We start from the raw sequence: 56,947 nt of genomic DNA on the forward strand, positions 1-56,947 counted from the left end.
TGAGAGAACTCGGGTGAAGGAACTAGGCAAAATGGCACCGTAACTTCGGGAGAAGGTGCGCCGGTGAGGGTGAAGCATTTACTGCGTAAGCTCATGCCGGTCGAAGATACCAGGCCGCTGCGACTGTTTATTAAAAACACAGCACTCTGCAAACACGAAAGTGGACGTATAGGGTGTGACGCCTGCCCGGTGCCGGAAGGTTAATTGATGGGGTTAGCGCAAGCGAAGCTCTTGATCGAAGCCCCGGTAAACGGCGGCCGTAACTATAACGGTCCTAAGGTAGCGAAATTCCTTGTCGGGTAAGTTCCGACCTGCACGAATGGCGTAACGATGGCGGCGCTGTCTCCACCCGAGACTCAGTGAAATTGAAATCGCTGTGAAGATGCAGTGTATCCGCGGCTAGACGGAAAGACCCCGTGAACCTTTACTATAGCTTTGCACTGGACTTTGAATTTGCTTGTGTAGGATAGGTGGGAGGCTTTGAAGCGTGGACGCCAGTTCGCGTGGAGCCAACCTTGAAATACCACCCTGGCAACTTTGAGGTTCTAACTCTGGTCCGTTATCCGGATCGAGGACAGTGTATGGTGGGTAGTTTGACTGGGGCGGTCTCCTCCTAAAGAGTAACGGAGGAGTACGAAGGTGCGCTCAGACCGGTCGGAAATCGGTCGCAGAGTATAAAGGCAAAAGCGCGCTTGACTGCGAGACAGACACGTCGAGCAGGTACGAAAGTAGGTCTTAGTGATCCGGTGGTTCTGTATGGAAGGGCCATCGCTCAACGGATAAAAGGTACTCCGGGGATAACAGGCTGATACCGCCCAAGAGTTCATATCGACGGCGGTGTTTGGCACCTCGATGTCGGCTCATCACATCCTGGGGCTGAAGCCGGTCCCAAGGGTATGGCTGTTCGCCATTTAAAGTGGTACGCGAGCTGGGTTTAGAACGTCGTGAGACAGTTCGGTCCCTATCTGCCGTGGACGTTTGAGATTTGAGAGGGGCTGCTCCTAGTACGAGAGGACCGGAGTGGACGAACCTCTGGTGTTCCGGTTGTCACGCCCGTGGCATTGCCGGGTAGCTATGTTCGGAAGAGATAACCGCTGAAAGCATCTAAGCGGGAAACTTGCCTCAAGATGAGATCTCACTGGAGCCTTGAGCTCCCTGAAGGGCCGTCGAAGACTACGACGTTGATAGGTGGGGTGTGTAAGCGTTGTGAGGCGTTGAGCTAACCCATACTAATTGCCCGTGAGGCTTGACCATATAACACCCAAACAATTTGCTGTTTGCGTGTCAGACGGTCGAAGTCGACACAAAGCCGAAGATTTGCAGAGAACACGCAATACCGATATATCACATGCCCAATACGCTGCAGCGGCTCAACCCCGAGGCAGCAACCGAATTGCTTGACGACCATAGAGCGTTGGAACCACCTGATCCCATCCCGAACTCAGCAGTGAAACGACGCATCGCCGATGGTAGTGTGGGGTCTCCCCATGTGAGAGTAGGTCATCGTCAAGCACCTATCCCAAACCCCCGATCTGCGCAAGCAGGTCGGGGGTTTGCTTTTTGCGTCGGAAAATAGGGGCGGGCAAATGCGCAGTCGGCGCTATGCGCCGGCTGCGCTGCAGATGCATGACCGAGCGCGGTCGGTGAGCGGCGAAAACGATGCGCCCAGCCGCGGGCTGAAGGGTATGGAATGGGGCGGAAGAGCGAAGCCGATCTGTGAACGGCTCCTTCTACCAATTTCCTGCCGAGTGGCCGAGCGCGCCGATCCGGGGGAAGCTGCTCGCAGTCGGCGTTGTTCATTCTTGAGAGGCCTTCGACGCGGTCTGTCTATTTCTGTTGCGTCAAATGGCCCCCGCTATAGGTCACGTTTCACCCCAGCATGGTTTCAGGACGAACCCACTGTTCGAATTCATCGTTGCTCAGGTAGCCGAGTTCCAGTGCCGCCTCGCGCAGGGTGCTGCCCTCCGCGTAAGCCTTCTTGGCGATTTCCGCGGCCTTGTCGTAACCGATATGCGGGTTCAGGGCGGTTACCAGCATCAGGCCTCGTTCCAGATGCTCGGCCATGCGCGCAGGATCAGGTTCGAGCCCCGCTATGCAGTGGGTATTGAAGTTGCGGCAGCCGTCAGCCAGTAGGCGGATCGATTGCAGCAGATTGTGGGCGATCACCGGTTTGAACACGTTGAGTTGCAAATGCCCCTGGCTTGCCGCGAAGCCGATGGTCATATCGTTGCCCATGACCTGACAGGCGAGCATTGACAGTGCCTCACACTGGGTCGGGTTGACCTTGCCGGGCATGATGGAGCTGCCGGGTTCGTTGGCCGGCAGCTTCACTTCGGCGAAACCGCCGCGTGGTCCGGAGCCCAGCAGGCGAAGGTCGTTGGCCAGTTTCATCAACGCCACGGCCAGGGTCTTCAGCGCGCCGGACAGCGCGACCAGGGGTTCATGCCCAGCCAATGCGGCGAATTTATTGGGTGCCGAGACGAAGGGTAAGCCCGAAAGCGCTGCAAGCTCTGCGGCAATGGCTTCGGCGAAACCGTGCGGGGCGTTCAGCCCGGTGCCGACGGCGGTGCCGCCCTGCGCCAGTTCGTACACGGCCGGCAGGCTTTGCCGGATCGCCCGCTCGGCGATGTCGAGCTGAGCGACGAATGCCGACATCTCCTGGCCGAAGGTAATCGGGGTGGCATCCATCATATGGGTGCGCCCCGTTTTGATCAGCTTGTTGTGACGCGCTGCCTGCTCGGTGAGCCCACCGGACAATTCGGAGAGCGCCGGTAAGAGATCGGTATGCACGGCCTTGGCGGTGGCAATGTGCATCGCGGTAGGGAAGCAGTCATTGGAGCTCTGCGCACGATTGACATGATCGTTAGGGTGCACCGGGCTTTTGCCGCCTCTGTTGCCTACAGCCAGTTCGTTGGCGCGCCCCGCTATCACTTCGTTGACGTTCATGTTGCTCTGCGTGCCGCTGCCCGTCTGCCAGACCACCAGCGGGAACTGATCGTCGTGCTGGCCATGCAACACCTCGTCGGCGGCCTGTTCGATCAGGCGCGCGATGTCCGGCGGCAGATCGCCGATACGGTCATTGACCCGTGCCGCCGCTTTCTTGATCAGAGCAAGAGCATGCAATACTTCGATCGGCATGCGTTCGGTGCCGATCTCGAAATTGCTCAGCGATCGTTGCGTCTGGGCTCCCCAATAGGCTTGTTCCGGCACCTCTACGGGGCCCAGGCTGTCGGTCTCGGTACGTGTCATGCCGTTGCTCCACTGTTTGATTGCTTGGTTTAGGCTGCCTCGCGGCGCTGCGGGTTCCGTGGCGCTGCGGTCCATCGCTTGAGCCATTGGAACTCCGGGCGCAGAATCTGTCCATTGAGAGCCAGCTATCCCCACCCAAGGTATTTCCAATGTCCATGCACCGCACGCTCCGCTTCTGCTGCGCCATTCTTCTCAGCTGTATCGGCCCATCGGCAATCGCCGACAGCACGACCCACGCGGACAGCGCCGAACGCTTCCTGCAACTGGCCAATGCCGATCGTCTCGCGGTGCCGGTCTACGCCCAGGTCCAGCAGATGTTCGCCCAGCGCTTTGCCGAAACCCAGGCGCCGGATAGCAAGAAGGCACTGCTCGAACGCTATCAGGCCCAGGCCGATGCTGCGTTGGACAAGGCGATCGGCTGGGACAAGCTGAAGCCCGATCTGGTCGCGCTCTATACCGGCCAGTTTTCCGAAACCGAACTGAATCAGTTGATCGATTTCTACCAGTCGCCGCTGGGCAAGAAGATGCTTGCTAAACTGCCGGAGCTCAACGCCCGCTCAGCGCAGCTCACCCAGGCGAAGCTGGAAGCCGCAGTGCCGGAAGTGAACAAGCTGTTGGCCGACATGACGGCCGAACTCGATACCCAGAAGCCTTGAGAGAGCCAGGCATGCCCAAACTCGATTCGATCCAGGACGCCCTGCAAGCACTACAGCCCGAGCACCTCGAAGTGTTCGACGAAAGCCATATGCACAGCCGGGGGCAGGAAACCCACTACAAGGCGGTGATCGTCAGCCCTCAGTTCGCCGGGTTGAATTCGGTCAAGCGCCATCAGAAGGCCTATGCGGCGATGGGGGATTTGATGCCGCAGATCCATGCGCTGGCACTGCATACCTATACGCCGGAGGAGTGGGCGCAGCAGGCGGCGGTGCCGCCGTCACCGGTCTGTGCTGGCGGGCATAAGTAAGCGGGGCTGGCCAATCCGTCGTACCCTGCGCAACATTGACCTTGTTTGTTAGAATTCCCCACTCGCGCCGGCCCATGCCGGCGCTTTCGTTTGTATCCGGTCCGCCCTTTACGCGGGCGACCACTGGTGGAAATACCTTATGACACAGAAGATCGTCGTCGCGGCGCTGTACAAGTTCGTTTCCCTGCCGGACTACGTCGCGCTGCGTGAGCCCCTGCTCGAAACGCTCACCGACAATGGCATCAAGGGCACGCTGTTGCTGGCCGAAGAAGGCATCAACGGCACGGTGTCCGGCACTCGCCGGGCGATCGATGCGCTGCTCGCCTGGTTTCGACGCGATGCGCGACTGGCCGATATCGATCACAAGGAATCCTGCTGCGACGAACAGCCGTTCTACCGCACCAAAGTCAAGCTGAAGAAGGAAATCGTCACCCTGGGCGTGGCGGGCGTCGACCCCAGCCAGCGAGTCGGCACCTATGTCGAGCCGCAGGAGTGGAACGCTCTGATCGCCGACCCGGACGTGCTGCTGATCGACACACGCAACGACTACGAAGTGGCCATCGGCACGTTCGAAGGTGCGGCCGATCCGAAGACCAGATCGTTCCGCGAGTTTCCTGGCTACATCAAGGCGCACTACGACCCGGCCAGGCACAAGAAGGTGGCGATGTTCTGCACCGGCGGCATTCGTTGCGAGAAGGCGTCGAGCTACATGCTGGGGGAGGGTTTCGAAGAGGTCTATCACCTCAAGGGTGGCATTCTCAAATATCTGGAGGAGGTGCCGGAGGCAGAAAGTCGTTGGCGAGGTGATTGTTTCGTATTCGACAACCGGGTCACCGTGCGGCATGACCTGAGCGTCGGTGATTTCGATCTCTGCCATGCCTGCCGCGCTCCGGTTTCCGTGGAAGATCGGCTGTCCGAGCACTACGCTGCGGGTATCAGCTGTCCGCACTGCTGGAATACCCTGAGCGAGAAAACCCGCGCCAGCGCCCGCGAGCGGCAGAAGCAGATCGAACTGGCCCGCCAGCGCAATCAGCCACACCCCATCGGCCGCGACCCGCGGCAACTGGACAGCTGAGCCGGCCGGCGTATTGCCCAGAAGCAGTGGAGTATCGTAGTGGCCCGACTGATTTACGTGATGGACCCCATGTGCTCCTGGTGCTGGGGCTTCGCGCCAGTGCTGCAGGCGCTGGCCGAGCAGGCCGCTGCGCAGGGCGTGCGACTGGAGCTGGTGGTCGGCGGGCTGCGCCGCGAGCGGGCGGCCATGGATCAGGCCGGGCGGGAGCGGACCCTCTCCTATTGGCAGGCGGTACATGCAGCCACCGGCCAGCCGTTCAACCTCGCCGCGGGGCTGCCGCAAGGCCTGGTCTATGACACCGAGCCCGCTTGCCGGGCGCTGGTAGCGGCACGCAGTCTCGACCAGGCCCGCGTCTGGTCGCTGGCGACGTCGATCCAGCGGACGTTCTATGAGCAGGGCCGCGACGTGACGCAGCCTGCGCTGCTGGTAGAGCTGGCCGAGGCGGCCGGTATACCGCGCGGCAGCTTCGCCGAGCGCTACGACTCCCAAGAGGCGAGGGCCGCCACCCAGGCCGATTTCGCCTGGGTGGAAAATCTCGGGATCGCCGGCTTCCCGACCCTGCTGGCCGAGTGCGAGGGCCAACTGGCGTTGCTGACCAATGGCTACCAGCCCGTGCAGGCGCTGGCACCGTTGCTGGGCCGCTGGCTGGAGCGCAATGCCCATGCCTGACCGGCTCAGTTGGGCGGAGATCCGCCGGCTCGCACTGCATCACCGCAAGGCCTTGATCCTGGCCAACCTGGTCGCCGTGCTGGCGACTCTGTGCAGCGTACCGATTCCCCTGCTGCTGCCGTTACTGGTGGACGAGGTGCTGCTGGGCGATGGCGACACTGCGCTGCAGTTCATGGATCGCTTCCTGCCCGCGAGCTGGGAGAGCGCACTCGGCTACATCGGCCTGATGCTCTGCATGACGCTGTTGCTGCGGGCCCTGGCGCTGGTATTCAACGTGCTGCAGGCACGCCTGTTCGCGCGGTTGTCCAAGGATATCGTCTACCGCATCCGCATCCGCCTGATCGAGCGGCTCAAGCGCATCGCGCTGGCGGAATACGAGAGCCTCGGCGGCGGCACGGTGGCGACGCACCTGGTCACCGATCTGGAAACCATCGACAAGTTCATCGGCGAGACCCTCAGCCGTTTCCTCGTGGCGCTGCTGTCGATCGTCGGCACCGCGGCCATCCTGGTCTGGATGCATTGGCAGCTGGCATTGCTGATCCTGCTGTTCAACCCGCTGGTGATCTACGCCACGGTGCAGCTGGGCAAACGCGTCAAACACCTGAAGAAACTGGAGAACGACAGTACCTCGCGCTTCACCCAGGCACTCACCGAGACCCTCGACGCGATCCAGGAGGTCCGGGCTGGCAACCGCCAGGGGTTCTTCCTGGGCCGCCTCGGGCTGCGCGCCCGCGAGGTACGCGACTACGCGGTGGCATCGCAGTGGAAGACCGATGCCTCCAACCGCGCCAGTGGCCTGTTGTTCCAGTTCGGCATCGATGTCTTCCGCGCAGCGGCGATGCTGACCGTATTGTTCTCCGATCTCTCCATTGGCCAGATGCTCGCGGTGTTCAGCTACCTCTGGTTCATGATCGGCCCGGTGGAGCAATTGCTCAGCCTGCAGTACGCGTTCTACGCCGCCGGTGGTGCGCTGGGGCGGATCAACCAGTTGCTGGCCCGCGCCGACGAGCCGCAGTATGCCGGTAGCCGCGATCCGTTCGCGGGTCAGGCGACGGTCGCCATTGATGTGCGTGGGCTACAGTTCGCCTACCAGGACGAGCCGGTTCTCGAGGGGCTGGACCTCAGCATCGCCGCAGGGGAAAAGGTTGCCGTCGTTGGCGCCAGTGGAGGGGGCAAGAGCACGCTGGTGCAGCTACTGCTGGGGCTCTACCAGCCACAGGCCGGGCAGATCCGCTTCGGCGGCGTGCCGCTGGAGGACATCGGGCTGAACACCGTGCGCGACAACGTCGCCGTCGTGCTGCAGCATCCGGCGCTGTTCAACGACACCGTGCGCGCCAACCTGACCATGGGGCGTGAGCGGGACGACGAACGCTGCTGGCGTGCCCTGGAAATCGCCCAGCTGGCGGAAACCATACGCCAGTTGCCGAACGGACTGGACAGCGTGGTCGGGCGTTCCGGCGTGCGCTTGTCCGGTGGCCAGCGTCAGCGCCTGGCAGTCGCACGAATGGTGCTTGCCGATCCGAAGGTGGTGATCCTGGACGAAGCCACCTCGGCGCTGGATGCGGCTACCGAGTACGCCCTGCATCAGGGATTGAATCGTTTCCTCGAGGGGCGCACGACACTGATCATCGCCCACCGGCTGTCGGCGGTAAAACAGGCCGACCGGGTGCTGGTATTCGATGGCGGACGGATTGCCGAGGAGGGCGATCATCAGCAACTGATCGCCGAAGGCGGCCTGTACGCCCGGCTGTACGGGCACCTGCAGCACTGAGCGGAGACGCTGGCGGACGGGACGCGTTGGGTCGGGGCGCGTAGCCTGAGGAGCGAAGTGACGAACCCGACACGTTTGTGCCCTTGCCTGTTGGGCTTCGCTGCGCTCAGCGCCAACCTACCCGCGGGCGCTCGAACATCGACTGTTGCAAGAAATTCGAGCCAGGCCGGCAATACATGGCCTAAAAAAAACCGCCCCGTGGGGCGGCTCAAACCAAAGGTCTTGCGTGCTCTGGCCGCCTAGCGGGGCCGGAGTCCATCAGAAGGACTTGGAAACGGCGACGGTCAGGTTGGAGTCGCAGTAGTCGTCCTTGCCATAGGTGGCTTCGCAGTCCGCAGAGGAAATGTCGGTGTCGGTGTAGGTCAGCGTCACGTCCAGGCCGAAGAGGCTCTTGCCCACGCCGACGGCCCAGTCGTTGTAGTCCTCGCTGCCGCCCTTGGAGTCGGTGTAGCCGTAGCTGGCGAACAGGGTCGTTTCGTAGGGCAGCTCATATTCGTAGCCGGCCCAGGTGTAGGACGGGTGCACACCCGTCTCGACGCCGTACTTGTAGCCCAGGGTGAAGCCGTAGGCGGTGATGCTCGGGATGATTTCGTAACCGTTCCACTCGCTGGCCTGCGGGTAGGCGTACTTGGCCAGCTGCAGGTCGGCGGAGATGTCATCGGTGAAGCCATAGCCGTAGCCGACGTAGTAGTCGACTTCGATGTCGGCGCCGCTGGTGTTACCCGGGAAAGCCGCATCGTCGACGTTCGAGGCCCAGATGCCGGCATAGAGGCCGCTTTCGTGTGCGACGTCCAGGCTGCCCTGGATAGCGGTTTCGCCGGCGGTCTGCGACTGGCCGCGCCAGATGTAATCGCTGGCCAGAGTGGCGGTCATGCTGACGTCGAAATCGCCGAGCGGAGAGGGCACCGTCTCGCTGACGGCCAATGCGCTGAAGCCCATTGCGGACGCTGCGGCAACTGCCACTGTGAGTTTCTTGAACATGCTTTGACTCCCTGTGTCGGTACGCGAGGGTGGGCCCTCGTCCTGGAAAACCTGATTGCAGGATCAGGTGATGGGTCCAGAAGCAGAATGCTTGCCAACTCAGGAAAGTATTTATAAATCAACTAGATATGTTGATTTTTCGCTTGCGGTGGACTCAACGGCGCGCTGCGCTGGGGCGCTTTGCCAGCATTGTGAAGGGTGTGCACCGCTTCGATGCATGGGGCATATCCTGTCCGTCAGTCTTAAGGCGTCAAAAAATCATGTTTAATTGCTCAACTATCAGTACTCTCTGCCGACTTCCCTGTCGTGCCCTTCATTTGTGGAATGTTTCTGATGGAATCAGTGCTGAATTTCTTCTCCAATCTGCCGGTCGGCAAGAAGCTGATCTACGGTTTTGGCGTGGTGCTGCTGCTGACCCTGGGCGTGGCCGGCACCGGCTTCATCGCGGTCGACGAAATCCTCGCGCGGGCGAACCAGATCAATCAATTTTCCACGGTCAATGCCTCCATTCTCGCTGCGCGGGGAGACGAACGTGACTATGCGCTGACGCGCCAGCAGGCCTCGGCCGATGCGCTGCACAGGTCGCTGCAGCGGCTCAACGACGAGCTGGCCACGCTGGCCATCGATTCCAGCGACGTGGAGCAACCCCACTTGGCGCGGATTCGCCAGGCCGCGGATGAATACGGGCGGCAGTTCGACGAATATGGCGTGCTGATCGAGCGCGGCGTGGCGCTGCGCGCGCGGATGCAGGAGGCCGCGCAGGTCAGCCGCGAGGAGTTCGAATTCATCGAACTCGATATGTACGATGCGGTGCGCGTCCTGCGGCTGGAGGGCGATCGCCTCAAGGGCAGCGATCCGCTGACCATCGCCGAGGCCACCTCCGGCTTGACCAAGCAGATTCTCGACATGCGTACCCTGGAGAATGTCTACGTCGGCAACAGCTCCGATGCGGCGGTCGAGAGCTGGAAAGAGCTTCATGGCAACGTGACGGCCGTCGGCGGCAACCTGAAGGTCTGGCTGGACGATGAGCAGAAGGCCTCCATGGACAAGGCCCTGGCTGAACTGGAGAACTACCGCGCGGCCTTCGACGAGTTCCGCCAGAGTCGCAGCAAGCGCCTCGCGCTCGAGCGGTCGATGGCCCAGCAGTCGGAGGTGGTGATCGATGCCGCCCGCGAAGCGCTGGCCAGCGCGACTGTCGCCATGGAACAGCAGCGTCGCAGCACCTATACGCTGCTGGCCGTCATCGGTGCGTTGGCGATCTTCATCGGGCTGCTGGCCGCCGTGTCGATCTCGCGGATGATCGTCGGGCCGCTGCGCGCCATCGTGCAGCAGGCACAGCGCGTCGCCGGCGGGGACCTGACCTATTCCCAGGCGAGCATCCGGCGCGACGAAGTGGGCCAGTTGCAGAACGCCATGCACAGCATGACCGAAAGCCTGCGCACCCTGATCGGGCGTATCGGCGGTGGCGTCAGCCAGATCGCGACAGCTGCCGAGCAGCTTTCCGCGGTCACCGCGCAGACCAGCGCCGGCGTGCAGACCCAGCGCCTGGAGACCGAGCAGGTCGCAACGGCCATGCACGAAATGGCGGCCACGGTGCAGGAGGTGGCGCGTAACGCCGAGCAGGCCTCGAGTGCCGCGCGCCAGGCCGATCAGCAGGCGCGCCAGGGCGACAGGGTGGTGCAGGATGCCGTCGGCCAGATCGGCAACCTGGCCGGCGAGGTCGACCAGTCGGCGCATGCCATCGAAGCGCTGCATGCCGAGAGCGGGCGCATCGGCAGTGTGCTGGAAGTGATCCGCGCGGTCGCCGAACAGACCAACCTGCTGGCGCTCAACGCGGCCATCGAGGCGGCCCGTGCCGGCGAGCAGGGGCGCGGTTTCGCCGTGGTGGCCGATGAAGTGCGCGCCCTGGCGCGGCGCACCCACGACTCCACCGAGGAGATCGAAGGGTTGATCGGCAATCTGCAGCGAGTCGCGCAGCAGGCCGTCGAGCAGATGCGGAACAGCCGCGATCTCACTCAACGTACGGTGGAACTGGCCAACGAGGCTGGCGTCGCCCTGGGGCACATCACCGAGTCGGTTTCCACCATCGAACAGATGAATCAGCAGATTGCCGCGGCGGCCGAGGAGCAGAGCGCGGTAGCGGAAAATATTTCCGAGAGCGTGACCCGCGTGCGCGACATCGGCGATCAGAGCGCCAGTGCCACCGAGCAGACGGCCGGCGCCAGCGCCGAGCTGGCGCGGCTCGGTGTCGAACTGCAGGAGCTGGTCCGGCAATTTCGTACCTGAGGGGGAAAGGCGGCCGGTCCGGGCTTATCGCTCGCCGTCCAGTTCCGCCGCCCAGGCTGCCAGCGGCAGCGGCGGATACTGATGCCAGATGCGCTTCCAGATCTGCAGCAGGCGATCCAGATCGCCGCGGTCGGCCGGCAGGCGCTCGGGCCGGTCGATCAGCTGCCAGCCGTCCTCCGCGCGTTCGGCCAGGGGAAAGCGGAAGGGATGGAAGCCGGTCATGCCCAGACGCAGGTCGGTGACCAGCAGTTGGCCAGCGCTTTCGTCGTAGCGCAACACGTCGTCGGTGAACCATCGCAGTCGCGCATGCTGTGGCGAGTCCTGCAGGGCCGCGGCCAGATGGCTGTCGCGCGGGAGGCGCACCAGCTCTGGCGGCATGTCGTCCAGCCAGCTGACCAGCGCTTCGTGATAGAACTCACCGTCCACCACGATTACCCGCCACAACAGGCTGTTGAACGGCGTCGGCGTGCTGAACAGGTGTTCGGCCTGGATGCCTTCGCGGTCCATGACGTCTCGCACACGCTGCTCGGCCATCTGCTTGCCGGCCAGCGTGGAGCCCAGATACAGCGACGAAACGAGCAATGCTAGCAGCGGCCAGCGCGCCACCCGCCCCTGCAGGCCGAACAGGAGGCCGGCCAGCACCGCCAGGAGCAGCGGCACGCTGTACAGCGGGTCGATGATGAAGATGCTCGACCAGGCGACCGGCGTCATGTGCAGAGGCCATAGCAACTGGGTGCCGAAACTGGTGAAGGCATCCAGCAGCGCATGGGTCGCCAGCACCAGCCAGAGCGTGAGAAACAGGCGCCTGCCGGAATAGCGCGGATCGGGGCGCCAGCGCCGGGCCAGCCAGGTCAGCAGCCCGGCAACCAGGCTGACGACCAGCAGCGAATGGCTGAAGCCGCGGTGATAGGTCATGTTGGACACGGCGTCGCCGTAGTCGATGACCACGTCGAGATCCGGCAGGGTGCCGAGCAGGGCGCCGTAGAGCAGCGCCTTGCGGCCTTGCCAGCGTCCCAGCAGGGCGGCCTGGACGCTGGCGCCGAGTACGGCCTGGGTGATCGAATCCATGGCGTGGTCCGTTCGAAGCGGGGCTTTACCTTAGCCGAATGCGCCTGCGTGCATTCGGCGAAATCCATAAAAAACATGTCGGTGGCTGCCGAGGAATACGACAATATCCCCGCCAATCCGTCCCACAGTGAGTTGCCATGCTGGAAATCTCGAATGCCGTGCAATTGCCGGACACCGAAATCGAGCTGACCGCCATCCGAGCCCAGGGCGCCGGCGGGCAGAACGTCAATAAGGTCTCCAGTGCGCTGCATCTGCGTTTCGACATCAATGCCTCGTCGCTGCCACCGTTCTACAAGGAGCGCCTGCTGGTCCTGCGCGACAGTCGGATCACCAGTGATGGCGTGGTGGTCATCAAGGCGCAGCGTTATCGCACCCAGGAGCAGAATCGCGTCGATGCGCTGGAGCGCCTGGCCGAGCTGATCCGCAGCGTCGCCAAGGTCGACAAGACGCGCCGCCCGACTCGGCCGACGCTGGGCTCCAAGAAGCGCCGGCTGGAGGGCAAGGCCAAACGCGGGGCGGTCAAGGCCGGGCGGGGCAAGGTGGATTATTGAGGGCTGGCGCCCGGCGAGTTGCCCGGCCACGCAGCCATTCAGGCGCCGAGCGTCTCGGCCGGCAATGGCTGATGCTGTTCCAGCGAACTCAGGAATTCATCGCCCCAGCGCCGAATGTCATTGAAGCTGACGATGCCGTACAGCTCGCGCAGCCGCGCGCGGGCTTCGCTTTTCGGCATGTTCAACGCCAGATAGCAGGTTGCCGCGAGATCGGCCGTGTCGTGCGGGTTGGTCAGAAGCGCGCCCTTGAGCTCCGCCGCCGCCCCGGCGAACTCCGAGAGCACCAGCACCCCACAGCCATCCAGTAGCCCCTGGGTGGCGACGAATTCCTTCGCAACCAGGTTCAGCCCGTCGCGCAGCGGCGTGATCCACATGACGTCGGCCATGGCATACCAGGCCACGACTTCGTCGAACGGGTGGCTGCGGAAGAAGAACTGCACCGGGGTCCAGCCGATGCTGGCGAAGCGCCCATTGATGCGGCCCACGGCCTGTTCGATCTGCCCCTGCAGCTCGTCGTAGATCGAGATTTCCTGCGCCGCCGGTACGCAGATGCTGGCCAGGGTGACCTTGCCGTGCAGTTCGGGGTTGCTCGCCAGCATCGCTTCGAACGCCTGGAGCTTCTCCAGCACGCCCTTGGTGTAATCCAGTCGCTCCACGGCGAGAATCAGTCGTACGCCTGCCAGTTCCTGCCGCAGCCGGGCCATGCGCTGGCGCACCGGTTCGCGGGCGAGGGCGTTGCGTACCCGGTCCAGGTCCAGCCCCACCGGGTGGGCGCCGAGCTTGACCCGGCGCATGCCGGTATCCACTTCGGTGGTCACGCTGTCGAGCCCGACGGCGCAGCCATAGGTCACGAAGCGCGGCGCGCAGTTCTGTCGCGCGAGGGTTTCCAGCGGGAACACGCCGCGGGCGACGTCGACGAAGTTTTCCACCTGGCGCGGGATATGGAAACCGATGTAATCGCACTGCAACAGGCTGCCGACGATCTGCCGGCGCCAGGGCACCACGTTGAACACGTCCGCCGAGGGGAAGTAGGTGTGATGGAAGAATGCCAGCCTGAGGTCCGGGCGCAGCTCGCGCAGATAGGCCGGGACCATCCACAGGTTGTAATCGTGCAGCCACACGGTCGCGCCTTCGGCGGCTTCGCGGGCGGTGCGCTCGGCGAAGGCGCGGTTGACCTGCAGGAATACCTGCCAGTCGGCCTCGTTGAATACCGCGCGCTCCCAGAAAGTGTGCAGGGTCGGCCAGAAGGCCTCCTTGGAAAAGCGCTTGTAGAAGGTGTCGACCTCATCCTTGCTCAACGGAACCCGGGCGGCGGTGAGGCGCGGGTAGCGCTCGGCATCGACCGTGGTGTGGCTGTCGAACGGGCCGTCGGCCTCGTCATGTTCGGCCCAGGCCACCCAGGACCCCTTGCGGCCATCGGCGAAGAAGCTCAGCAGCGTCGGGATGATGCCGTTGGGGGATGTCGGCCGGCGGCGCTGGATGCGTCCCTCCACCCGGTGCTCTTCATAGGGCAGGCGGTGATAGACGATGACCAGATCGGCCTGGCCGGGCTCGGCGGCCTTGCGACTCTCGGCGGCGAAGCCGTGTTCGCCGAGGAAGCCGAAGTGGGCGAAGGCCTGGATGATGCCGCCGCAACCGGGGGCATCGGCATGCAGCACGCGGGTGCAGCTGCGCGTCTGCTCCAGCAGGCCGGGCTCGGACTGCCCGACGCAGACGCCCTTGAGTCCGCAGCCGAGCATGCTCAGGTCGTTCAGGGTATCGCCGGCGACCAGCACCTGCTCGGGGTCCAGCCCCAGGGTTTCGATCAGGCGCAGCAGGCTGCTGCCCTTGTTCACGCCGCGGGGGAGGAAGTCCAGGTAGAGGTCGGCCGAATAGAGCAGGTCGCAGCCCAGGCGCTCGGCGGCGATTTTCAGGGCGGGATCGGCGGCCTGTTCCGGCGTGCAGAAGTACGAGCAGCGACGGGCCTGGGGTACATCCTGGCGGACCAGCTCGGGGAAGGCGGTCAGGGCTTCGGCGATGGCCGTTTCGCCGGGCCAGCGGGTTTCGATGTGCTGCTGCAGCGGTTGGATCGGCAGCAGGGTTTCGCCGTGATAGAGGCTGGCGCCGACGTCGGCGATGATGTAGTCCGGCTGCGGCAGCGTGGGGTCCGCCAGCAAGGGCAGCACGGCTTCGAGGCTGCGCCCGGTGACGTAGGCGAGTTGAATGTCCGGATGGGCGGTGATGGTCTGATAGAGGCTGAGACGATCCTGTGGTTCGCCGCCAAGAAAGGTTCCATCGAGATCGGTGGCAAGTAGCATGCGCTGTCTTCCTGTCCATGAGTGGTGCAGTGACGCGCCGACCTGGGCCGACGAGCAAATGGCATCCGGCCTGCCCTGCAGGCGACCGGGTGTATTGGCAGATTTCAGGGCGGCGACGGTGCCGGGCATGGTCCGGTCGTCGACGCGGCGCCAGGGCGTGGTCAGCCGTGGCGCTGGCGGAGCGCAATCATTGTTGCGCCCTCATCGATTCAAAGCGTGCCGGTTCGCTGGGAGCTGGGTTCCTCCTCCTCGAGGGGCGGCTGGTACTCGTCGAGAATGTCCGCTTCGGCGGTTTCCGTCTGTTCCGCAATGGTTTCGGGCGTGTCGGGCATCAGCTCCAGCACGGTATGGCTGGTGCGCAGCATCGGTGTGAAGTGCCCGTGCGGCTCGGTGACCAGATCGACGACGCGCCGTGGCCGCCAGTACGAATAGAGCGCCAGCAGGCCGAGCGTCACGGCGAAGAACAGCGGCAGGGCGACGGCGCCGAACAGATGCATCAGGCCGCCGGCCACCACCGGGCCGAATGCGGCGCCGAAGCCGTTGGCCAGCAGCAGCCCGCTGGAGCCGGAGAGAATCTCGTCTGGGTGCAGTTGGTCGACCATCTGCGCCACGGCGATGGAATAGATCGAGAAGGCCAGGCCGCCCCAGAGGAACATCAGCCCCAGGAGCAGCGGCCCGGCGAGGATCGGTGTGACCACCAGCGCGAGTACCGCGGCGATGGCCACCACCCAGAGCATCACCACGCGGCGGTCGTGCTTGTCGGAAAACAGCCCGATCGGCCATTGCAGCACGGCGCCGCCAAGGATGGTCACGCTCATCAGCAGGCCGACGCCGGCCGCGTCGAAGCCGACCTGGCTGGCATACACCGGCGCCAGGCCCCAGAAACCGCCGAGCGTCAGGCCGGAGATGCCGGCCGCCATCAGCGGCAGCGGCGCGATGCGTGCCAGCTGCAACAGGTCGGTGGCGGGCATGTCCGGCAGGGTGGGCTGCGCCTGGCGGGTCAGGGTGATCGGCATCAGCGCGCTGCAGATGAGAATCGCCGCCAGCGCGAAGAGGGTGAACGTCATCGGGCTGTCGAGATTCAGCAGTTGCTGGGCGGCAGCCAGGGCGCCGAGGTTGACGGCCATGTACAGGGCGAACACCTGGCCGCGCTTCTCGCCGCTGACCTGGGCGTTGAGCCAGCTCTCGATGACCATGTACAGCGTCACCAGCGACACGCCGTAGAGTACCCGCAACACCAGCCAGACCCAGGGGTTGACGATCAGCACGTGCAGCAGCACGGTGACCGCGGCCAGGGCGGCGTAGAAGGCGAAGGTGCGGATATGGCCGATGCGTCGGATCAGCGAAGGGGCCAGCCAGGTGCCGAGCAGAAATCCGCCGAAATAGCCGGACATCAGCAGGCCGATCAGGCCCGTCGAGTAGCCCTCGGCGACACCGCGCAGTGTCAGCAGGGTATTGAGCAGGCCGTGCCCGAGAAGGAGCAGGGCCACGCCGGCGAGCAGCGAACTGATGGGAGCGATTAGAGACCTCATGGCGACCTACCCTAGGCAAATGTGACGGTGATGGCAAGTTGCAGACGGCTCTGACGAGTTCGTTTTATATATATAAATCTTTGATTGCAAAAAGAAATTAAGAGAGAGGCGGTTGTTGCGCAGCGCCGATCCGCTTGTGCCGTTTCTTTGGGCAGTACGAATGCCCGAGGATTCCAAGGCTTCCAGCCCGGCAATCAAGCAGAACGTGACCTGATGGTTCGTCGCTCAGGCGCGTCCCGGCGCCAGGGTGGCGATCAGCGCGCGCACGCTGCCGGGCAGGGCGTCCAGCTCCCTGACCAGGATGCTGCGTTCGCGCACCGCCCAGGGCTCGTCCAGCTCCACCAGGGCCAGCCGCATGGTGCGGCTGTGCCGGCGCGCGGCGGATTCGGGAATGATGCCGATGCCGACGCCGGCCTCGATCATCCGGCACACCGCCTCGAAGCTGGAGACCTGGATGCGCAGCGACAGGTTGCCGCCGAGTTTTTCCACCTGATCGCGCAGGAAGGTCAACAGCGTGCTGCCCTCGTGCAGGCCGATGTGCTGGTAGGCGAGCGTCTGCCGCAAGGTCATCGTCGGTTCGCCAGACAGCGGATGGCCGACCGGCACGGCCAGCAGCAGGCGATCGGTGCTGAAGTGCAACACCTGCAGCCCCGCGGCCTGCACCGGTCCGGCGATGATGCCCATGTCCGTGCTGCCATCCAGTACGCCGCGCACGATGTCGCGGCTCAGCCGTTCCTGCAGGTCTACCGTCACGCCGGGACGCTGGGCGAGAAAGCCTGCCAGCACCTCGGGGAGAAATTCGGTCACTGCCGTGGTGTTGGCGAAGATGCGGATATGCCCGGCCGAGTCGGTGCCGTATGCGGTGAACTCGCTTTTCAGGTAATCCACCTGGCGCATGATCAGCCGCGCATGCTGCAGGAGCTTCTGCCCGGCCGGCGTCAGCTCCACGCCACGGCTGTCGCGGTAGAGCAGGCGGCTGTCGAGCTGGCCTTCCAGCGCCTTGATCCGTGCGCTGGCCGCCGCCGGCGAAAGGTGCGCGCGACGTGCACCCTGGGTCAGGCTGGGCGATTCGGCGATATGGATGAACAGGCGCAGGTCGGCCAGATCGAAATGCATGGCAGAGTTTCCACTGGATTCTTGTAACCGGCTTGCTGGTGATCCGGCTCGAGCTCGGCAACGATCGCCCGCAAGCGGGCTCCTACGGTTTTGGCGTTCAGCTTAGCCGAACGCCGGTGTTGGTAAATACAAATTCTCGGAACGCCGAGTTCGTAGCATGCTGCGGCAAAACAAGACAACACCGGAAGCCCCGCAATGACCGACACCTCCGCCTGGATTGGCCGCCGCGAAGAAGTCCACGACCAGCTCAGCCGCAACCTGCTGATGCGCATCGCCGCCACCTTCGGCGAAACCACTCCCGCCCATAGCGAAGCGTTGCCGCCGCTGTGGCAATGGTGCTTCTTCCAGGAGCCGATCGCCGAAAGCGGACTGGGCGAGGACGGGCATCCGGCCCGTGGCGGGTTCCTGCCGCCGGCGGACAATCGCAACCGCATGTGGGCGGGCGGTCGCGTCGAGTTCTTCCATCCGCTGGAGGCCGGCAGCGAAGCGCGGCGTGTGTCCACCATCAAGCACATCGAGGAAAAGCACGGCCGCACCGGCGCGCTGCTGTTCGTCACCGTGCAGCACGATTACCTGCAGGATGGCCGCCTGGCCATCCGCGAAGAGCAGGACATCGTCTACCGCGAGCCCAGTCCGCCGAAGACCAGCAGCGGCGAGCCGATGATCGCCGGCGACTGGCGCGAGGCGGTGACGCCGACCTCGACGCTGCTGTTTCGCTATTCCGCCGTGACCTTCAATGGCCATCGCATCCATTACGACTGGCCCTACGTCACCGAAACCGAAGGCTATTCGGGGCTGGTGGTGCACGGCCCGCTGATCGCCACGCTCAACCTGCGCGCCTTCTGCCGCGCCAACCCCGAGGCGCGCCTGAAGCGCTTCGCCTACCGTGGCCTGCGTCCGCTGATCGCGCCGCAGCCGTTCGAGGTCGGCGGACGCATCGTCGCGCCGGGCAAGGCCGAACTCTGGGCCGGCGATCACCATGGCCTGGCGCAGAAGGCCGAAGTGGAATTCGACTGAACAGCGAATCGTAGGGTGGATCGGGACGCGCAGTCGTCGCTTTTTTACATCCACCGAAAGACCGACCGGTGGATCGGTAAAGCGTGATCCACCCTGCGTCTGCCGCGACAACGAGAAGTTTTGAGGAACCGAGATGACGCCGCACAAGAATGAAGAACTGAACGCCATCCGCGAAGGCGTGCGCGCCCTGTGTGCCGAATTCCCCGCCGAGTACTGGCGCAAGATCGACGAGGAGAAGGGCTTTCCCGAGGCCTTCGTCACGGCGCTGACCCAGGCCGGCTGGCTGTCGGCGATGATCCCGGAAGAGTACGGCGGTTCCGGCCTCGGCCTGGCCGAAGCCTCGGTGATCCTCGAGGAGGTAAACCGTTGCGGCGGCAATTCCGGCACCGTGCATGGGCAGATGTACAACATGTTCACCCTGCTCAGGAACGGCAGTGAGGAGCAGAAGCGTTACTACCTGCCGAAGCTGGCCAGCGGCGAGCTGCGCCTGCAGTCCATGGGTGTCACCGAGCCCACCACGGGCACCGACACCACCAAGATCAAGACTACGGCGGTGAAGCAGGGCGACAAGTACGTCATCAACGGGCAGAAGGTCTGGATCTCGCGCATCCAGCACTCGGACCTGATGATCCTGCTGGCGCGCACCACGCCGCTGGCCGAGGTGCAGCGCAAGTCCGAGGGCATGTCGATCTTCCTCGTCGACCTGCGTGAGGCCATCGGCAACGGCCTGACCGTGCAGCCGATCGCCAACATGGTCAACCACGAAACCAACGAGCTGTTCTTCGACAACCTGGAGATCCCGGCCAGCAGCCTGATCGGCGAAGAGGGCAAGGGCTTCCGTTACATCCTCGACGGGCTCAATGCCGAGCGCACGCTGATCGCCGCCGAATGCATCGGCGACGGCCGCTGGTTCATCGAGAAGGCCAGCGCCTACGCCCGCGACCGCGTGGTGTTCGGCCGGCCCATCGGGCAGAACCAGGGTGTGCAGTTCCCCATCGCCGAGGCGCACATCGAGATCGAGGCGGCCGACCTGATGCGCTGGCGCGCTTGTGAGGAATACGACAGCGGTCGCAACGCCGGCGCCGCCGCCAACATGGCCAAGTATCTGGCGGCCAAGGCCAGCTGGGAAGCGGCCAACGCCTGTCTGCAGACCCACGGCGGCTTCGGCTTCGCCAACGAATACGATGTCGAGCGCAAGTTCCGCGAGACGCGCCTGTACCAGGTGGCGCCGATCTCCACCAACCTGATCCTGTCGTACGTGGCCGAGCACTTGCTGGAGCTGCCACGCTCGTTTTGACGGCGAACGTAGGGTGGATGGCGCTTTTTACATCCACCGTTTGCATGGTGGAAAACGCTGCGCGGTTTTCCACCCTACGAAAGAGGGACATGCGCCATGAACATCAGCCATCTCGACCATCTGGTCCTCACCGTCGCCGATATCGAGACGACGGTGGACTTCTATACCCGCCTGCTCGGCATGCAGGTGGTGACCTTCGGTGAAGGGCGCAAGGCGCTGACCTTCGGCAATCAGAAGATCAATCTGCACCAGGCCGGGCGCGAGTTCGAGCCCAAGGCCGAGCGGCCGACGCCGGGCTCGGCGGACCTCTGCTTCATCGTCACCACGCCGCTGGAGGAGGTGATCGCCCACCTCGATGCCCAGGGTGTGGCCGTGATCGAGGGGCCGGTGCAGCGCAGTGGTGCCAACGGGCCGATCCGCTCGGTGTACCTGCGCGATCCCGATTTCAACCTCATCGAACTGTCCAATCCGCTGGAGACCATGGCATGAGCCAGCACACCCAGGCCCTCACCGAATTTCTCGCCGGTCTGCGTTACGAGCAGATTCCCGACGCGGTGCTCGCCCGCACCGAGGACCTCTTCCTCGACTGGTTCGGCTCCGCCCTGGCCAGCGCCGGGTCGCACCCGATTCCGCTGTTCGAACGTTACGCCGAACGCATGGGGCCAGCCGAAGGCCGTGCCCGCATCCTGGTCAACGGACGCTCCAGCTCGGCCTACTTCGCCGCGCTGGTGAACGCCGCCAGCTCGCACCTGGTCGAGCAGGACGACCTGCACAACAGCTCCGTGCTGCACCCGGCCACCGTGGTGTTTCCCGCCGCGCTGGCGGCCGCGCAGGTTCTCGGAAAATCCGGCCGCGAGCTGCTCGTGGCCTCGGTCGCGGGCTACGAGGCGGGCATTCGCATCGGTGAGTTCCTCGGCCGCTCGCATTACCGCATCTTCCACACCACGGCGACCGTGGGCACCCTGGCGGCCGCCGTGGCGGTGGGCAAGCTGATGGACTTCGACCAGCAGCAGTTCACTCACCTGCTCGGCAGCGCCGGCACCCAGGCCGCCGGGCTCTGGGAGTTCCTGCGCGATGCCGCCGATTCCAAGCAGCTGCACACCGCCAAGGCGGCTGCGGACGGGCTGCTCGCCGCCTACCTGACTGCCGACGGGCTTACCGGCGCGCAGGACATCCTCGAAGGCGAGCAGGGCCTGGCCGCCGGCATGTCGAGCGACGCCGACCCGAGCAGGTTGTCCGAGCGCCTCGGCAGCCGCTGGGCGCTGGCGGAAACCTCGTTCAAGTTCCATGCCTCGTGCCGCCATACGCACCCGGCCGCCGATGCGCTGCTGGCGCTGATGCAGCGCGAAGGGCTCACGGCAGAGGACATCGCCAGCGTCACCACCCGCGTGCATCAGGGCGCCATCGATGTGCTCGGCCGGGTGAGCGTGCCGCAGACGGTGCACCAGGCCAAGTTCAGCATGGGCACCGTGCTGGGGCTGATCGCCGTGCACGGCAAGGCGCAGCTCACCGAGTTCCGCGATCTGGCGTTGATCGATCCGGCCGTGGCGGCGTTTCGCGAAAAAGTGAGCATGGTCCTCAACCCCGAGGTCGATGGCGCCTACCCGGCACGCTGGCTGGGCCGGGTCGAGGTGACCACCACGGACGGCCGGGCGCTGCACGGCGCCATCGACGAACCCAAGGGCGATCCGGGCAACACCCTGAGTCGCGCCGAGCTGGAAGACAAGTTCCGCCGCCTGCTGCAGTTCTCCGGTGCGCGCAGTGCCGATGAGGCCAGCGCGCTGATCGAGAAGGTCTGGCGGTTGCGCGACACCGACGATTTGAGCGGTCTGGCCTGAGGGGAGACGTAGGGTGGATCGCGCTTCATCGATCCACCGAACGGATTCCGGTGGATGTGAAAGGCGACATCCACCCTACGCCGCTAAGCCTCGCGAGCGGGGCGGGCTCTGGATGTTGGGCTTCGCCGCCCGACCCAACCGGTTGGCTGGAGCCAGATCGTAGGGTGGATCGCGCTTCATCGATCCACCGAGCGGATCCCGGTGGATGTGAAAGGCGACATCCACCCTACGCCGCTAAGCATGTTGAGGTGAACGTAGGGTGGGCTTCAGCCCACCACCACGCGCCGGCGGGCTGAAGGCCCTTACGAACGTGCCATCAGGTTGGCCTGAACCAAATTGCAGGAAAATGCTATGAACGACACCCAAGCCAAACCCCGTCCCCTCGACGGCATCACCGTGGTCAGCCTCGAGCACGCCATTGCCGCGCCGTTCTGCACGCGCCAGCTGGCCGATCTCGGCGCACGGGTGATCAAGATCGAGCGCCCCGGCGCAGGCGACTTCGCCCGCGGCTACGATGAGCGCGTCGACGGCCTGGCCTCGCATTTCGTCTGGACCAACCGTTCCAAGGAAAGCCTGACCCTGGACGTCAAGCAGGACGCCGCCAGCCAGGTGCTCGATCAACTGCTGGGCAATGCCGACGTGCTGGTGCAGAACCTCGCACCGGGCGCCGCCGCGCGCATGGGGCTGTCGTTCGAGACGCTGCACGAGCGCTTCCCGCGGCTGATCGTCTGCGACATCTCCGGCTATGGCGACGGTGGGCCCTATGAACAGAAGAAGGCCTACGACCTGCTGATCCAGAGCGAGGGCGGCTTTCTCTCCGTTACTGGCGGGCCGGGCGAAACCGAGATGGCCAAGGCCGGCTGCTCCATCGCCGACATCGCCGCCGGCATGTACGCCTACACCGGCGTGCTCTCGGCGCTGATGCTGCGCGACAAGACCGGCGAGGGCAGCCGCGTCGACGTGACCATGCTGGAAAGCCTGGTGGAGTGGATGGGCTACCCGCTGTACTACGCCTACGACGGCGCGCCGCCACCACCACGCGCCGGTGCCGCCCACGCCACCATCTACCCCTACGGGCCGTTCCCCACCGGCGATGGCGGCACGGTGATGCTCGGCCTGCAGAACGAGCGCGAGTGGCTGCTGTTCTGCGAGAAGGTGCTGCTGCAACCGGAACTGGCGCAGGACGAGCGCTTCTCGGCCAACTTCAAACGTTCGGAAAATCGCGAGGCGCTGCGCGCCATCATCATCGAGCGCTTTTCCCGGCTGAGCGCCGAAGAAGTGATCGCCCGCCTGGACGCCGCGCCGATCGCCAACGCCCACGTCAACGACATGGCCGGCGTCTGGGCCCATCCGCAGCTCGCGGCACGCCAGTCCTGGGGCGCGGTGGACAGCCCGTCGGGGCGTCTGCCGGCGTTGCTGCCGCCAGGGCGCAACAGTGCCTTCGCGCCGCGCATGGACCCGATCCCAGCCCTCGGCCAACACACCGATGCGCTGCTCGCCGAGCTGGGCTATGCGCCGGGCGACATCCAGCGCCTGCACGAGCAGGGCGCGGTGTGACGTGCCTGAAGAATTCAAGGAGCTATCGATGAATCCGAGCATCATCCGCACCGCGCTGTTCGTCCCGGCGACCCGTCCGGAGCGCATTCCCAAGGCGCTGGCGAGCGGTGCCGACGCGGTCATCGTCGATCTCGAGGATGCCGTTGCCGAAAGCCTGAAAGCCGAAGCGCGGGCCAGCCTCGATGCGTTTCTCCAGGCCAATCCCGACGCCCGCGTGCTGGTGCGCATCAATGCGCCGCTCCACGCGGGGCAAGCCGAGGACCTGGCGCTGTGCGCACGCCATGCCGGCGTCGCCGGGGTGCTGCTGCCGAAGGTGGAAAGCGCGGTGCAGGTGGCCCTGGCGGTGGCCTGCGGCAAGCCGGTGTGGCCGATCGTCGAGAGCGCTCGCGGGCTCGCCAGCCTGGCGGAAATCGCCAGTGCCGAGGGCGTCGAGCGGCTGTCCTTCGGCGCGCTGGACCTGGGCCTGGATCTCGGCCTGGCCAGCGGCAGTGCGGCCGCCGAGCGCATCCTCGACCAGGCGCGCTACGCCCTGCTGCTGCATTCGCGGCTGGCGAACCTGGCGCCGCCGCTGGACAGCGTGTTCCCCGATATCAAGAACCTGCACGGCCTCGCCCGGGCGGTTGCCGATGCCCGCGACATGGGCTTCGGCGGGCTGCTGTGCATCCACCCCAGCCAGGTCGCTGTGGTGCATGAAACGCTGATGCCCAGCGCCGAAGAGCGGGACTGGGCACAACGCGTCCTCGCCGCCGGTGCGTCCGGCGACGGGGTCTTCGTGGTGGACGGACAGATGGTCGACGCTCCCGTCGTCGGTCGTGCCCGCCGCCTGCTGCAACGTGCCGGGCAAGCGATCCCCTGATCGCACCCATCACGACAAACGTACCAACCGACAAAAACAAGAGGGGTACCACCATGCTGAAAACCACCGTCAAGGCGCTTGCCTGCGCACTGTCGCTATCCATCGCCGGGCTCGTGCATGCCGATCCCGTGACCATCAAGTTCGCCCATGTGGTGGCGGACAACACACCGAAAGGGCAGGGCGCGCTGCTGTTCAAGAAGCTCGCCGAGGAACGCCTGCCGGGCAAGGTCAAGGTCGAGGTCTACCCGAACTCGTCGCTGTTCGGCGATGGCAAGGAAATGGAGGCGCTGCTGCTCGGCGACGTGCACATGCTGGCGCCATCGCTGGCCAAGTTCGAGCACTACGCCAAGGCCATCCAGATTTTCGACCTACCGTTCCTGTTCGACGACCTGGCCGCCGCCGACCGTTTCCAGAGCAGCCCCGAGGGCCGTTCGCTGCTCACCGCGATGGAAGACAAGAACATCACCGGCCTGGCCTACTGGCACAACGGCACCAAGCAACTGTCGGCCAACAAGCCGCTGCGCGAACCCAAGGATGCGCGCGGGCTGAAATTCCGCGTACAGGCGTCGGCGGTACTCGAGGAGCAGTTCAAGGTGGTGCGCGCCAACCCGCGCAAGATGAGCTTCGCCGAGGTCTACCAGGGCTTGCAGACCGGCGTGGTCAATGGCACCGAGAATACCTGGTCGAACTACGAAAGCCAGAAAGTCCACGAGGTGCAGCCGTACATGACGGCCTCCGATCATGGCCTGATCGACTACATGGTGATCACCAACACCACGTTCTGGAAAGGCCTGCCCGATGACGTGCGCAGCGAGCTGGAAGCGATCATGGACGAGGTGACGGTCGAGGTTAACCGCCAGGCCGATGAACTCAACCAGAAGGCCAGGCAGGCCATCGCGGCGTCGGGCAAGACCGAGATCATCGAGCTGACCCCGGAGCAGCGCGCCCAGTGGCGCGAAGCGATGCAGCCGGTATGGAAGAAGTTCGAGGGCGAGATCGGCGCCGATCTGATCGAGGCGGCACAGGCGGCCAACCAGCGCTGAGTCGCCAGGCACTGCCACGGGCGAACGTCGCGCGACCGCAACGGGTGCGCGACGCATAGCCCCCTTGTCGCTCGGCAATGTGACGCCGTGCCGGTTCCCGCCGGCGCGTCGGCGCAGCGCTGGCGCATATGAAGGGGGGCCGCGTTTTTTTGCTCGGCCGAACGCCTATGCTGATGATTCGAACAATCGTCAGGAGACGTCGGCATGAGCCATTACGCCTTCGTCAGCACCCCGGTGCTGAATATCGCCTATCTCGAATGGAATCCCCGTGGCCGTCAGGTGGCGGTGCTGGTGCACGGCTGGCCGGATGGCCCGGAGAGCTGGAGCGCCGTCGCCGAGCATCTGGTCGCCGCCGGTTATCGTGTGCTCTGCCCGACGCTGCGCGGTTTCGGGCAGACGCGTTTCATCGACCCGCTGACCCCGCGCAGTGGCCAGTTGGCCGCGCTGGGACGTGATCTGCTCGACTTCATCGATGCGCTGCGCCTCGATCAGCCGGTGCTGGTCGGCCACGACTGGGGCGCGCGGGCGGTGGCCAACGCCTGTGGTCTGCGCCATCACGCGGCCGCGCGGCTGGTGATGCTTTCGGTGGGTTATGGCAGCAACGATCCGAGCCAGCAGATTTCCCTGATCCAGGCGCGCAACTACTGGTATCACTGGTACATGGCCACGCCGCGCGGCGAGCGTACGCTCGTCGAGGATCGCGTGGCCTTCACGCGCTTGCTCTGGGATATCTGGTCGCCGGCCGGCTGGTACGCCGAGGCGGATTTCGCCCAGGCTGCCGAAGCGTTCGACAATCCGGACTGGGCCGCGGTGGTGCTGCATTCCTACCGGCACCGCTGGGGCTTCGTCGAGGGCGATCCGGCCTATGTGCAGGACGAGGCACTGCTGCAGCCCACGCCGGTGCTGGCGGTACCGACGCTGGTGCTGCACGGCGAGGCGGATACTTGCAACGCACCGGACAGCTCGGCGGGGCGGGAAAGCTTCTTCAGCGGGGCGTACCACCGCCGGCTATTGCCGGGCGTCGGCCATTTTCCCCAGCGCGAAGCGCCCGATGCGGTGGCCGATGCCATTCTGACGTTCTGCCAGGGCGTCTGAGAGCCCGCGTGCGCTAGCGCGCGAACCCGGTCGGAAAGCCGCCGGGCTCGAGCTCTTCAGCCAAACAGGGTGTGGACGGAGAGACTCGAACGCTCAGACCGGATTGTTGAGCCCCGCACGGCATTCACTCGCGAGAACGGAAAAAGCCGGCTCAGGCGCCTAAGTAAGCACAGAGAGTACGTTGTAGGAGCGCGCCATGCGCGCGAATCGCGGGCGTGGCCCGCTCCTACATAATCCTGCAACCAGCTTTTGGCATTAAGCATTAGGCTCAGGCGCCGGCTTCCTGCATCCACTTCGGTTTCGGATAGCGGCGATCCGCCTTGCCGGCCTTGAGCACGGCTCCCGGCACCTCGTGGCCGACCAGTTGCGGCAGGTCGGCGGCGCACTGCAACAGCCGGTCGAGATCGACGCCGGTTTCCAGCCCCATGCGCTGGAACATGTGCACCAGGTCCTCGCTGCAGATATTGCCGCTGGCACCCGGCGCATAGGGGCAGCCACCGAGGCCGCCGAGCGACGCGTCGAAGCGGTCGATACCGGCATTCAGCGCCGCCAATGCGTTGGCCAGGCCCATGCCGCGGGTATTGTGGAAATGCGCGGTGAACACGGCTTCGGGCCAGCGCTGCAGCGCCGCACGACAGATGCGCTCGACCTGCGTCGGATCGGCCATGCCGGTGGTGTCGCAAAGGGTGATGCCCTGCACGCCGATCTCCAGCAGGCGCTGTGCCAGTTCGTAGATGCGTTGCTCGGGTACCTCGCCCTCGAACGGGCAACCGAAGGTGGTGGACAACGAGGCGTTGACGAACACGCCGCTGCCACGGGTGACTTCGATGATCTCGCGGAACTGCGCCAGCGACTGCTCGGGCGTCATGCGCAGGTTGGCCAGGCCGTGGGTATCGCTGGCCGACATCACCAGGTTGATCTCGTCCACCGCGCAGGCCAGCGCGCGTTCGCAGCCCTTCACGTTGGGCACCAGCACAGTGTATTCGACACCCGGCACGCGGCGGATGCCGCGCATCACCTCCTCGGCGTCGCGCAGGTTCGGGATGGCCTTGGGCGAGGTGAAGGAGGTGACCTCGATCTTCGCCAGGCCGGTATCCGAAAGGCGGTCGATCAGCGCGATCTTGACCTCGGTCGGCACGAAATTCGATTCGATCTGGAAGCCGTCACGGGTGGCGACTTCCTGGATGTACAGGCGTTTGCTCATCGGTGAATCCTGTCGGTTATGGGCGGTAGGGTGGATGACGCTCCATCCATCCACCGTTTCGGCAATGTCACGGTGGATGAAAAAAGCGTCATCCACCCTACGTTGTTGGCTCGAAGCTTGTGGCCTGTAGTTCGTAGGGTGGATGACGCTCCACCCATCCACCGTTTCGGCAATGTCACGGTGGATGAAAAAGCGTCATCCACCCTACGCGGTACGCTGTTGGCTTGAAGCTTGTGGCTTGCAGCTTGGCGCTGTTTTCTCAGATGATCCCGCGCTCGCGCAGGCCCTGCCGTTGTGCGTCGGTGAGGCCGAGCCCGGCCAGCACGTCGTCGGTGTGCTCGCCCAGCTGCGGGCCGCCGTGGCCGATGCGCCCCGGTGTGCGCGACAGCTTGGGCAGCACGCCCGGCACCTTGAGCGGGCCGGCGAAGGTCTCGACCTGCTCGATCATCTGCCGTGCCAGGTAATGCGGGTCCTTGACGATGTCGGCGGCGGTGTAGGGATAGCCGGCCGGTACGCGGGCGCCCTTGAGGGCCTCGATCACTTCGTCGCGGTCATGGCCGATGGTCCACTCGCCGATGGCTGTATCGATCAGCTCGGCGTGCTGGGCGCGGCCGTCGTTGTGGGCGAAGCGCGGATCGTCGGCCAGGTCCTGGCGACCCATCAGGCACATCAGGCGCTTGTAGATGCTGTCGCCGTTGCCGGCGATCAGCACGTAGGCGCCGTCCTTGCACAGGTAGGAGTTGGACGGCGTGATCCCCGGCAGCGCACTGCCGGCCGGCTCGCGCACATAGCCGAAGGCGTCGTATTCGGGCACCAGGCTTTCCATCATGGCGAACACCGATTCGTACAGCGCCACGTCGATCTCCTGGCCCAGGCCGCTGCGGCTGCGCTCCTGCAAGGCGAGCAGCACGCCGATGACGCCATACAGCGAGGACAGCGAGTCGCCGATGCTGACACCGACGCGCACCGGCGGCTGACCCGGATAGCCGGACAGGTGGCGCAGGCCGCCCATGGCTTCGCCGATCACGCCGAAACCCGGCAGGTCGCGGTAAGGGCCGGTCTGTCCGTAGCCGGAGATGCGCAGCATGATCAGGCGCGGGTTGAGTTTCGACAGCGCGTCCCAGCCCAGGCCCCATTCTTCCAGCGTGCCGGGGCGGAAGTTCTCGATCAGGATGTCGGCCTCGACCACCAGCTGGCGGACGATGGCCTGGCCTTCGGCAGCCTTGAGGTCCAGCGTCACCGAGCGCTTGTTGCGCGACTGCACGTGCCACCACAGCGAGGTGCCGTCCTTGAGCTTGCGCCATTTGCGCAGCGGATCGCCGACCTTCGGCGGTTCGATCTTGATCACCTCGGCGCCGAATTCGCCGAGCAGCTTGCTGGCGAAGGGGCCGGCGATCAGCTGGCCCATCTCGATCACCTTGAGGCCTTGCAGCGGCAGGTTCTTCTCGGTCTGTTCGTTCATCGCAACACCTGTGTCGGGTCGATTCATGAGCGCAGGATGACCGAGAGCCACGCCGTGGACAATTGCCGAATAGCCAAGGATGGTTTCGTGTTTCGCGAAGCTGTTCTACGAGAGCCCTTTGCGGCGGCAGGTCGTTCGGTGCATCCTTCGCCGCCTGCGAATATGGGAGAGCCCCCACATGCGTCGCATCGATTTCATTACCCTGAGACTGTTCGTCGCCATTGCCGACGAGCGCAGCCTGACCCGCGCCGCGGAGCGCGAGCACCTCGCCCTGGCGGCGGTGAGCAAGCGCGTCAGCGATCTGGAAGGCCAGCTCGGCGTCAGCCTGCTCTATCGCCAGCCCAAGGGCGTCGAGCTGACGCCGGCCGGCCACGCGCTGCTGCACCACGCGCGCAGCCTGCTGGACAACCTGCAGCAGCTGGACGCCGACCTCAGCGAATTCAGCCAGGGCGTGAAGGGCCATGTGCGCATCCACGCCAACACCTCCGCGGTGATCGAGTTCCTGCCCGAGGACCTGAGCGCCTTCGCCCGCCAGCATCCGGAAGTGAAGATCGATCTCGAGGAGCGCGTCAGCGGCGACACCCTGCGCGCCCTGCGCGAGGGGCTGACGGATATCGGCATCTTCGCCGGGCACCTGCCGATCGAGGACCTGCAGGTATTCAACTACCGCGAGGACCGGTTGGTGCTGGTCACCCCGCGCGAGCATCCACTGGCGGCGCGCGAGCGCATCGCCCTGCGCGAGGCCACCGGCTTCGACTTCATCGGGCTGCAGCAGGACGCCTCGCTGCACGCGTTGCTGCAGCAGTCGGCCCAGCAGATGGGCACTCCGCTGCGCCTGCGCATCCAGGTGCGCAGCTTCGAGGCGATCTGTCGGATGATCCATACCGGCATGGGCGTCGGCGTGCTGCCCGAACAGGTGGTGCGCAACTACCTGCCGGCGCTGGACGTGTCGATCGTCCAGTTGAGCGATCCCTGGGCGCGACGCGAGCTGAAGATCGGCGTGCGCAACCTGGACGGTCTCTCGGTCACCGCGCGGCAGATGCTCGAATACCTCACCGCTCGCGAAGGCAAGGGCCGGGAAACGGCGGGATAGGGCGACAGCAGAGCGCGGCCTTCGCCAACAGCGAAGTCGATCTTGGCCAAATAGCAATTCAGCGAGGGCAGGTGCCGGAGTAGAGTCGACCGGGATACATGGCTCACACAACTACAAAACGGAGCTCCTCATGACGCGACTCACCCGTGGCATCACCCGTCTGTTCGCCGCTTCGGCCTTGTTCACCGTCCTTGCGGCCCAAGCCGATCCGATTCTGATCAAGTTTTCCCACATCACCGCCGACAGCACGCCCAAGGGGCAGGGCGCCCTGATGTTCAAGAAGCTCGTCGAGGAGCGCCTGCCGGGCCAGGTCGAGGTGCAGGTGTTCGCCAACTCTTCGCTGTATGGCGACGGCAAGGAAATGGAAGCGCTGCTGATGAACGAGGTGCAACTGCTCGCACCGGCGCCCTCCAAGCTCGAGCAGTACACCAAGCAGCTGCAGCTGTTCGACCTGATGTTCCTGTTCGACGACATGGCCGCCGCGCAGCGCTTCCAACAGTCGGAAAAGGGCCGTGCGATGCTCAAGTCCATGGAGGACAAGGGCATCACCGGACTGGCCTACTGGCTCAACGGCATGCGCCACTTCACTGCCAACAAGCCGCTGCGCGAGCCGGCCGATGCCCGCGGCCTGAAATTCCGCGTGCAGCCCTCGGACCTGCAGGCGGCCCAGTACACCGCGCTGCGTGCGGTGCCGCGCAAGATGGCCTTCGCCGAGATCTACCAGGGCCTGCAGACCGGCGTGGTGAATGCCCAGGACAACCCCTGGTCGAACATCTACAGCCAGAAGTACCACGAAGTGCAGAAGTACGTGACCGAGTCCGATCACGGCATCGGCAACTACCTGCTGATCACCAACACCCGATTCTGGAACGGCCTGCCGGCGCCCGTGCGTGGCGAGCTGGAGGCGATCATCGAGGAGGTCACGGTCGAGGTGAACCGCCAGGCCGAGGCGCTCAACGAGAAGGCCAAGCAGGGCGTCATCGATTCGGGCAAGAGCGAGATTCTGGTGCTCACCGACGAGCAGCGCGCCAAGTGGCGCGAAGCGGTGCAGCCGGCCTGGAAGAAGTTCGAGGACGAGATCGGCAAGGACCTGATCGAGGCGGCGCAGGCGGCGAATTCCGGAAGCTGAAATTCCCGCAGGGACTCCTCGCGCCCGGGGGGTGCAACGGAGCCCCTCGATCGTCCGTGATCGGGCACGCGCGCAGCGCGAACTCTGAAGAGCGGCCCATGGCCTAATGCCGTTCAGATAAGCACAGAGAGTACTTCATAGGAGCGGACCATGCGCGCGGATCGCGGGCATGGCCCGCTCCTACACGAGATCCTGCACCCAGCTTGTGGCTTTAAGTGAACAGCAGTAGCCCATGGCCGCTCTTTTTCGTTGCGCCGCAGCAAGGCGCCCGGGCGCAGGGTCTATGCTTCACGGTAACCTGATCGCAGGGCGGTGGAACGCCTGCCGCCGCGATGGGTTCGAATGCAACGTCTGCCAGGCGCTTGGGTTGGTTGTTCGGTTCGCCTGTTGGACAGGGCTCTGTAAACCAACAAGACAGACGAGGTATCTGCCATGAGTGCTGCGTCCCTATATCCGGTACGGCCCGAGGTGGCCGCCCAGTCCTTGACCGACGAGGCCGGCTACAAGGCCATGTACCAACAGTCGGTGGTCAACCCTGACGGCTTCTGGCGGGAACAGGCGGCGCGCCTGAACTGGTTCAGGCCCTTCACGGAGGTCAAGCGCACTTCCTTCGACGATCATCACGTGGACATCAAGTGGTTCGCCGACGGCACGCTGAATGTCTCGTCCAACTGCCTGGACCGGCACCTGAAGGCGCGCGGCGATCAGGTGGCGATCATCTGGGAGGGCGACGATCCTTCCGAACACCGCGAAATCACCTACCGCGAGCTGCACCTGCAGGTCAGCAAGTTCGCCAACGCGCTGCGCGGCCAGGACGTGCACCGCGGCGACGTGGTGACCATCTACATGCCGATGATCCCCGAGGCGGCCATCGCCATGCTCGCCTGCGCGCGCATCGGCGCGATCCATTCGGTGGTGTTCGGCGGCTTCTCGCCGGAGGCGCTGGCCGGACGCATCATCGACGGCAACTCGAAGGTGGTGATCACCGCCGACGAAGGCATACGGGGCGGCAAGCGCATTGCGCTGAAGGAAAACGTCGACGAGGCGCTGACCAATCCGCAGACCCGCTGCGTGCAGAAAATCATCGTGGTCCGCCGTACCGGCGCCGACATCCGCTGGCACCCGCATCGCGACATCTGCTACGACGACCTGATGCGCGTCGCCAGCGAAGTCTGCGCGCCGAAGGAAATGGGCGCCGAGGAGCCGCTGTTCATCCTTTATACGTCCGGCTCCACCGGCAAGCCGAAGGGCGTGCTGCACACCTGTGGCGGCTACCTGTTGTACGCCGCGCTGACCCACGAGCGGGTCTTCGACTACCGGCCCGGCGAGGTCTACTGGTGCACCGCCGATATCGGCTGGATTACCGGCCACAGCTACCTGATCTACGGCCCGCTGGCCAACGGCGCGACCACGCTGATGTACGAGGGCGTGCCGAACCATCCGGACGTCACCCGCGTCGCCCGGATCATCGACAAGCACAAGGTCAACATCCTCTACACCGCGCCGACGGCGATCCGCGCGATGATGGCCGAGGGCGCGGCGGCAGTGCAGGGCGCCGACGGCTCCAGCCTGCGCCTGCTCGGCACCGTCGGCGAGCCGATCAACCCCGAGGCCTGGCACTGGTACTACGAAACCGTGGGCCAATCGCGCTGCCCGATCGTCGACACCTGGTGGCAGACCGAGACCGGCGGCATCCTCATCAGCCCCTTGCCGGGCGCGACCGCACTCAAACCGGGGTCGGCCACCCGGCCGATGTTCGGCGTGGTGCCCGGGCTGGTGGACAACCTCGGCAACCTGCTGGAAGGACCGGCCGAGGGCAACCTGGTGATCCTCGATTCCTGGCCCGGGCAGATGCGCACCATCTACAAGGACCATGACCGCTTCGTCGACACCTACTTCAAGACCTTCCGCGGCATGTACTTCACCGGCGACGGCGCACGGCGCGACGAGGACGGCTACTACTGGATCACCGGGCGGGTCGACGACGTGCTCAACGTATCCGGCCACCGCATGGGCACCGCCGAGATCGAGAGCGCCATGGTCGCCCACGCCAAGGTCGCCGAGGCCGCGGCGGTCGGCGTGCCGCATCCGCTCAAGGGCCAGGCGATCTACGTCTACGTGACGCTGGTTTCAGGCGTGCAGCCGTCGGATGCGCTGCGTCAGGAACTGCAGCAATGGGTGCGCCGGGAAATCGGTCCGATCGCCGTGCCGGACGTGATCCAGTGGGCGCCGGGGCTGCCGAAGACGCGTTCGGGCAAGATCATGCGTCGGCTGCTGCGCAAGATCGCCACCAACGAATACGACGCACTCGGCGATACCTCCACGCTGGCCGACCCGGGCGTGGTGGACCAACTGATCGACGCTCACAAGGCCATGGAGCGTGCCTGAGGCGGCCTCCCTGGACAGCGGCAGGCACACACCGAACCCGTGGGATGCGCGCCCTCGCAGCGTTGCCTCGACTCGGGAGAAGCGCACGAGCCTAGGAGCCTGGGGGACGCCTAGTCCTTGCTGGCGATCCCGGTCACCATCGCCGATGATCGCCAGCAAGCTGGCTCCTACAACATAATGTGAGTCAACACGCTAACCAAGCAGGCCACTAGACCCCGGCCGGCGGCGTCTTCAGCGTGTCGCTACCGACCACCGTCGCGCTGCCGGTGGCGGCCTGGGCACTGGCGTTCAACTGCTGCTGCTCGGCGTCGGAACGCTCCAGCGGCAACTGATGGGAGCGGCCTTCGGCCATCCCCGCCTGTTCGTTGATTTCGTTGAAGACACGCTTGGCTTCGCAATGGCCGGAGACTCCGCGCGCCAGCGCCATGCCGCCCATGGCCAGCTGCAGCAGACCGCCCAGGCCGCCGCGGCGCAGGCCCTTGCCGAGAAAATACAGGCCACCGGCGAGGGAGACGGCGCGCTCCCAGCCATGGACGTTCTGTGCGGATCGGTTCGAAGAGGTGTGGTTCATTGCGTGGGCTCCGACAAGGGCATTCCCAATGACTGACTCTCGCCGACGGAACCCGTTCGCTGCCACAGGTCGGCAGCCCGCGGATGTCATCCGGCAACCGTAGGTTGGGTTGAGCGAAGCGAAGCCCAACAGGCGTGGTAATGGGCAATGGATTTGGCCCCGGTTGGCGTTGGCGTGGCGTTGGGCTTCGGCGCTGCGCACCTCGACGGAACGCCGCCCGACCCAACCAATGTGCGCGCCCCGCGCTGTGCCCCGACGCTACTCGGCCATGCCGAACACCTTGAGCAGGAACGCATATTCCAGCGCCACGTCCTTGAGCGCCTGGTAGCGTCCGCTCATGCCGCCATGGCCGGCGCCGAACTCGGTCTTGAGCAGCAACAGGTTGTCGTCGGCGCGGGTGGCGCGCAGCTTGGCTACCCATTTGGCCGCTTCCCAATATTGCACACGGCTGTCGTTGTAGCCGGCCACCGCCAGCAGAGGCGGGTAGGCCTGGGCGCGGACGTTCTCGTAGGGCGCATAGGCCTTGATGCGCTCGTGCACTTCCGGATGGTTGGGATCGCCCCATTCGTCGTATTCGGTCACGGTCAGCGGCAGGTCGGCGTTGAGCATGGTGTTGAGCACGTCGACGAAGGGCACCTCGGCGATGGCCGCGCCGAACAGTTCCGGGCGCAGGTTGAGCACCGCGCCGATCAGCAGCCCGCCGGCGCTGCCGCCGCTGATGGCCAGGCGCTGCGGCGTGGCGTAGCCGTCGGCCAGGAGCTTCTCGGCGCAGACGATGAAGTCATTGAAGGTGTTCGGCTTGTGCTCCAGCTTGCCGGCGCGGTACCAGGCCTCGCCAAGATCACCGCCGCCTCGCACATGGGCGATGGCGAAGACGAAACCGCGGTCGAGCAGCGACAGCCGCGCATGCGAGAACCAGGGATCGAGACTGTGGCCGTAGGCGCCATAGCCGTAGAGGTAGAGCGGGGCCGGTTTGCCGAAACTGTCGCGGCGCGCCACCAGGCTGATGGGAATCCGCGTGCCGTCTGCGGCCGTGGCCCAGATCCGCCGGCTTTCATAGGCGTCGGCGTCGAACGGCCCTTCCACCGGGGTTTCCTTGAGCACGGCCTGGGTGCCGTCGGCCAGGGTCAGCTGGCGGATCTGCGCGGGGCGGTTGAGGGCCTCGTAGCGCAGGCGGATCACCGTGCTGGTGAACTCCAGCGAATTCTGTACGTGCAGGCTGTAAGCCGCATCGGGCAGCTGCAGGCGATAGGGCTGGATGCCCTGAGGGCGTACCTCGATCACCGGCAGGCCGCTTTCACGCAGGGTCAGGGTGATCGCCTCGGCGTTCAGGCTGACGTCCTCGAGCATCACCGTCTCGCTGTGCGGCACCAGTGCCTGCCAGTGCTCGCGGCCCGGCTGCGCCTCGCCGGCGCGGTAGAGGGCGAAGTTGATCCCGGCCTGGTTGCTGCGGATCAGCCAGCTCCACTGGCCCTCGTACAGACCGTGATCGGGAAAGTACTCGTGGTCCTCCTGACGCGGCGCCAGGCACGTCCAGCGACCCTGCGGCTCGTCGGCCGAAAGTATCCAGGCTTCGCTGGTGGTCTTGCTGTGGGAGAGGATCACCAACTGACGCTCGGAGCTGGAGCGGTAGCAGTGCACGAAGAAACGCCCGTCCGGGTCGTGGAAGACCTCGCTGCTGCCGCTCTCGCCGAGGCGATGACGGTATATCTTGTGTGGCCGGTGGGTCTCGTCGAGTTCGCCGTAGAACAGCGTCTGGCTGTCGTTGGCCCAGGTCATGCTGCCGTCGCAGTCGTCGAAGGGCAGGGCGCTGACCTCGCCGTTGGCCAGGTCCTTGACGAACAGCTGGTAGATCTCGTCGCCCTCGCGGTCGAGGCTGTAGGCCAGCTTGCCGTGATCCTGGCTGATGCTGAAGGCCCCCAGCGAGAGAAAGCCGCCGCCGGCCAGTTCATTGGGATCGAGCAGCAGCTGCTCGGCACTCTCGTCGACGCTCAGCGAACCGTCCAGCGGGCGCGGGCAACGATAGTGACGCGGATATTCGTCGCCAGCCGTGGTGCGCTGGTAGTACAGCCACGGGCCCCAGGGCGAGGGCAGGGAAAGATCGGTTTCGCGGATGCGGCCCTTGATCTCCTGGAACAACGTTTCGCGCAGTTCGGCCTGATCGGCGAGCTGTTCTTCGAGGTAAGCGTTTTCTGCCTTCAGGTAGGCCAGTACGTCTTCGGCGTCGCGATTCTCCAGCCAGCGATAGGGATCGGTGCCGGTGTCGGCGCGGGCAATGGGGGCTTGGGACATGCAGTACTCCGGATTCGATTCAGCGACCCGATGGCGGTGGGCGCAGGGGGCAGCGAGATGCAGCAGTGTACCTGCTCGGCTACGTCTAGGATTGACTCAGTGGGTGCGGTGCGGTTTCAGCCGCTCGGTCGGCCCGGCGTGGCGATCATCGACGCAATGAATGCAGGCAAATCGGCGCTGTCGATGATGACCGGACGGTCGCGCAATGTCCGCTTGCAGGCCCCTTTCGGTTAGACAAGACAGCCGATTGACAATGGTGCGCTTTTCCCCGAAGGTGTGCCGACCCAAATCAAACGGGCGTATGAATCGAGCGTTTGCCAGAGCAGATGCCGGTCACCCGGATTATCGTGTCGGTGGGTGTCGTTCGCCGCAAGGCGCGGCCGAGTCAGGGCCGAAGACGTGAGACACGTAACGTTCAGCTTCCATACCTGGAGATCAGTTGATGATTTACGAAGGTAAAGCCATCACGGTTAAGGCTCTTGAGAGCGGCATCGTCGAATTGAATTTCGACCTCAAGGGTGAGTCCGTCAACAAGTTCAATCGCCTCACGCTCAACGATCTGCGCCAGGCCGTCGATGCCATCAAGGCCGACGCATCGGTCAAGGGCGTGATCGTCACCAGCGGCAAGGACGTGTTCATCGTCGGTGCCGACATCACCGAGTTCGTCGACAACTTCAAGATGCCCGACGAAGAACTGGTCGCCGGCAACCTCGAAGCGAACAAGATCTTCAGTGATTTCGAAGACCTGGGCGTGCCCACCGTCGTCGCCATCAACGGCATCGCCCTGGGTGGCGGTTTCGAAATGTGCCTGGCCGCTGACTATCGGGTCATGTCCAGCGCAGCCAAGGTCGGTCTGCCGGAAGTCAAGCTGGGCATCTATCCGGGCTTCGGCGGTACCGTGCGCCTGCCGCGCCTGATCGGTGTCGACAATGCCGTCGAGTGGATCGCATCCGGCAAGGAAAACCGCGCCGAAGACGCGCTCAAGGTGCGCGCCGTGGATGCCGTCGTCGTTCCGGAGAAACTGCAGGAAGCTGCTCTGGATCTGGTCAAGCGCGCCCTCTCCGGCGAGCTTGACTACAAGGCCAAGCGCCAGCCCAAGCTGGACAAGCTCAAGCTCAACGCCATCGAGCAGATGATGGCCTTCGAAACCAGCAAGGCCTTCGTCGCCGGCCAGGCCGGGCCGAACTACCCGGCCCCGGTGGAAGCCATCAAGACCATCCAGAAGGCCGCCAACTTCGGTCGTGACAAGGCGCTGGAAGTCGAGGCCGCCGGCTTCGTCAAGCTGGCCAAGAGTTCGGTCGCCGAAAGCCTGGTCGGCCTGTTCCTCAGCGACCAGGAACTGAAGAAGAAGGCCAAGGCCTACGACAAGCAGGCGCGCGACGTGAAGCTCGCCGCTGTGCTCGGCGCCGGCATCATGGGCGGCGGCATCGCCTACCAGTCGGCGGTCAAGGGCACGCCGATCCTGATGAAGGATATCCGCGAAGAGGGTATCCAGATGGGCCTGGACGAAGCCTCCAAGCTGCTCGGCAAGCGTGTCGAGAAGGGGCGTCTGACTCCGGAGAAGATGGCTCAGGCGCTCAACGCGATCCGCCCGACGATGTCCTATGGCGATTTCGGCAATGTCGACATCGTCGTCGAAGCCGTGGTCGAGAACCCGAAGGTCAAGCACGCCGTGCTGGCCGAGGTGGAAGGGCATGTCCGCGAAGATGCGATCATCGCTTCCAACACCTCCACCATCTCCATCAGCTACCTGGCCCAGGCGCTCAAGCGTCCGGAAAACTTCTGCGGCATGCACTTCTTCAACCCGGTGCACATGATGCCGCTGGTGGAAGTGATCCGCGGTGAGAAGACCAGCGAAACCGCCATTGCCACCACCGTCGCCTATGCCAAGAAGATGGGCAAGAGCCCGGTCGTGGTCAACGACTGCCCGGGCTTCCTGGTCAACCGCGTGCTGTTCCCGTACTTCGGCGGCTTCGCCCGCGCCATCGCCCACGGTGTCGACTTCGCCCGCGCCGACAAGGTGATGGAGAAGTTCGGCTGGCCCATGGGCCCGGCCTACCTGATGGACGTCGTCGGCATGGATACCGGCCACCACGGCCGTGACGTGATGGCCGAAGGCTTCCCGGATCGCATGAAGGACGACACCAAGACCGCCGTCGACGTCATGTACGAGGCCAACCGCCTCGGCCAGAAGAATGGCAAGGGCTTCTATGCCTATGAAATGGACAAGAAGGGCAAGCCGAAGAAAGTGGTCGACCCCGAGGCCTACGAGCTGCTCAAGCCGATCGTCGCCGAGACGCGCGAGCTGTCCGACGAGGACATCGTCAACTACATGATGATCCCGCTGTGCCTGGAAACCGTGCGCTGCCTGGAAGACGGCATCGTCGAGACCGCCGCCGAAGCCGACATGGGCCTGATCTATGGCATCGGCTTCCCACCCTTCCGTGGTGGTGCGCTGCGCTACATCGATTCGATCGGCGTCGCCGAGTTCGTCGCGATGGCCGACCAGTACGCCGACCTGGGCCCGCTGTACCACCCGACCGCGAAGCTGCGCGAGATGGCTGCCAACGGCCAGCGCTTCTACGGTTAATCGAGGGAGAGAGAATTCATGAGCCTGAATCCAAGAGACGCAGTCATCGTCGACTTCGGCCGTACCCCGATGGGGCGCTCCAAGGGCGGCATGCACCGTAATACCCGCGCCGAGACCCTGTCCGCACAGCTGATCGACGGCTTGCTGGCGCGCAATCCGAAGATCGACCCGGCCGAAGTCGAGGACGTGATCTGGGGCTGCGTGAACCAGACCCTCGAGCAGGGCTGGAACATCGCCCGCATGGCCTCGCTGCTGACCCGCATTCCGCACACCAGTGCCGCACAGACCGTCAGTCGCCTGTGCGGTTCGTCGATGAGCGCCCTGCACACCGCCGTGCAGGCGATCCAGACCGGCAACGGCGATGTGTTCGTCATCGGTGGTGTGGAGCACATGGGCCACGTCGGCATGATGCACGGCGTCGACCCGAACCCGCAGCTGTCGCTGTACGCCGCCAAGGCCTCCGGCATGATGGGCCTGACCGCCGAAATGCTGGGCAAGATGCATGGCATCAGCCGCGAGCAGCAGGACGCCTTCGGTGAGCGTTCGCACCGTCTGGCGCACAAGGCCACCGTTGAAGGCAACTTCAAGGACGAGATCATCCCGATGGAAGGCTACGACGAGAACGGCTTCCTGAAGGTCTTCGACTACGACGAAACCATCCGTCCGGATACCACGCTGGAAAGCCTGGCGGCGCTGAAGCCGGCTTTCAACCCGAAGGGTGGCACCGTGACGGCGGGTACGTCTTCGCAGATCACCGACGGCGCTTCCTGCATGATCGTCATGTCCGCCCAGCGCGCCAAGGATCTCGGCATCCAGCCGATGGCCGTGGTTCGTGCCATGGCGCTGGCCGGTGTCGACCCGGCGATCATGGGTTACGGTCCGGTGCCGTCCACCCAGAAGGTGCTCAAGCGCGCCGGCCTGACCATGGACGACATCAGCCACGTCGAGCTCAACGAAGCCTTTGCGGCGCAGGCTCTGCCGGTGCTCAAGGACCTCAAGCTGCTCGACAAGATGGACGAGAAGGTCAACCTGCACGGCGGCGCCATTGCGCTGGGTCACCCGTTCGGCTGCTCCGGTGCGCGTATCTCCGGCACTCTGCTGAACGTGATGAAGCAGAACGGCGGCACGCTCGGTGTCGCCACCATGTGTATCGGTCTGGGCCAGGGGATCAGTACGGTCTTCGAGCGCGTCTGACAGACAGATGCAAATGACTGCGCTAGGCTGACAGCCATTCCGCTAGCTTGCGGGAACATGTTCAGCCGGTGCATGGAAGCCGGGGCCTGGTGCCCCGGTTTTTCTTTTTTGTGTTTGCGGGGAGGTAGGCATGCAGTTGCAGCCGGGGCGTTATCGCCATTACAAGGGGCCTGAATATCGCGTATTCGCCGTGGCGCGGCATTCCGAGACCGAGGAGTGGATGGTGTTCTACCAGGCGCTCTACGGGGATTACGGCCTCTGGGTGCGCCCGTTGTCGATGTTCAGCGAAACCGTCGAGGTTGACGGCGAAACCGTTCCGCGGTTCGCGCTGATCGAGGCCGAACCGAGCCTCTTTGAGGGCTGAGCCGGCATGCGGCCAGCAGCCTCGCGCTTGACCTCAGCTCCATCGCCACTATATATAGCGGTGCTTTTTAGACAGAGCGAAAACTTCAGCGTCCGGTTCACGGGCATTCAGTGGTGCTGATTCGCGCCAGGCGTTATCGGGGAGAACGAGTGGGCTTGTGGGCCGCCGTTCGCAAATTCCACGCTAGCGTTCGCTGATGCCTTGCCGACTGCCGCTGGCATTGGTATTCGAACTGCCGAAAGGCGCCGCCTCTGTTCACCTCTCGATTCAGGAACTCTCCTCTCCATGGGTAAATCGCTGGTCATCGTGGAATCACCGGCCAAGGCCAAGACAATCAACAAGTATTTGGGCAACCAGTACGTGGTGAAGTCGAGTATCGGCCATATCCGCGACCTTCCCACCAGCGGCTCGGCCAGCAAGGAGCCGGTCAAGCGCGGCAAGGCCGCCGCCGAGGCGCCTGTGCTGTCGCCCAAGGAAAAGGCCAAGCGCCAGCTCGTCGCGCGCATGGGCGTCGACCCGGAGCACGGCTGGAAGGCCAAGTACGAGATCCTGCCCGGCAAGGAGAAGGTGATCGAGGAGTTGCGCCGCCTGGCCAAGGAAGCCGACACCATCTATCTCGCGACCGACTTGGATAGAGAGGGGGAGGCCATCGCCTGGCACCTGCGCGAGTCCATCGGTGGCGATGACGGCCGCTACAAGCGCGTGGTGTTCAACGAGATCACCAAGAAGGCGATCCAGGAAGCGTTCTCGCAGCCTGGCGAACTTGATCTGAATCGAGTCAACGCGCAGCAGGCTCGTCGCTTTCTCGACCGCGTGGTCGGCTACATGGTGTCGCCGCTGCTCTGGCAGAAGATCGCCCGTGGCTTGTCCGCCGGCCGTGTGCAGTCGGTGGCGGTGAAGCTGGTGGTCGAGCGCGAGCGCGAGATCCGCGCCTTCGTGCCGGAAGAATACTGGGAAGTGCATGCCGACCTGGCGACCGCGCAGCAGGCCAAGGTGCGTTTCGAAGTCGCGCGCGAGAACGGCGAAGCCTTCAAGCCGCTGAACGAGGCGCAGGCCACTGCCGCGCTGGAGAAGCTCAAGGACGCCCGCTACAGCGTCAGCAAACGCGAAGACAAGCCGACCAGCAGCAAGCCGTCCGCACCCTTCATTACTTCGACGCTGCAGCAGGCGGCCAGCAATCGCCTCGGCTTCGGCGTGAAGAAGACCATGATGATGGCCCAGCGTCTCTACGAGGCGGGCTACATCACCTACATGCGTACCGACTCGACCAACCTCTCGGCCGATGCGATCGGCATGGTGCGCGGCTTCATTGAGGACGAGTTCGGCAACAAGTACCTGCCCGAAAAGCCGAACGTCTATTCGAGCAAGGAGGGCGCCCAGGAGGCGCACGAGGCGATCCGCCCGTCCGACGTCAATCTGCGGCCCAACCAGCTGTCCGGTATGGAGCGTGACGCCGAGCGCCTGTACGAGCTGATCTGGCGCCAGTTCGTCGCCTGCCAGATGCCACCGGCGCAGTACCTGTCCACCAGCGTGACGGTCAGCGCCGGTGACTTCGAGCTGCGCGCCAAGGGCCGCATCCTCAAGTTCGACGGCTACACCAAGGTCATGCCGCAGCAGAGCAAGTCCGGCGAAGACGACGTACTGCCGGAGATGAACAAGGGCGACGACATGAAGCTGCTCAAGCTCGACCCGAGCCAGCACTTCACCAAGCCACCGGCACGCTATTCGGAAGCCAGCCTGGTCAAGGAGATGGAAAAGCGCGGCATCGGCCGGCCATCGACCTACGCGGCGATCATCTCGACCATTCAGGATCGCGGTTATGTCTCGCTGCACAACCGTCGCTTCTATTCCGAGAAGATGGGCGACATCGTCACCGAGCGTCTTTCCGAAAGCTTCAACAACCTGATGGACTACGGCTTCACCGCCGGCATGGAAGAGCACCTGGACGACGTCGCCCAGGGCGAGCGCGACTGGAAGCACGTGCTCGACGAGTTCTACGGTGATTTCCGCAAGAAGCTGGACGTCGCCGAGGCCAGCGAGAACGGCATGCGCGCCAACCAGCCGACGCTGACCGACATTTCGTGCAAGGTCTGCGGTCGGCCGATGATGATCCGCACCGCCTCGACCGGCGTGTTCCTCGGCTGCTCCGGCTACAGCCTGCCGCCGAAGGAGCGCTGCAAGTCCACCGTCAACCTGATCCCCGGCGACGAGATCGCCGCCGACGACGAGGGCGAATCCGAATCCCGGGTGCTGCTGGGCAAGCATCGCTGCCCGATCTGCAGCACCGCGATGGACGCCTACCTGCTCGACGAGACGCACAAGCTGCACATCTGCGGCAACAACCCGGATTGCTCCGGCTACGAGATCGAGGAAGGCCAGTACCGCATCAAGGGCTACGAAGGCCCGAGCCTGGAGTGCGACAAGTGCGGCAGCGAGATGCAGCTCAAGACCGGCCGTTTCGGCAAGTTCTTCGGTTGCACCAATGCCGAGTGCAAGAACACCCGCAAGCTGCTGAAGAACGGCGAGCCCGCCCCGCCGAAGATGGACGCGGTGAAGATGCCGGAGCTCAAGTGCGAGAAGGTCGACGACACCTACGTGTTGCGTGACGGCGCGTCCGGCCTGTTCCTGGCGGCCAGCCAGTTCCCGAAGAACCGCGAAACCCGCGCGCCGCTGGTGCAGGAGCTGATTCCGCACAGGGACGAGATCGATCCCAAGTACCACTTCCTGCTGGACGCACCGCAGCAGGATCCGGAAGGCCGCCCGGCGGTGATCCGCTACAGCCGCAAGACCAAGGAACAGTACGTGCAGTCCGAAGTCAGCGGCAAGCCCACCGGCTGGAAGGCCTTCTACGACGGCGGCAAGTGGAAGGTCGAAGACAAGCGCTGATGGCTCTTGCGGAGCCTATCCGGCTACGGGGCGGCGTCGCGGTTGTGCTGTCGTGGTCTGGCGCGACGCCGCGCGAGGGTTCATTCTTCGCAACAACCCCGGGGCAATCGCGCCATGTGCTCGAAGAGCCGGAAACAGCGCTGGAGGCTGGACGACAAGCGGCCCGGGGCTGGGCGAACACCGGCTCCGGTTTCCAGCGCTTTTCTCGAGTGGCCGTTGCGAAATGACGCCATAGGCGCGATTGCCCTGGCAACACCCCCCTTTCGGAGAGCATCCCATGGCTTACGAGCTCTACACCCGCACCAACCAGAAGATCTTTTTCGCCGGTCTGTCGCTGGATGGCTGGCGCAAGGCCGAAGAGGCCGCGTCGCTGAATTCCCAGGGGTTGATCCAGGCCGAGCGCGAGGCCTGCCTGTTCCACCTCTATGGCGCCTTGCTGGGGCTGTGCCACGAAATCGCCGGGTACTATCGCACGCCCGGCGCGGATGCCCGCGCGGTGGAGGCGTTCCTCGCCCGTGGCATGCTCGAAGCGGCACCGAGTCCTGAACTCGCCGAGCTGGTGGAACTGTCCGAGCAGCCGGACACCTGGCTGTCCCGGTTGCTCGGCGCCTACGGCGCGCTGTTCGCGGCGCCGCGTCCGCCTGCGAAGGCCAAGAGCGATCCGCGCCAGCCGCTGATCGAGGCGGTCAGCCTCGAAGAGGATATTCCTCCCTTGCCACGGGCCGAACTGGAAGCCTGGCGGCAGAACCTGAAAGGGCTGGCGTTGCGTTTTCGCGAATCGCTCACCGAGTGGTGAGCGCTTCGCGGGGGTGCCGCTATCACGACCTTGGAACGGCCAGTTTCAGTTCGACAATAGGCCCGGCAATGCCGCTCATTCCTAACCTCGCGGCCTGATCAGCAATACCAGCGCGATGCCGCCGAGGATGGCCGCGCCGGACACGATCAGCGTCGCCGTCACGGGCTCGCCCAGCAGCAGGGCACCGGCGAGAGCGGTAAGCAACGGCACGCTGAGCTGTACGCTGGCGGCCTGTATCGCTGCCAGACCAGGCATGGCCGCATACCAGATGGCGTAGCCGACTCCGGAAGTCAGCGCGCCGGAGAGTAGCGCATAGATCACGCCAGCCGGGTCCCACTGCCGTTGCGTCATCAACGCCAGGCACAGCAGCGCGGCGAGCGGAGCGGCCCTGACGAAATTGCCGGCGGTTGCCGCGAGCGGGTTGCTGGCTGCGCGCCCCCGCAGTGAATATACGCCCCAGGCCACGCCGGACAGCAGCATCAGCATGGCGCCATCGAGCGCCGGCGCGCGGCTGCCCGGCAGCAGCAGTACCAGTAGTCCGCCGAGGGCGAGCAGCAGCCCGCCTATCTGTCCAGGACTGAACCGTTCGCCCCGCAGCGCCCCCCAGGCCAGCATGCTCAGCTGTACCGCACCGAACAACAGCAATGCGCCGGCGCCCGCGTCCAGACTGAGATAGGCGAAGGAAAAGCTCGCGGCGTAGACGAACAGGGCAAGCGCGCTGAACCAGTCCCCGCGCAGAGGTTCGCCGGCCTGGCCGATACGCAGCAACAACCAGAGTGTCAGCGCTCCGGCGAATAGGCGCAGCCCTGTGAAGCTGGCGGGGTCTATGCCGGTGTCCCTCAAGGCGATGCGACAGAGTATCGAGTTGCCCGCGAATGCAAGCATGGCGAGGGCGGTGAGCAGCAGGGTACGAGTCGTCATGGGCAGTCCTTTCGGGGCGCATCCATACGCCCGTTTTTTGCTACATGCTACGTTGTCGACATCCCGACTTGCATGCTGCTTTTCATTGAGCGCTTTCATTCATTCGTATCAAGAGCGCATGGTTGTCGGATGGCTCAGGGCCTGCTTCGGTCGGCCAAAAGCTGTTCTGTCGGTACTCGGCTGTTACAATGCCGCCTTTCACGCGGAGCTGATCCATGCCTACATCTTTTCTGGAAATCGTCGAGCTACCGGACGGGCGCATCGTGCTTCGTCGCGCCGAGGACGAGGAGGTGCTGGTCACGCTGGATTTCTCCGATGATGCCAAGCTGTTCCTGCAGGGGCAGCATGTGGAGATCGCCAAGGCAATGTTCAATGTCGGGGTGCAGATGGCCGGCCGCATGACGGAAGGCGATTTCGAACGGGAGGACGAGCAACCGCGCGTTCTGCATTGAGCCGGTGGCGGTCGGTGGCAGCAGGTCGAGGGCCTGCTTCGGGGGAGGGGCAGCACATTCCCTGTGCTTTGCGGCTCAACAACCCAGGCGGATATTGAGGCTTTGCGCTTCGCCAAGCGCGGCGGCCGTGCGCAGCCTGTAGCGGGTGGCGGCGTCGAGTTGCCCGAGCCAGCTGATGACGGTATGGCTGCAACCCGAAGCGAGTGCCTTGCAGGCAAGGGCCAGTGCACCTTCGGCATTGCGCGGTTGCAGCAGGATGATGCGTTCACGGTTCAGCCCGCACTTGCGCAGCCAGTTCTGCGAGAGAAAGGCGGGCGGGGCGATCAGGGTCAGCCAGCGGCTGTCCGCCGCATCACCGAGTTCGCGCAGGATGGGCGCGAGCAGCAGGTGGCAATGTTCGCTGCTGCCGCTGAGGCTCAGCTCGCTCAGGTATTCCTGCTCGGGCTTGCTGCGTGGCTTCATCTCGCCGAAGGGCGTCAGGCTATGGGCGATGATGCCATCGAACAGGGAAAGTTGTGGTCGGGAAGTGCTGGTCTGATACTGCATGAACTTCTCCTTAGCGGCGTATGACGCCGACGCTCAAGCCTTCTATCACCAATTCCTGATGTTCGAGATCGACCTCGATGGGGGCAAATTCCGGGTTTTCCGCCAGCAGCCAGACTTTCTTGCCGTCGCGCTTGAAGCGCTTCACGGTGACCTCGTCGCCGACCCGCGCGACCACGATTTGGCCATTGCGCGCTTCACGGGTGGTATGCACGGCCAGCAGATCGCCATCGAAGATGCCGATATCCTTCATGCTCATGCCACGAACGCGCAGTAGATAATCGGCGCGTGGATGGAAAAAAGCGGGGTTGATCTGGCAGGATTCCTCGACATGCTGCTGGGCCAGGATCGGCGCGCCAGCCGCGACGCGACCGATGATCGGCAAGCCGGAATCCTGGGTGGCGGGTTCGAAGTCGGGAATACGTATCCCGCGCGAGGCGCCGGGCGTCATCTCGATGGCGCCTTTGCGAGCGAGAGCCTTGAGATGCTCCTCGGCCGCGTTGGGGGACTTGAAGCCGAGCGCCTGGGCGATTTCCGCGCGGGTAGGCGGATAACCGTTGTCTTCCAGGCAACGCTTGATGAAGGCGAGGATTTCCGACTGGCGAGGCGTCAGCTTGATCATGGCGGTCTCTGTTCTTTTATACAGTGACTGGGATTATATACAGTGATCCGGCCTTGGCAATGACTGTTTCGCCGGGCGCGTCGCTACACGGTCGGGGAGGGCCCTGCGACGATGATGCTAGTGTCGCGGGGGCTTTCGTGGTTGACTTGCGGGTGGGTGAAACGTAAGTTTCAAACAGGTGTTTGTCTTTCGGAGGGGGCATGGCGCAGTCGGAAACAGTTGAGCGCATTCTTGATGCAGCGGAACAGCTGTTCGCGGAAAAAGGCTTCGCCGAGACTTCGCTTCGCCTGATCACCAGCAAGGCTGGGGTCAACCTGGCGGCGGTGAACTACCATTTCGGATCGAAGAAGGCGCTGATCCAGGCGGTTTTCTCGCGGTTCCTCGGGCCCTTCTGTGCCAGCCTCGAACGCGAGCTGGACCGCCGCGAGGCCTTGACGAGCAAGCCGGACACGCTGGAAGAGCTCTTGGAAATCCTCGTCGAGCAGGCGCTGGCGGTCAAGCCGCGCAGCGGGGATGACCTGTCGATCTTCATGCGCCTGCTGGGATTGTCCTTCAGCCAGAGCCAGGGCCACCTGCGGCGTTATCTCGAAGACATGTACGGCAAGGTGTTCCGTCGCTACATGCTCAAGGTGCACGAGGCGGCACCGGCGATTCCGCCCATCGAACTGTTCTGGCGCGTGCATTTCATGCTCGGCGCCGCGGCCTTCAGCATGTCGGGTATCAAGGCGCTGCGAGCGATCGCCGAGAACGATTTCGGCGTCAGGACCACCATCGAGCAGGTCATGCGCATGATGGTGCCTTTCCTCGCGGCGGGCATGCGTGCCGATAGCGGGGTCGAGGATCCCTCGCTCGCGCAGGCGCAGCCGGTGGCCAGGCGCAACGCGGTGGCGATGCCGACCAAGGCTTGAGCTACAAGGCCGGCGGCCTATCGGATAAGCTAGCCGCTATGACTCTCGATCTGCTGCACGTCTCCATCGCCGACCAGCGGCTGTACGGCTTCGCCGAAGGCCGGCTGCGCCTTCGCCTGCCGGTTTCCACCGCGCGCAACGGCGTCGGCGAGCGCAATGGCTCCGGTTGCACGCCGCGCGGTCTGCATCAGGTGCGCGCGCGTATCGGTGACGGGCTGCCGGCGGGGGCGGTGCTGCGCGGACGGCGCTGGACCGGCGAGGTCTGGTCCGAGGCGCTGCACGCGCAGTTTCCCGGCCGCGACTGGATTCTCACCCGGATTCTCTGGCTCAGTGGCTGCGAACCCGGTGTGAACCGGCTCGGCGGGGTCGACACCTTTCGCCGCTATATCTACCTGCACGGCACGCCGGACCCCGAGCCCATGGGCGTGCCGCTGTCCCACGGCTGCATCCGCCTGCGCAATGCGGATCTGTTGGCTCTCTTCCCATTGGTGCCGGCCCACTGCGCAGTGCGCATCGAAGAGGCCGCCTGCCCGGCCTGGGCCGCTGCCCAACTCGACTGAGGATTCGCTCATTTCATGCAAGGTTCATTGATGCTGGATATCGGCGGCACCTGGCTGACCGCCGAGGATCGCCACCTGCTGCGCCAGCCGGAAGTCGGCGGATTGATCCTGTTCGCTCGCAATATCGAGCATCCGCGGCAGGTGCAGGAGCTGTGCCGGGCGATTCGCGCGCTGCGCCCCGATCTGCTGCTGGCGGTGGACCAGGAAGGCGGCCGCGTGCAGCGGCTGCGCCAGGGCTTCGTCCGGCTGCCGGCGATGCGCGAGCTTTCCCGCCGCGCCGATGGACGCCAATTGGCCGAAGCCTGTGGCTGGGTGATGGCGACCGAGGTGCTGGCGGTGGGCCTGGACTTCAGCTTCGCGCCGGTGCTCGATCTGGATCACCAGCGCAGCGCGGTGGTCGGCACCCGGGCCTTCGAGGGCGATCCGCAGCGCGCAGTGGAACTGATCAAGGCCTTCATCGCCGGCATGCACGCCGCCGGGATGGCGGCCACCGGCAAGCATTTCCCCGGCCATGGCTGGGCCGAGGCCGACTCCCATGTGGCGATTCCGCTCGACGAGCGCAGCCTGGACGCGCTCCGCGCATACGACCTGATTCCCTTCCGCGCATTGAGCGCGACGCTCGATGCGGTGATGCCGGCCCACGTGATCTATCCGCAGGTCGACGAGCAGCCGGCCGGCTTCTCGCGCCGTTGGCTGCAGGACGTCCTGCGTGGCGAACTCGGCTTTCGCGGCGTGATCTTCAGCGACGACCTGTCGATGGCCGGCGCGCACGTCGCCGGTGACGCGGCCGAGCGCATCCAGGCCGCACTGGGCGCCGGTTGCGACATGGGGCTGGTGTGCAATGATCGCGCCGCCGCCGAATCGGCCCTAACCGCGTTGCAGCGCCTCGGAGCCCGGCCTTCGCCGGCCCTGGCGCGGATGCGCAGTCGGGCGGCCGAGGCGCTGGACTACAAGCAGCATCCGCGCTGGCTCGCATCCCTCGGTGCGCTGAAAGCCGCCGGTCTCGTCGAATAACGCACTCTCTGCCAAAGGAACATCCATGACTGTCCATGCCATCATCGGCGGTACCGGCCTGACCGAACTGAGCGGTTTCGTCCTGCACGAGGCCCAGCACATCGACACGCCGTACGGGGCGCCCTCGGCGGTGATCCTGCGCGGTGAATACGCCGGCAGGGAGGTTCTGTTCCTCGCCCGGCACGGCCATCCGCACCGGATTGCGCCGCATCAGGTCAACTACCGCGCCAATCTCTGGGCGCTGAAGCAGGCCGGCGCCGAGGCCGTGCTGGCGGTGAACGCGGTGGGCGGTATCCACGCGGCGATGGGCTCGGGGCATTTCTGCGTGCCGCACCAGTTGATCGACTACACCTACGGCCGGGCGCACACCTTCTTCGAGGATGACCTCGAACATGTCACCCACGTCGATTTCAGCTACCCCTACGACGAGTCGCTGCGCGAGCGCTTGATCGGGGCGCTGGCCGCCGAGCGCTTCGCCTTCAGCAGTCATGGCGTGTACGGCTGCACCCAGGGGCCGCGCCTGGAAACCGTCGCCGAAATCGCACGGATGGAGCGCGATGGCTGCGATATCGTCGGCATGACCGGCATGCCCGAGGCGCTGCTCGCCCGCGAACTCGAACTGCCCTATGCCTGCCTGGCGCTGGTGGTCAATCCCGCGGCGGGCAAGTCGAGCGGCGTGATCACCATGGACGAGATCGAGGCCGCGTTGCGCGAGGGCATCGGCAAGGCCCGTGCGGTGCTCGCCCGGGTACTGGCGGGGTAGGTGGCGGGTTCGCCACGATCCTTGCCGGCGCAACTGGCGGGATCATGGCAACCTGTTTGTCATACTGCAGCCCGAGACTGGTAATTTTGCGATGGGCCCCATTGCGGCAAGCATGTTGCTTGCTACACTTGGCCGTCCTATGGAGTACCGGAATGTTTTGCCAGGCACGCACGATAAGAATAGTGAAAACGGTGGTGTTGCTGAGTCTGCTTGGCGGCCTGGTGGGCTGTTCCACCTGGTTCAGCGGTGATTTCAAGGACCCCGAGGTCCAGCTCACCAAGGTCGAAGTGATCCGGGCCAGGCTGTTGGAACAGCAGTTCATGCTGCGCTTTCGCATCGACAACCCCAATGCCCGCAGCCTGCCGGTCCGCGGCCTGGTCTATACCGTGCACCTCAACGACGTCGAACTGGCCAGTGGCGAGTCCAGTGGCTGGCTGACCGTGCCGGCCAACGGCTTCGAGTATTACGAGGTGCCGGTGCATACCAACCTCTGGCGCCACATGAAATACATCGTGCGGCTGTTGGAGAAGCCCGACCGGCCGATCCACTACCGCCTCGATGGCGAGATCAAGACCGGGTTGATGCTGGGCCGGCGCGTGCACATTTCCACCGATGGCGAGATAATCCCGGGCAACTTTATTCCGGAGTAGTACCCCGATGAACCATGAAGCCCACGTGCATGGTCCCGACTGCAACCACGACCACGACCACGATCACCACCATGTCCATGGCCCGCATTGCAGCCACGGCCAAGAGCCTGTGCGCAATCCGTTGAAGGACGTCGGCCGCAACGATCCCTGCCCCTGCGGCAGCCAGAAGAAGTACAAGAAGTGCCACGGCGCCTGAGCCCGCCATGACGCCCCTGACGCTGAGCCTGTTCGTGATCGGAGCGCTGCTGATCGTCGTGCTGGGCGGTTATGCGCTGTATCTCTGGCGCCGCGTCTGGCGCAACGAGCGCTTGCAGGCGCAGACCCGCGCGCAGCAACAGCTGGCGCTGGCGGAGGACCTGCGGATTCTCGCCAGCTGCCTGCTGGATGAACAGCTGCCGTTGATCGAAGGCGCGATCCGCATCAAGGTGCTGCTCGACAACTACGACGCCAGCCTTGGCCAACACCCGCGCTGCCAGGTCTTCCAGCTGCTTTTCGAGGCGACCAGGGAAGTGCCGACCCATGCTGCCTGGAAGGCGCTGGACAAACGCGAGCGGCGCCACCACGAAGCCAATTTCAGCGCGCTGGAATTGCAGCACAAGGCCGAAGCCCGTCGCTCGGCCCGTTGGCTGCTCGACGAGGCTCTGCCAAAATTCCGCGACGCCGCCTGATCGTTCGATCATCATCGCTGCGCGCCCTCTAACCTGATAGCTGCTTTTCCCTGCACGCTCGCACAGGAGCCGTCGATGTTTTCGCGTCTGCCATTCCCCCTGCTTCGCCTGGCCCTGGGGGCCGCATTCGGGGTCGCCAGCCTCGCCGGTTGCCAGGCCTACCTGGATAACCGCTACAGCGCCAGCCTGCCGCCGGAGCAGGGGATTCAGCCGCTCACCGGCTTGGCCGGCAGTGCCAGCATCCGCCGCAATGCGCTCGGCATGCCGCTGATCGAAACCTCCTCGTTTCATGACGCGCTGTTCACCATGGGCTACGTGCATGCCACCGACCGCCTCAGCCAGATGGTCGGCCTGCGCCTGATGGCGCAGGGGCGCCTGGCCGAGATGCTCGGTCCCGGCGTGCTGGAGATCGACCGCTTCATGCGCGCGGTGAACCTGCGCCAGAGCGCCGAGGTGCTCTATCGCGAAGCGTCACCGCGCATGAAGCGGTTCTTCGAGGTCTACGCTCGCGGCGTCAACGCCTATCTGTTCCGCCATCGCGACAAGCTGCCGATGGATCTCGCCGCGTCCGGCTACACGCCCGAGTACTGGAAGGCCGAGGATTCGGTGCTGGTGTTCTGCCTGCTCAACTTCGGCCTCTCGCAGAATCTGCAGGAGGAGGTCGCCGCGCTGCTCCTGGCGCAGAAAGTAGGCAGCGACAAGCTCGCCTGGTTGCTGCCGATCTACCCGGACGAGGCGCTGCCGTTCGACGAGGCGGGCAAGCTCGAGGGGCTTGCGCTCGATGCCAAGGTGCCGGGGCTCGCGGCCATCGAGCAGGCTGCCCGCCAGGTGGCCGAACTGAGCCCGCTCGGCGTGGCCGCTTCGAACAACTGGGCGATCGCCGGCAGCAACAGCCGCAGCGGCAAGCCGTTGCTTGCCAACGACACCCATCTACCGCTGTCGATGCCCTCGTACTGGAATTTCATGCAGATCCGCTCGCCGAAGTTCCAGGCGGCCGGCGTGACCCTCGCGGGCGTGCCCGCAGTGGTGGCGGGTTTCAATGGCAAGCTCGGCTGGGGCATGACCATGGTCATGGGCGACGGCCAGGATCTGTACCTGGAGCAGACCCGTCGCGAGGGCTCGCGGCTGATGTACCTGGCCGACGGCAAGTGGCTGCCGGCTCGCGAGCGCCACGAAACCTACTTCATCAAGGGCGAGCGGCCGATCCGCGAGACCGTCTACGAAACCCGCAACGGCCCGCTGTTGAACACGGTGCTCGGCGAGCGCAAGCATCCCTTGCAGCCGCTGCAACTGAGCAGTGGCTATGGCATCGCGCTGAAGACCACGCAATTCGAGGCGGATCGTTCGCTGGACGCCTTCTTCGAGCTGTCCCGCGCGCAATCGGTGGACCAGGCGTTCGAGGCGACCCGCGAGATTCGCGCGGCGGCGCTGAACGTGGTGTTCGCCGACCAGCAGGGCATCGGCTGGCAGGTCACCGGGCGTTTCCCCAATCGCCGCGAGGGGCTTGGCCTGGTGCCTTCGCCGGGCTGGGACGGCCGCTATGACTGGGACGGCTTCGCCGATCCGATGCTCCATCCCTATGACCAGGACCCGCTCCAGGGCTGGCTCGGCAGTGCCAACCAGCGCAGCGTGCCGCGCGGCTACGGGATGCAGCTGTCCAGCTCCTGGTACGGCCCGGAGCGTTACGAGCGGCTGGCGGAACTGGCCGGGCGCGGCAAGCACGACACCCGCAGCATGATCGCCATGCAGTACGACCAGGTCACGCCGTTCGCCGCCAAGCTCAGGACCATGTTCGAAGGCCCGGGCATGGCCGGGCCGCTGCGCCAGGCGATCGACGCCTTGCCGGCCGGCGAGCGGGAGAGGGCGCGCGAAGCGCTCGACAGGCTCATGGCCTTCGACGGCAGGCTCGCGGCCGATTCGGCGGATGCCGCGCTGTATGGCGCATTCCTGCATGAAAGCGCGCGGCAGACCTTCCTCGACGAACTGGGGCCGGAGGACGGTCCGGCCTGGGGTGCGCTGGTACAGGCCGGCAATACCTCGTACTCGGCGCAGGCCGACCATCTGCTCGGGCGTGAGGACAGTCCGTTCTGGGACGACCAGCGCACCGCGCAGCGGGAGGACAAGCCGACGATCCTCGCGCGCAGCCTGGCTGCGGCGGTGAGCCTGCTGGAGAGCCGTCTCGGCAGCGACCGCGGCGCCTGGCAATGGGGCAAGCTGCACAGCGCCACCTGGACGTCCGGAGCGACGCAACTGGCGCCTTACATGCCGGCCGGGCAACGCCGCGGCATCGACGCCCTGCGCGGCTACCTCGACCGCGGGCCCTACGCCATGGGCGGCGATCACAGCACGCTGAACGCTTCGGCGTATCGCCTGGGCATGGACTTCGATACCTGGCTGATCCCGGCGATGCGCATCATCGTCGACTTCGGTCGTGACGAGCCGATGATCGGGCTGAACAGCTCGGGGCAATCCGGCAACCCGGCCAGCCCGCATTATGCCGACGGTATCGAGGCCTGGATGAAGGCGCAGTACGTGAGCTTCCCGTTCAAGGTCCAGAATCTCGACAAGGTCTATGGCAGCAAGCGGCTGTTGTTGACGCCGGCCGGCCAGTAGGGCACTGGCGTCAGTCGGGCTGTGGCATCGTCCGCGCCACTTCGAGCACGCGAATCCGTCCGGGCGCGGGGTAGTGCCAGCGCACGTCCACGTCCCAGAACTGCGCGCCGTAACGCCGCTCGGGCTCGGGCTTCTGGTAGGCCGGGCGCGGGTCCTGCGCCAGGCACTGTTCGACGAGCTCCACCAGCGGCTCACCCAGGCGTAGCGCCTCGCTGCGCGCCTGGCGCAAGCCGGCCTGCGACCACTCGATCGCGATGGTTTCCGGGGCAGCGCTGGCCATCTCGTTGCGCGCGTCGGTCAGGGCGTCGGCATAGGGCACGTAGGGTTTGATATCGAGCACCGGGGTGCCGTCCAGCAGGTCGATTCCGGAGAGGAGCAGCCGTCCGGGCTCGACCCCGTCGAGCTTGACCACCGACTGGCCGATACCGTTCGGCCTGTGGGTCGAGCGGGTGGCGAACACCCCCACCATGCGATTGCCGCCCAGGCGCGGCGGGCGCACCTTGAGGCGGGGTTCGCTCTCCAGGGCCTGGTGGAAGAGAAACAACAGCCACACATGGCTGACCTGTTCGAGCCCAGCCACGGCATCGCCACTGTCGAATGGCGGCAACAGCTCCAGCACGCCCCGTGCGGCCGGGGCCAGGCGGGGCTGGCGTGGTATGGCGAACTTCTCCTTGAAGCAGGAGCGGACGTAGCCGATGGGTGAGACGCTGTGCGGCATTGAGGCGGCCTGGATACGGACGGGGCGGGCGGCAAATCTTACCCGTTAAGGCCCTTCAGGGGCATCGGGCCGGCAAGGGTCCGGTGTAACGCCCGTTGCGCTTGCCGAACATCGGGCAGGGCCGGGACGGATTATCGGGTCGTTGGGTGAGCGCAGCGAAGCCCAACGAGCGGATCGTCAGGCTCGCACCCGATATGAGTTGGGCCTCGGCGGCGCGCCCGCGGATCGCTGCCCGGCCAACCTGCGAGCGGCAGCCGCAATGCCGAGCGGGCGCCACAACGAAAACGCCCCGCGGGTGCGGGGCGTCGGATGGCAGGGTCAGATCACTTCGGCCCAGAGGTCGTATTCGTCGGCGTGGGTTACCCGTACGCGGACCTTGTCGCCGGGCTGCAGCGGCCGTTCGCTGTCGACGTAGACCATGCCGTCGATCTCCGGGGCGTCGGCCCAGGAGCGGCCGATGGCGCCGTCCTCGTCGACTTCGTCGATCAGCACGTCCATTTCCTGGTCGATCTTGCGCTGCAGGCGCGCGGCGCTGATCGCCTGCTGGTGCGCCATGAAACGCTCCCAGCGCTCCTGCTTGATCGCGTCCGGTACCGGTTCCAGGCCCATGACCTCGGCCGGTGCGCCGTCAACCGGCGAATACTGGAAGCAGCCGACGCGGTCGAGCTGGGCTTCGGTCAGCCAGTCGAGCAGGTACTGGAAATCTTCTTCGGTCTCGCCGGGGAAGCCGACGATGAAGGTCGAGCGGATGGTCAGCTCCGGGCAGATCTCGCGCCACTGCTTGATGCGCGCCAGGGTCTTGTCCTCGAAGGCCGGACGCTTCATGGCCTTGAGCACCTTGGGGCTGGCGTGTTGGAAGGGGATGTCGAGGTACGGCAGGATCTTGCCTTCGGCCATCAGCGGGATCACGTCGTCGACGTTGGGGTAGGGATAGACGTAGTGCAGGCGCACCCACACGCCCATCCTGCCCAGCTCCTCGCACAGCTCGAGCATGCGCGTCTTGACCGGCTGGCCGTTCCAGAAATCGAGCTTGTACTTGAGGTCCACGCCATAGGCGCTGGTGTCCTGGCTGATCACCAGAATTTCCTTGACCCCTGCCTTGACCAGCCGCTCGGCCTCGGACAGCACGTCACCCACCGGGCGGCTGACCAGCTTGCCGCGCATCGACGGGATGATGCAGAAGCTGCAGGTGTGGTTGCAGCCTTCGGAAATCTTCAGGTAGGCGTAATGGCGCGGGGTGAGCTTGATGCCCTGCGGCGGCACCAGATCGACGAAGGGATCGTGCTCGATGTTCGGCGGCACCACTTCATGTACGGCATTGACCACCTGCTCGTACTGTTGCGGACCGGTGACCGCCAGCACGCTGGGGTGCACACCGCGGATGTTGTTCTCGTCCACGCCCATGCAGCCGGTAACGATGACCTTGCCATTCTCGGCGATCGCCTCGCCGATGGCATCCAGCGATTCGGCCTTGGCGCTGTCGATGAAGCCGCAGGTGTTGACCACCACCACGTCGGCATCCTGATAGGACGGCACGATCTGGTAGCCCTCCATGCGCAGCTGGGTGAGGATGCGTTCGGAGTCGACGGTTGCCTTGGGACAGCCTAAGGATACGAAACCAATACTTCCAACTTTCTTCGACATTGCAGGCCGCCTCGGCTAACGGCATGAAAAAAATAGCGCGCGAGTATACAGCTATCTGAGGTTTTCCGGTCTCTGCCAAGCGACTGGGAACAGGCCGGTCGTCAGCTGCGGTACACGCAGCGATGGGGAAGGCGGACGACTGACGGGACAGGTTCGCTGCCTGGATCGAGCCAGTCTGTCGGCGGCTACTGCTTCACTACGCGGGGGCGACCTATCTGTTCCATGAGCCCGGGATGGGTGATCTCCAGCTGTGCTTCGATTGTTCGTATCAACTGAAAAAGCTCGGCATGGGACAGTGATGTCCCGCAAGGGATGTCGCTCAGGGTGCAACTCACCCTGGCGTCGTCTCGGATGATCACCGTGATGGAGGCTGGTGAGTCCAGCGCAGCATAAAAGCTGAGGGGGCGAAAATACGCCCGAAGAGCATCGAACGCCTCGGGCAATCGCAACGACTTCATCGCCGAACTCCCATGGCGGGCACGCATTCTCGATTCCGCGGGAGAGCTACTGAAATATCCGTTCTCACCGATGCAACCTGTCCTTTAAACCCTGTCGGTAAATATCGGCCGCAGGTCGGAGCCCGGGTTCGCGCCAGGCTGGAAGTTTCTTTTACCTCAGCCGAGTCGGCGGATCGATGCCC

At 64.8% G+C, this 56,947-nt stretch carries 48 protein-coding genes, 2 rRNA genes and 1 pseudogene; 35 read left to right on the forward strand and 16 right to left on the reverse strand.

The window, feature by feature from the left end; all coding sequences use genetic code 11:
• A 23S ribosomal RNA gene (locus tag IN820_RS20890) occupies positions 1-1,254 on the forward strand; the annotation flags it as partial.
• Positions 1,255-1,396: 142 nt separating this feature from the next.
• Positions 1,397-1,512: ribosomal RNA gene (gene rrf / locus IN820_RS20895) — 5S ribosomal RNA — on the forward strand.
• 357 nt (positions 1,513-1,869) lie between these two features.
• On the opposite strand, the gene IN820_RS20900 is transcribed toward rrf, so the two are convergent.
• On the reverse strand, positions 1,870-3,249 hold the full coding sequence (locus IN820_RS20900) for a class II fumarate hydratase (RefSeq protein ID WP_003297095.1): 1,380 nt from the start codon (positions 3,247-3,249) through the stop codon (positions 1,870-1,872).
• A gap of 149 nt (positions 3,250-3,398) precedes the next feature.
• Here IN820_RS20900 and IN820_RS20905 point away from each other — a divergent pair, with 149 nt between their 5' ends.
• The 5 genes from IN820_RS20905 (at position 3,399) to IN820_RS20925 (ending at position 7,728) form a co-directional block, all read left to right on the forward strand.
• The gene (locus tag IN820_RS20905) at positions 3,399-3,905 is read left to right on the forward strand and encodes a DUF2059 domain-containing protein (RefSeq protein ID WP_003297094.1); all 507 of its coding nucleotides are present in this window, start codon (positions 3,399-3,401) and stop codon (positions 3,903-3,905) included.
• 11 nt (positions 3,906-3,916) lie between these two features.
• Positions 3,917-4,213, forward strand: a complete 297-nt coding sequence (locus tag IN820_RS20910) for a BolA family protein (RefSeq protein WP_003297093.1) — start codon at positions 3,917-3,919, stop codon at positions 4,211-4,213.
• Between the two features lie 139 nt (positions 4,214-4,352).
• Positions 4,353-5,288: an oxygen-dependent tRNA uridine(34) hydroxylase TrhO gene (gene trhO / locus IN820_RS20915; protein WP_193682817.1), complete on the forward strand. Its 936-nt coding sequence runs from the start codon at positions 4,353-4,355 to the stop codon at positions 5,286-5,288.
• Positions 5,289-5,327: 39 nt separating this feature from the next.
• On the forward strand, positions 5,328-5,957 hold the full coding sequence (locus tag IN820_RS20920; protein ID WP_003297089.1) for a DsbA family protein: 630 nt from the start codon (positions 5,328-5,330) through the stop codon (positions 5,955-5,957).
• A complete protein-coding gene (locus IN820_RS20925; protein ID WP_193682818.1) occupies positions 5,950-7,728 on the forward strand; it encodes an ABC transporter ATP-binding protein in 1,779 nt (592 codons plus the stop codon). The genes IN820_RS20920 and IN820_RS20925 overlap by 8 nt, the downstream gene beginning before the upstream one ends.
• Positions 7,729-7,986: 258 nt before the next feature.
• On the opposite strand, the gene IN820_RS20930 is transcribed toward IN820_RS20925, so the two are convergent.
• Entirely contained in the window at positions 7,987-8,709 is a 723-nt protein-coding gene (locus IN820_RS20930; protein ID WP_193682819.1) for a TorF family putative porin, read from the reverse strand.
• Positions 8,710-9,042: 333 nt separating this feature from the next.
• Between IN820_RS20930 and IN820_RS23090 the strand changes: the two are divergent.
• Together IN820_RS23090 and IN820_RS23095 are read left to right on the forward strand one after the other, a co-directional pair.
• A pseudogene (locus tag IN820_RS23090) lies at positions 9,043-10,137 on the forward strand (methyl-accepting chemotaxis protein); the annotation flags it as partial.
• A gap of 144 nt (positions 10,138-10,281) precedes the next feature.
• Positions 10,282-10,995, forward strand: a complete 714-nt coding sequence (locus tag IN820_RS23095) for a methyl-accepting chemotaxis protein (protein WP_408005259.1) — start codon at positions 10,282-10,284, stop codon at positions 10,993-10,995.
• A gap of 24 nt (positions 10,996-11,019) precedes the next feature.
• Here the strand turns inward: IN820_RS23095 and IN820_RS20940 are convergent, their stop codons facing one another.
• Positions 11,020-12,063: a metal-dependent hydrolase gene (locus tag IN820_RS20940; protein WP_193682821.1), complete on the reverse strand. Its 1,044-nt coding sequence runs from the start codon at positions 12,061-12,063 to the stop codon at positions 11,020-11,022.
• A gap of 137 nt (positions 12,064-12,200) precedes the next feature.
• On the opposite strand from IN820_RS20940, the gene arfB reads away from it, so the two are divergent.
• Complete coding sequence (arfB, locus tag IN820_RS20945; RefSeq protein ID WP_193682822.1) at positions 12,201-12,614, forward strand: alternative ribosome rescue aminoacyl-tRNA hydrolase ArfB; 414 nt, start codon at positions 12,201-12,203, stop codon at positions 12,612-12,614.
• A 38-nt stretch (positions 12,615-12,652) separates the two neighbouring features.
• Here arfB and ggpS read toward each other — a convergent pair whose 3' ends face one another.
• The 3 genes from ggpS to IN820_RS20960 all read right to left on the reverse strand — a co-directional run bounded on the left by ggpS (position 12,653) and on the right by IN820_RS20960 (position 17,559).
• The gene (gene ggpS / locus IN820_RS20950; protein WP_024162373.1) at positions 12,653-14,911 is read right to left on the reverse strand and encodes a glucosylglycerol-phosphate synthase; all 2,259 of its coding nucleotides are present in this window, start codon (positions 14,909-14,911) and stop codon (positions 12,653-12,655) included.
• Between the two features lie 209 nt (positions 14,912-15,120).
• Entirely contained in the window at positions 15,121-16,443 is a 1,323-nt protein-coding gene (locus IN820_RS20955; protein WP_193682823.1) for an MFS transporter, read from the reverse strand.
• A gap of 225 nt (positions 16,444-16,668) precedes the next feature.
• Positions 16,669-17,559, reverse strand: coding sequence for a LysR family transcriptional regulator (locus IN820_RS20960; RefSeq protein WP_193682824.1), 891 nt, complete (start codon positions 17,557-17,559; stop codon positions 16,669-16,671).
• A 195-nt stretch (positions 17,560-17,754) separates the two neighbouring features.
• On the opposite strand from IN820_RS20960, the gene IN820_RS20965 reads away from it, so the two are divergent.
• The 8 genes from IN820_RS20965 (at position 17,755) to IN820_RS21000 (ending at position 26,262) form a co-directional block, all read left to right on the forward strand.
• On the forward strand, positions 17,755-18,576 hold the full coding sequence (locus IN820_RS20965) for an FAS1-like dehydratase domain-containing protein (RefSeq protein WP_193682825.1): 822 nt from the start codon (positions 17,755-17,757) through the stop codon (positions 18,574-18,576).
• Between the two features lie 133 nt (positions 18,577-18,709).
• Complete coding sequence (locus tag IN820_RS20970; protein ID WP_193682826.1) at positions 18,710-19,873, forward strand: acyl-CoA dehydrogenase family protein; 1,164 nt, start codon at positions 18,710-18,712, stop codon at positions 19,871-19,873.
• A 96-nt stretch (positions 19,874-19,969) separates the two neighbouring features.
• Entirely contained in the window at positions 19,970-20,362 is a 393-nt protein-coding gene (locus IN820_RS20975; RefSeq protein WP_193682827.1) for a VOC family protein, read from the forward strand.
• Complete coding sequence (locus IN820_RS20980; protein WP_193682828.1) at positions 20,359-21,711, forward strand: MmgE/PrpD family protein; 1,353 nt, start codon at positions 20,359-20,361, stop codon at positions 21,709-21,711. The genes IN820_RS20975 and IN820_RS20980 overlap by 4 nt, the downstream gene beginning before the upstream one ends.
• Before the next feature lie 351 nt (positions 21,712-22,062).
• Positions 22,063-23,268 carry a CaiB/BaiF CoA transferase family protein gene (locus IN820_RS20985; protein ID WP_193682829.1) on the forward strand — a complete coding sequence of 402 codons (1,206 nt, stop codon included), beginning with the start codon at positions 22,063-22,065 and terminating at the stop codon, positions 23,266-23,268.
• 28 nt (positions 23,269-23,296) lie between these two features.
• Positions 23,297-24,124: an HpcH/HpaI aldolase/citrate lyase family protein gene (locus tag IN820_RS20990; protein WP_193682830.1), complete on the forward strand. Its 828-nt coding sequence runs from the start codon at positions 23,297-23,299 to the stop codon at positions 24,122-24,124.
• Positions 24,125-24,177: 53 nt separating this feature from the next.
• On the forward strand, positions 24,178-25,167 hold the full coding sequence (locus IN820_RS20995) for a TRAP transporter substrate-binding protein (protein ID WP_193682831.1): 990 nt from the start codon (positions 24,178-24,180) through the stop codon (positions 25,165-25,167).
• 204 nt (positions 25,168-25,371) lie between these two features.
• The gene (locus IN820_RS21000) at positions 25,372-26,262 is read left to right on the forward strand and encodes an alpha/beta fold hydrolase (RefSeq protein WP_193682832.1); all 891 of its coding nucleotides are present in this window, start codon (positions 25,372-25,374) and stop codon (positions 26,260-26,262) included.
• A 268-nt stretch (positions 26,263-26,530) separates the two neighbouring features.
• On the opposite strand, the gene IN820_RS21005 is transcribed toward IN820_RS21000, so the two are convergent.
• Positions 26,531-27,466 carry a hydroxymethylglutaryl-CoA lyase gene (locus tag IN820_RS21005; protein WP_193682833.1) on the reverse strand — a complete coding sequence of 312 codons (936 nt, stop codon included), beginning with the start codon at positions 27,464-27,466 and terminating at the stop codon, positions 26,531-26,533.
• Between the two features lie 259 nt (positions 27,467-27,725).
• Entirely contained in the window at positions 27,726-28,928 is a 1,203-nt protein-coding gene (locus IN820_RS21010; protein ID WP_193682834.1) for a CaiB/BaiF CoA transferase family protein, read from the reverse strand.
• A 178-nt stretch (positions 28,929-29,106) separates the two neighbouring features.
• On the opposite strand from IN820_RS21010, the gene IN820_RS21015 reads away from it, so the two are divergent.
• The 3 genes from IN820_RS21015 (at position 29,107) to acs (ending at position 33,538) form a co-directional block, all read left to right on the forward strand.
• Positions 29,107-30,021, forward strand: coding sequence for a LysR family transcriptional regulator (locus IN820_RS21015; RefSeq protein WP_193682835.1), 915 nt, complete (start codon positions 29,107-29,109; stop codon positions 30,019-30,021).
• A gap of 130 nt (positions 30,022-30,151) precedes the next feature.
• On the forward strand, positions 30,152-31,150 hold the full coding sequence (locus tag IN820_RS21020) for a DctP family TRAP transporter solute-binding subunit (RefSeq protein ID WP_193682836.1): 999 nt from the start codon (positions 30,152-30,154) through the stop codon (positions 31,148-31,150).
• A 432-nt stretch (positions 31,151-31,582) separates the two neighbouring features.
• Positions 31,583-33,538 carry an acetate--CoA ligase gene (gene acs / locus IN820_RS21025; RefSeq protein ID WP_193682837.1) on the forward strand — a complete coding sequence of 652 codons (1,956 nt, stop codon included), beginning with the start codon at positions 31,583-31,585 and terminating at the stop codon, positions 33,536-33,538.
• Positions 33,539-33,746: 208 nt separating this feature from the next.
• Here the strand turns inward: acs and IN820_RS21030 are convergent, their stop codons facing one another.
• Positions 33,747-34,109, reverse strand: a complete 363-nt coding sequence (locus tag IN820_RS21030) for a YgaP-like transmembrane domain (protein WP_193682838.1) — start codon at positions 34,107-34,109, stop codon at positions 33,747-33,749.
• 258 nt (positions 34,110-34,367) lie between these two features.
• Complete coding sequence (locus IN820_RS21035) at positions 34,368-36,401, reverse strand: S9 family peptidase (protein WP_193682839.1); 2,034 nt, start codon at positions 36,399-36,401, stop codon at positions 34,368-34,370.
• 442 nt (positions 36,402-36,843) lie between these two features.
• Here IN820_RS21035 and fadB point away from each other — a divergent pair, with 442 nt between their 5' ends.
• The 5 genes from fadB to IN820_RS21060 all read left to right on the forward strand — a co-directional run bounded on the left by fadB (position 36,844) and on the right by IN820_RS21060 (position 44,231).
• Complete coding sequence (gene fadB, locus IN820_RS21040; protein WP_193682840.1) at positions 36,844-38,991, forward strand: fatty acid oxidation complex subunit alpha FadB; 2,148 nt, start codon at positions 36,844-36,846, stop codon at positions 38,989-38,991.
• Between the two features lie 18 nt (positions 38,992-39,009).
• Complete coding sequence (gene fadA / locus IN820_RS21045; RefSeq protein WP_193682841.1) at positions 39,010-40,185, forward strand: acetyl-CoA C-acyltransferase FadA; 1,176 nt, start codon at positions 39,010-39,012, stop codon at positions 40,183-40,185.
• 130 nt (positions 40,186-40,315) lie between these two features.
• A complete protein-coding gene (locus IN820_RS21050) occupies positions 40,316-40,549 on the forward strand; it encodes a DUF1653 domain-containing protein (protein ID WP_193682842.1) in 234 nt (77 codons plus the stop codon).
• Between the two features lie 285 nt (positions 40,550-40,834).
• Positions 40,835-43,435, forward strand: coding sequence for a type I DNA topoisomerase (gene topA / locus IN820_RS21055; protein WP_193682843.1), 2,601 nt, complete (start codon positions 40,835-40,837; stop codon positions 43,433-43,435).
• Positions 43,436-43,712: 277 nt separating this feature from the next.
• Positions 43,713-44,231 carry a DUF6586 family protein gene (locus IN820_RS21060; RefSeq protein WP_193682844.1) on the forward strand — a complete coding sequence of 173 codons (519 nt, stop codon included), beginning with the start codon at positions 43,713-43,715 and terminating at the stop codon, positions 44,229-44,231.
• Between the two features lie 81 nt (positions 44,232-44,312).
• Here IN820_RS21060 and IN820_RS21065 read toward each other — a convergent pair whose 3' ends face one another.
• Positions 44,313-45,152, reverse strand: a complete 840-nt coding sequence (locus IN820_RS21065) for a DMT family transporter (protein WP_193682845.1) — start codon at positions 45,150-45,152, stop codon at positions 44,313-44,315.
• A 215-nt stretch (positions 45,153-45,367) separates the two neighbouring features.
• On the opposite strand from IN820_RS21065, the gene IN820_RS21070 reads away from it, so the two are divergent.
• Positions 45,368-45,604, forward strand: coding sequence for a hypothetical protein (locus IN820_RS21070; RefSeq protein ID WP_193682846.1), 237 nt, complete (start codon positions 45,368-45,370; stop codon positions 45,602-45,604).
• Positions 45,605-45,679: 75 nt separating this feature from the next.
• On the opposite strand, the gene sulA is transcribed toward IN820_RS21070, so the two are convergent.
• The gene (gene sulA / locus IN820_RS21075; RefSeq protein WP_193682847.1) at positions 45,680-46,150 is read right to left on the reverse strand and encodes an SOS-induced cell division inhibitor SulA; all 471 of its coding nucleotides are present in this window, start codon (positions 46,148-46,150) and stop codon (positions 45,680-45,682) included.
• Positions 46,151-46,160: 10 nt separating this feature from the next.
• Positions 46,161-46,769 carry a transcriptional repressor LexA gene (gene lexA, locus IN820_RS21080; RefSeq protein ID WP_193682848.1) on the reverse strand — a complete coding sequence of 203 codons (609 nt, stop codon included), beginning with the start codon at positions 46,767-46,769 and terminating at the stop codon, positions 46,161-46,163.
• Between the two features lie 200 nt (positions 46,770-46,969).
• On the opposite strand from lexA, the gene IN820_RS21085 reads away from it, so the two are divergent.
• The 8 genes from IN820_RS21085 (at position 46,970) to IN820_RS21120 (ending at position 53,945) form a co-directional block, all read left to right on the forward strand.
• Positions 46,970-47,677: a TetR/AcrR family transcriptional regulator gene (locus tag IN820_RS21085; RefSeq protein ID WP_193682849.1), complete on the forward strand. Its 708-nt coding sequence runs from the start codon at positions 46,970-46,972 to the stop codon at positions 47,675-47,677.
• A 38-nt stretch (positions 47,678-47,715) separates the two neighbouring features.
• On the forward strand, positions 47,716-48,237 hold the full coding sequence (locus IN820_RS21090) for a L,D-transpeptidase (RefSeq protein ID WP_193682850.1): 522 nt from the start codon (positions 47,716-47,718) through the stop codon (positions 48,235-48,237).
• A gap of 15 nt (positions 48,238-48,252) precedes the next feature.
• Positions 48,253-49,251, forward strand: coding sequence for a beta-N-acetylhexosaminidase (nagZ, locus tag IN820_RS21095; protein WP_193682851.1), 999 nt, complete (start codon positions 48,253-48,255; stop codon positions 49,249-49,251).
• 25 nt (positions 49,252-49,276) lie between these two features.
• On the forward strand, positions 49,277-50,014 hold the full coding sequence (locus IN820_RS21100) for an S-methyl-5'-thioinosine phosphorylase (protein WP_193682852.1): 738 nt from the start codon (positions 49,277-49,279) through the stop codon (positions 50,012-50,014).
• A 152-nt stretch (positions 50,015-50,166) separates the two neighbouring features.
• On the forward strand, positions 50,167-50,664 hold the full coding sequence (locus tag IN820_RS21105; protein WP_193682853.1) for an LEA type 2 family protein: 498 nt from the start codon (positions 50,167-50,169) through the stop codon (positions 50,662-50,664).
• Between the two features lie 7 nt (positions 50,665-50,671).
• Entirely contained in the window at positions 50,672-50,860 is a 189-nt protein-coding gene (locus IN820_RS21110) for an SEC-C metal-binding domain-containing protein (RefSeq protein ID WP_193682854.1), read from the forward strand.
• 7 nt (positions 50,861-50,867) lie between these two features.
• The gene (locus IN820_RS21115; protein WP_193682855.1) at positions 50,868-51,332 is read left to right on the forward strand and encodes a DUF2489 domain-containing protein; all 465 of its coding nucleotides are present in this window, start codon (positions 50,868-50,870) and stop codon (positions 51,330-51,332) included.
• A gap of 75 nt (positions 51,333-51,407) precedes the next feature.
• The gene (locus IN820_RS21120) at positions 51,408-53,945 is read left to right on the forward strand and encodes a penicillin acylase family protein (RefSeq protein WP_193682856.1); all 2,538 of its coding nucleotides are present in this window, start codon (positions 51,408-51,410) and stop codon (positions 53,943-53,945) included.
• A gap of 10 nt (positions 53,946-53,955) precedes the next feature.
• Here the strand turns inward: IN820_RS21120 and tsaA are convergent, their stop codons facing one another.
• The 3 genes from tsaA to IN820_RS21135 form a co-directional block, all read right to left on the reverse strand.
• Entirely contained in the window at positions 53,956-54,663 is a 708-nt protein-coding gene (gene tsaA / locus IN820_RS21125; protein WP_193682857.1) for a tRNA (N6-threonylcarbamoyladenosine(37)-N6)-methyltransferase TrmO, read from the reverse strand.
• 318 nt (positions 54,664-54,981) lie between these two features.
• On the reverse strand, positions 54,982-56,307 hold the full coding sequence (rimO, locus tag IN820_RS21130) for a 30S ribosomal protein S12 methylthiotransferase RimO (RefSeq protein ID WP_193682858.1): 1,326 nt from the start codon (positions 56,305-56,307) through the stop codon (positions 54,982-54,984).
• Between the two features lie 185 nt (positions 56,308-56,492).
• Positions 56,493-56,792, reverse strand: a complete 300-nt coding sequence (locus IN820_RS21135; protein ID WP_193682859.1) for a DUF1652 domain-containing protein — start codon at positions 56,790-56,792, stop codon at positions 56,493-56,495.
• Positions 56,793-56,947: the final 155 nt, after the last annotated feature.

The organism is Pseudomonas lopnurensis (assembly GCF_015070855.1).
Lineage (GTDB): Bacteria > Pseudomonadota > Gammaproteobacteria > Pseudomonadales > Pseudomonadaceae > Stutzerimonas > Stutzerimonas lopnurensis.

Bases quoted from the DNA above. Each gene is read 5' to 3' on its own strand.
- IN820_RS20900 (WP_003297095.1), bottom strand. From the start codon at position 3,249: ATGACACGTACCGAGACCGACAGCCTGGGCCCCGTAGAGGTGCCGGAA.
- IN820_RS20905 (WP_003297094.1), top strand. From the start codon at position 3,399: ATGTCCATGCACCGCACGCTCCGCTTCTGCTGCGCCATTCTTCTCAGC.
- IN820_RS20910 (WP_003297093.1), top strand. From the start codon at position 3,917: ATGCCCAAACTCGATTCGATCCAGGACGCCCTGCAAGCACTACAGCCC.
- trhO (WP_193682817.1), top strand. From the start codon at position 4,353: ATGACACAGAAGATCGTCGTCGCGGCGCTGTACAAGTTCGTTTCCCTG.
- IN820_RS20925 (WP_193682818.1), top strand. From the start codon at position 5,950: ATGCCTGACCGGCTCAGTTGGGCGGAGATCCGCCGGCTCGCACTGCAT.
- IN820_RS20930 (WP_193682819.1), bottom strand. From the start codon at position 8,709: ATGTTCAAGAAACTCACAGTGGCAGTTGCCGCAGCGTCCGCAATGGGC.
- IN820_RS23095 (WP_408005259.1), top strand. From the start codon at position 10,282: ATGCACGAAATGGCGGCCACGGTGCAGGAGGTGGCGCGTAACGCCGAG.
- IN820_RS20940 (WP_193682821.1), bottom strand. From the start codon at position 12,063: ATGGATTCGATCACCCAGGCCGTACTCGGCGCCAGCGTCCAGGCCGCC.
- arfB (WP_193682822.1), top strand. From the start codon at position 12,201: ATGCTGGAAATCTCGAATGCCGTGCAATTGCCGGACACCGAAATCGAG.
- ggpS (WP_024162373.1), bottom strand. From the start codon at position 14,911: ATGCTACTTGCCACCGATCTCGATGGAACCTTTCTTGGCGGCGAACCA.
- IN820_RS20955 (WP_193682823.1), bottom strand. From the start codon at position 16,443: ATGAGGTCTCTAATCGCTCCCATCAGTTCGCTGCTCGCCGGCGTGGCC.
- IN820_RS20960 (WP_193682824.1), bottom strand. From the start codon at position 17,559: ATGCATTTCGATCTGGCCGACCTGCGCCTGTTCATCCATATCGCCGAA.
- IN820_RS20965 (WP_193682825.1), top strand. From the start codon at position 17,755: ATGACCGACACCTCCGCCTGGATTGGCCGCCGCGAAGAAGTCCACGAC.
- IN820_RS20970 (WP_193682826.1), top strand. From the start codon at position 18,710: ATGACGCCGCACAAGAATGAAGAACTGAACGCCATCCGCGAAGGCGTG.
- IN820_RS20975 (WP_193682827.1), top strand. From the start codon at position 19,970: ATGAACATCAGCCATCTCGACCATCTGGTCCTCACCGTCGCCGATATC.
- IN820_RS20980 (WP_193682828.1), top strand. From the start codon at position 20,359: ATGAGCCAGCACACCCAGGCCCTCACCGAATTTCTCGCCGGTCTGCGT.
- IN820_RS20985 (WP_193682829.1), top strand. From the start codon at position 22,063: ATGAACGACACCCAAGCCAAACCCCGTCCCCTCGACGGCATCACCGTG.
- IN820_RS20990 (WP_193682830.1), top strand. From the start codon at position 23,297: ATGAATCCGAGCATCATCCGCACCGCGCTGTTCGTCCCGGCGACCCGT.
- IN820_RS20995 (WP_193682831.1), top strand. From the start codon at position 24,178: ATGCTGAAAACCACCGTCAAGGCGCTTGCCTGCGCACTGTCGCTATCC.
- IN820_RS21000 (WP_193682832.1), top strand. From the start codon at position 25,372: ATGAGCCATTACGCCTTCGTCAGCACCCCGGTGCTGAATATCGCCTAT.
- IN820_RS21005 (WP_193682833.1), bottom strand. From the start codon at position 27,466: ATGAGCAAACGCCTGTACATCCAGGAAGTCGCCACCCGTGACGGCTTC.
- IN820_RS21010 (WP_193682834.1), bottom strand. From the start codon at position 28,928: ATGAACGAACAGACCGAGAAGAACCTGCCGCTGCAAGGCCTCAAGGTG.
- IN820_RS21015 (WP_193682835.1), top strand. From the start codon at position 29,107: ATGCGTCGCATCGATTTCATTACCCTGAGACTGTTCGTCGCCATTGCC.
- IN820_RS21020 (WP_193682836.1), top strand. From the start codon at position 30,152: ATGACGCGACTCACCCGTGGCATCACCCGTCTGTTCGCCGCTTCGGCC.
- acs (WP_193682837.1), top strand. From the start codon at position 31,583: ATGAGTGCTGCGTCCCTATATCCGGTACGGCCCGAGGTGGCCGCCCAG.
- IN820_RS21030 (WP_193682838.1), bottom strand. From the start codon at position 34,109: ATGAACCACACCTCTTCGAACCGATCCGCACAGAACGTCCATGGCTGG.
- IN820_RS21035 (WP_193682839.1), bottom strand. From the start codon at position 36,401: ATGTCCCAAGCCCCCATTGCCCGCGCCGACACCGGCACCGATCCCTAT.
- fadB (WP_193682840.1), top strand. From the start codon at position 36,844: ATGATTTACGAAGGTAAAGCCATCACGGTTAAGGCTCTTGAGAGCGGC.
- fadA (WP_193682841.1), top strand. From the start codon at position 39,010: ATGAGCCTGAATCCAAGAGACGCAGTCATCGTCGACTTCGGCCGTACC.
- IN820_RS21050 (WP_193682842.1), top strand. From the start codon at position 40,316: ATGCAGTTGCAGCCGGGGCGTTATCGCCATTACAAGGGGCCTGAATAT.
- topA (WP_193682843.1), top strand. From the start codon at position 40,835: ATGGGTAAATCGCTGGTCATCGTGGAATCACCGGCCAAGGCCAAGACA.
- IN820_RS21060 (WP_193682844.1), top strand. From the start codon at position 43,713: ATGGCTTACGAGCTCTACACCCGCACCAACCAGAAGATCTTTTTCGCC.
- IN820_RS21065 (WP_193682845.1), bottom strand. From the start codon at position 45,152: ATGACGACTCGTACCCTGCTGCTCACCGCCCTCGCCATGCTTGCATTC.
- IN820_RS21070 (WP_193682846.1), top strand. From the start codon at position 45,368: ATGCCTACATCTTTTCTGGAAATCGTCGAGCTACCGGACGGGCGCATC.
- sulA (WP_193682847.1), bottom strand. From the start codon at position 46,150: ATGCAGTATCAGACCAGCACTTCCCGACCACAACTTTCCCTGTTCGAT.
- lexA (WP_193682848.1), bottom strand. From the start codon at position 46,769: ATGATCAAGCTGACGCCTCGCCAGTCGGAAATCCTCGCCTTCATCAAG.
- IN820_RS21085 (WP_193682849.1), top strand. From the start codon at position 46,970: ATGGCGCAGTCGGAAACAGTTGAGCGCATTCTTGATGCAGCGGAACAG.
- IN820_RS21090 (WP_193682850.1), top strand. From the start codon at position 47,716: ATGACTCTCGATCTGCTGCACGTCTCCATCGCCGACCAGCGGCTGTAC.
- nagZ (WP_193682851.1), top strand. From the start codon at position 48,253: ATGCAAGGTTCATTGATGCTGGATATCGGCGGCACCTGGCTGACCGCC.
- IN820_RS21100 (WP_193682852.1), top strand. From the start codon at position 49,277: ATGACTGTCCATGCCATCATCGGCGGTACCGGCCTGACCGAACTGAGC.
- IN820_RS21105 (WP_193682853.1), top strand. From the start codon at position 50,167: ATGTTTTGCCAGGCACGCACGATAAGAATAGTGAAAACGGTGGTGTTG.
- IN820_RS21110 (WP_193682854.1), top strand. From the start codon at position 50,672: ATGAACCATGAAGCCCACGTGCATGGTCCCGACTGCAACCACGACCAC.
- IN820_RS21115 (WP_193682855.1), top strand. From the start codon at position 50,868: ATGACGCCCCTGACGCTGAGCCTGTTCGTGATCGGAGCGCTGCTGATC.
- IN820_RS21120 (WP_193682856.1), top strand. From the start codon at position 51,408: ATGTTTTCGCGTCTGCCATTCCCCCTGCTTCGCCTGGCCCTGGGGGCC.
- tsaA (WP_193682857.1), bottom strand. From the start codon at position 54,663: ATGCCGCACAGCGTCTCACCCATCGGCTACGTCCGCTCCTGCTTCAAG.
- rimO (WP_193682858.1), bottom strand. From the start codon at position 56,307: ATGTCGAAGAAAGTTGGAAGTATTGGTTTCGTATCCTTAGGCTGTCCC.
- IN820_RS21135 (WP_193682859.1), bottom strand. From the start codon at position 56,792: ATGCGTGCCCGCCATGGGAGTTCGGCGATGAAGTCGTTGCGATTGCCC.